The sequence below is a fragment of the Massilia sp. R2A-15 genome (assembly GCF_030704305.1).
Taxonomy (GTDB): Bacteria; Pseudomonadota; Gammaproteobacteria; order Burkholderiales; family Burkholderiaceae_D; genus JAFCUW01.
The window spans coordinates 2614883-2671305 of record NZ_CP131935.1 but is presented as its reverse complement, the minus strand read 5'-3'; the positions used below and the strand labels follow the sequence as shown (position 1 = coordinate 2671305).

The 56423-nt window shown below is 65.1% G+C and carries 56 protein-coding genes, 1 tRNA gene and 1 pseudogene (2 of these 58 running past the window's edge); 49 read left to right on the top strand and 9 right to left on the bottom strand.

Going from position 1 to position 56423, the window contains the following annotated elements; genetic code table 11:
* The 4 genes from pnp to Q4S45_RS12295 form a co-directional block, all read left to right on the top strand.
* Positions 1–176, top strand: the 3' portion of a protein-coding gene (pnp, locus tag Q4S45_RS12305) for a polyribonucleotide nucleotidyltransferase (protein ID WP_305504551.1). It extends 1954 nt beyond the left edge of the window; only the last 176 of its 2130 coding nucleotides appear in the window; the start codon falls outside the window, past its left edge; its stop codon occupies positions 174–176.
* Positions 177–460: 284 nt separating this feature from the next.
* Entirely contained in the window at positions 461–655 is a 195-nt protein-coding gene (locus Q4S45_RS23220; protein ID WP_374046108.1) for a type II toxin-antitoxin system RelE/ParE family toxin, read from the top strand.
* Positions 642–953 (top strand): DNA-binding transcriptional regulator, encoded by a 312-nt coding sequence (locus Q4S45_RS12300; RefSeq protein WP_305504549.1) that lies wholly within the window; start codon positions 642–644, stop codon positions 951–953. Before Q4S45_RS23220 ends, Q4S45_RS12300 begins: the two co-directional genes overlap by 14 nt.
* 100 nt (positions 954–1053) lie before the next feature.
* On the top strand, positions 1054–1653 hold the full coding sequence (locus tag Q4S45_RS12295) for a YdeI family protein (RefSeq protein ID WP_305504547.1): 600 nt from the start codon (positions 1054–1056) through the stop codon (positions 1651–1653).
* Between the two features lie 78 nt (positions 1654–1731).
* Here the strand turns inward: Q4S45_RS12295 and Q4S45_RS12290 are convergent, their stop codons facing one another.
* The gene (locus Q4S45_RS12290) at positions 1732–3021 is read right to left on the bottom strand and encodes a GMC family oxidoreductase N-terminal domain-containing protein (RefSeq protein ID WP_305504545.1); all 1290 of its coding nucleotides are present in this window, start codon (positions 3019–3021) and stop codon (positions 1732–1734) included.
* Positions 3022–3132: 111 nt separating this feature from the next.
* On the opposite strand from Q4S45_RS12290, the gene Q4S45_RS12285 reads away from it, so the two are divergent.
* Positions 3133–3417: a type II toxin-antitoxin system HicB family antitoxin gene (locus tag Q4S45_RS12285; protein ID WP_305504543.1), complete on the top strand. Its 285-nt coding sequence runs from the start codon at positions 3133–3135 to the stop codon at positions 3415–3417.
* Between the two features lie 135 nt (positions 3418–3552).
* Here Q4S45_RS12285 and Q4S45_RS12280 read toward each other — a convergent pair whose 3' ends face one another.
* Both Q4S45_RS12280 and Q4S45_RS12275 read right to left on the bottom strand, forming a co-directional pair.
* The gene (locus tag Q4S45_RS12280) at positions 3553–4965 is read right to left on the bottom strand and encodes a pitrilysin family protein (protein WP_305504541.1); all 1413 of its coding nucleotides are present in this window, start codon (positions 4963–4965) and stop codon (positions 3553–3555) included.
* Between the two features lie 11 nt (positions 4966–4976).
* Positions 4977–6362 carry a pitrilysin family protein gene (locus tag Q4S45_RS12275; RefSeq protein WP_305504539.1) on the bottom strand — a complete coding sequence of 462 codons (1386 nt, stop codon included), beginning with the start codon at positions 6360–6362 and terminating at the stop codon, positions 4977–4979.
* 275 nt (positions 6363–6637) lie between these two features.
* Here Q4S45_RS12275 and Q4S45_RS12270 point away from each other — a divergent pair, with 275 nt between their 5' ends.
* Positions 6638–7324: a type IV pili methyl-accepting chemotaxis transducer N-terminal domain-containing protein gene (locus Q4S45_RS12270; protein ID WP_305504537.1), complete on the top strand. Its 687-nt coding sequence runs from the start codon at positions 6638–6640 to the stop codon at positions 7322–7324.
* Positions 7325–7421: 97 nt separating this feature from the next.
* On the opposite strand, the gene Q4S45_RS12265 is transcribed toward Q4S45_RS12270, so the two are convergent.
* Positions 7422–7886: a GyrI-like domain-containing protein gene (locus Q4S45_RS12265; RefSeq protein WP_305504535.1), complete on the bottom strand. Its 465-nt coding sequence runs from the start codon at positions 7884–7886 to the stop codon at positions 7422–7424.
* Positions 7887–8151: 265 nt separating this feature from the next.
* Between Q4S45_RS12265 and Q4S45_RS12260 the strand changes: the two genes are divergently transcribed.
* The 31 genes and pseudogenes from Q4S45_RS12260 to Q4S45_RS12110 all read left to right on the top strand — a co-directional run bounded on the left by Q4S45_RS12260 (position 8152) and on the right by Q4S45_RS12110 (position 33216).
* A complete protein-coding gene (locus tag Q4S45_RS12260) occupies positions 8152–8916 on the top strand; it encodes a GIN domain-containing protein (RefSeq protein WP_305504533.1) in 765 nt (254 codons plus the stop codon).
* 31 nt (positions 8917–8947) lie between these two features.
* Positions 8948–9556, top strand: a complete 609-nt coding sequence (locus tag Q4S45_RS12255) for a tetratricopeptide repeat protein (RefSeq protein WP_305504531.1) — start codon at positions 8948–8950, stop codon at positions 9554–9556.
* 177 nt (positions 9557–9733) lie between these two features.
* The gene (gene tpiA, locus Q4S45_RS12250) at positions 9734–10477 is read left to right on the top strand and encodes a triose-phosphate isomerase (protein WP_305504529.1); all 744 of its coding nucleotides are present in this window, start codon (positions 9734–9736) and stop codon (positions 10475–10477) included.
* Between the two features lie 71 nt (positions 10478–10548).
* Positions 10549–10950 (top strand): preprotein translocase subunit SecG, encoded by a 402-nt coding sequence (secG, locus tag Q4S45_RS12245; RefSeq protein ID WP_305504527.1) that lies wholly within the window; start codon positions 10549–10551, stop codon positions 10948–10950.
* A gap of 153 nt (positions 10951–11103) precedes the next feature.
* Positions 11104–11190 (top strand) — tRNA-Leu (locus Q4S45_RS12240).
* Positions 11191–11348: 158 nt separating this feature from the next.
* Positions 11349–11708, top strand: a complete 360-nt coding sequence (locus tag Q4S45_RS12235; RefSeq protein ID WP_305512097.1) for an NADH-quinone oxidoreductase subunit A — start codon at positions 11349–11351, stop codon at positions 11706–11708.
* 3 nt (positions 11709–11711) lie between these two features.
* The gene (locus Q4S45_RS12230; protein ID WP_305504525.1) at positions 11712–12188 is read left to right on the top strand and encodes an NADH-quinone oxidoreductase subunit B family protein; all 477 of its coding nucleotides are present in this window, start codon (positions 11712–11714) and stop codon (positions 12186–12188) included.
* 4 nt (positions 12189–12192) lie between these two features.
* A complete protein-coding gene (locus tag Q4S45_RS12225; RefSeq protein WP_305504523.1) occupies positions 12193–12786 on the top strand; it encodes an NADH-quinone oxidoreductase subunit C in 594 nt (197 codons plus the stop codon).
* Positions 12786–14039: an NADH-quinone oxidoreductase subunit D gene (locus tag Q4S45_RS12220; RefSeq protein ID WP_305504521.1), complete on the top strand. Its 1254-nt coding sequence runs from the start codon at positions 12786–12788 to the stop codon at positions 14037–14039. The genes Q4S45_RS12225 and Q4S45_RS12220 overlap by 1 nt, the downstream gene beginning before the upstream one ends.
* Before the next feature lie 26 nt (positions 14040–14065).
* Positions 14066–14545, top strand: a complete 480-nt coding sequence (gene nuoE / locus Q4S45_RS12215) for an NADH-quinone oxidoreductase subunit NuoE (protein WP_305504519.1) — start codon at positions 14066–14068, stop codon at positions 14543–14545.
* A complete protein-coding gene (nuoF, locus tag Q4S45_RS12210; RefSeq protein WP_305504518.1) occupies positions 14542–15837 on the top strand; it encodes an NADH-quinone oxidoreductase subunit NuoF in 1296 nt (431 codons plus the stop codon). The genes nuoE and nuoF overlap by 4 nt, the downstream gene beginning before the upstream one ends.
* Before the next feature lie 15 nt (positions 15838–15852).
* The gene (nuoG, locus tag Q4S45_RS12205) at positions 15853–18183 is read left to right on the top strand and encodes an NADH-quinone oxidoreductase subunit NuoG (RefSeq protein WP_305504515.1); all 2331 of its coding nucleotides are present in this window, start codon (positions 15853–15855) and stop codon (positions 18181–18183) included.
* 14 nt (positions 18184–18197) lie between these two features.
* Positions 18198–19268 (top strand): NADH-quinone oxidoreductase subunit NuoH, encoded by a 1071-nt coding sequence (nuoH, locus tag Q4S45_RS12200; protein ID WP_374046107.1) that lies wholly within the window; start codon positions 18198–18200, stop codon positions 19266–19268.
* 9 nt (positions 19269–19277) lie between these two features.
* Entirely contained in the window at positions 19278–19766 is a 489-nt protein-coding gene (gene nuoI, locus Q4S45_RS12195; RefSeq protein WP_305504511.1) for an NADH-quinone oxidoreductase subunit NuoI, read from the top strand.
* A gap of 24 nt (positions 19767–19790) precedes the next feature.
* Positions 19791–20474: an NADH-quinone oxidoreductase subunit J gene (locus Q4S45_RS12190; protein ID WP_305504509.1), complete on the top strand. Its 684-nt coding sequence runs from the start codon at positions 19791–19793 to the stop codon at positions 20472–20474.
* On the top strand, positions 20471–20779 hold the full coding sequence (gene nuoK / locus Q4S45_RS12185; protein ID WP_136218558.1) for an NADH-quinone oxidoreductase subunit NuoK: 309 nt from the start codon (positions 20471–20473) through the stop codon (positions 20777–20779). The genes Q4S45_RS12190 and nuoK overlap by 4 nt, the downstream gene beginning before the upstream one ends.
* A 45-nt stretch (positions 20780–20824) precedes the next feature.
* Positions 20825–22894, top strand: a complete 2070-nt coding sequence (nuoL, locus tag Q4S45_RS12180; protein WP_305504505.1) for an NADH-quinone oxidoreductase subunit L — start codon at positions 20825–20827, stop codon at positions 22892–22894.
* A gap of 24 nt (positions 22895–22918) precedes the next feature.
* Positions 22919–24418 (top strand): NADH-quinone oxidoreductase subunit M, encoded by a 1500-nt coding sequence (locus Q4S45_RS12175; RefSeq protein WP_305504503.1) that lies wholly within the window; start codon positions 22919–22921, stop codon positions 24416–24418.
* A 15-nt stretch (positions 24419–24433) separates the two neighbouring features.
* On the top strand, positions 24434–25912 hold the full coding sequence (gene nuoN, locus Q4S45_RS12170; RefSeq protein ID WP_305504501.1) for an NADH-quinone oxidoreductase subunit NuoN: 1479 nt from the start codon (positions 24434–24436) through the stop codon (positions 25910–25912).
* Positions 25912–26214 (top strand): DUF2818 family protein, encoded by a 303-nt coding sequence (locus tag Q4S45_RS12165; protein WP_305504499.1) that lies wholly within the window; start codon positions 25912–25914, stop codon positions 26212–26214. The genes nuoN and Q4S45_RS12165 overlap by 1 nt, the downstream gene beginning before the upstream one ends.
* A gap of 16 nt (positions 26215–26230) precedes the next feature.
* Positions 26231–26788, top strand: a complete 558-nt coding sequence (locus Q4S45_RS12160; protein WP_305504497.1) for an NUDIX domain-containing protein — start codon at positions 26231–26233, stop codon at positions 26786–26788.
* A gap of 20 nt (positions 26789–26808) precedes the next feature.
* Positions 26809–27486: a hypothetical protein gene (locus Q4S45_RS12155; RefSeq protein WP_305504495.1), complete on the top strand. Its 678-nt coding sequence runs from the start codon at positions 26809–26811 to the stop codon at positions 27484–27486.
* A 10-nt stretch (positions 27487–27496) separates the two neighbouring features.
* Entirely contained in the window at positions 27497–28186 is a 690-nt protein-coding gene (ispD, locus tag Q4S45_RS12150) for a 2-C-methyl-D-erythritol 4-phosphate cytidylyltransferase (protein ID WP_305504493.1), read from the top strand.
* 15 nt (positions 28187–28201) lie between these two features.
* Positions 28202–28717 carry a 2-C-methyl-D-erythritol 2,4-cyclodiphosphate synthase gene (ispF, locus tag Q4S45_RS12145; protein WP_305504491.1) on the top strand — a complete coding sequence of 172 codons (516 nt, stop codon included), beginning with the start codon at positions 28202–28204 and terminating at the stop codon, positions 28715–28717.
* Positions 28718–28864: 147 nt separating this feature from the next.
* On the top strand, positions 28865–29329 hold the full coding sequence (locus tag Q4S45_RS12140; RefSeq protein WP_305504490.1) for a MarR family winged helix-turn-helix transcriptional regulator: 465 nt from the start codon (positions 28865–28867) through the stop codon (positions 29327–29329).
* Complete coding sequence (locus Q4S45_RS12135) at positions 29313–30557, top strand: MFS transporter (protein WP_305504487.1); 1245 nt, start codon at positions 29313–29315, stop codon at positions 30555–30557. The genes Q4S45_RS12140 and Q4S45_RS12135 overlap by 17 nt, the downstream gene beginning before the upstream one ends.
* Positions 30558–30561: 4 nt before the next feature.
* Positions 30562–30870 (top strand): hypothetical protein, encoded by a 309-nt coding sequence (locus tag Q4S45_RS12130; RefSeq protein WP_305504485.1) that lies wholly within the window; start codon positions 30562–30564, stop codon positions 30868–30870.
* Positions 30871–30944: 74 nt separating this feature from the next.
* A complete protein-coding gene (locus Q4S45_RS12125) occupies positions 30945–31496 on the top strand; it encodes an NADPH-dependent FMN reductase (RefSeq protein WP_305504483.1) in 552 nt (183 codons plus the stop codon).
* A gap of 1 nt (position 31497) precedes the next feature.
* A pseudogene (locus Q4S45_RS12120) lies at positions 31498–31914 on the top strand (VOC family protein).
* On the top strand, positions 31911–32789 hold the full coding sequence (locus Q4S45_RS12115; protein ID WP_305504482.1) for an ion transporter: 879 nt from the start codon (positions 31911–31913) through the stop codon (positions 32787–32789). Before Q4S45_RS12120 ends, Q4S45_RS12115 begins: the two are co-directional and overlap by 4 nt.
* A 91-nt stretch (positions 32790–32880) precedes the next feature.
* Entirely contained in the window at positions 32881–33216 is a 336-nt protein-coding gene (locus Q4S45_RS12110; protein ID WP_305504481.1) for a phasin family protein, read from the top strand.
* 41 nt (positions 33217–33257) lie between these two features.
* Here Q4S45_RS12110 and Q4S45_RS12105 read toward each other — a convergent pair whose 3' ends face one another.
* The 4 genes from Q4S45_RS12105 to Q4S45_RS12090 all read right to left on the bottom strand — a co-directional run bounded on the left by Q4S45_RS12105 (position 33258) and on the right by Q4S45_RS12090 (position 37308).
* Positions 33258–34235 carry an FHA domain-containing protein gene (locus Q4S45_RS12105; RefSeq protein ID WP_305504479.1) on the bottom strand — a complete coding sequence of 326 codons (978 nt, stop codon included), beginning with the start codon at positions 34233–34235 and terminating at the stop codon, positions 33258–33260.
* Positions 34232–35614: a serine protease gene (locus Q4S45_RS12100; protein ID WP_305504477.1), complete on the bottom strand. Its 1383-nt coding sequence runs from the start codon at positions 35612–35614 to the stop codon at positions 34232–34234. Before Q4S45_RS12100 ends, Q4S45_RS12105 begins: the two co-directional genes overlap by 4 nt.
* Positions 35615–35795: 181 nt before the next feature.
* Complete coding sequence (gene ribA / locus Q4S45_RS12095; RefSeq protein WP_305504475.1) at positions 35796–36440, bottom strand: GTP cyclohydrolase II; 645 nt, start codon at positions 36438–36440, stop codon at positions 35796–35798.
* 166 nt (positions 36441–36606) lie between these two features.
* Positions 36607–37308 (bottom strand): pirin family protein, encoded by a 702-nt coding sequence (locus Q4S45_RS12090; protein ID WP_305504473.1) that lies wholly within the window; start codon positions 37306–37308, stop codon positions 36607–36609.
* A 130-nt stretch (positions 37309–37438) separates the two neighbouring features.
* Here Q4S45_RS12090 and Q4S45_RS12085 point away from each other — a divergent pair, with 130 nt between their 5' ends.
* The 3 genes from Q4S45_RS12085 (at position 37439) to Q4S45_RS12075 (ending at position 41578) form a co-directional block, all read left to right on the top strand.
* The gene (locus Q4S45_RS12085) at positions 37439–38374 is read left to right on the top strand and encodes a LysR family transcriptional regulator (protein WP_305504471.1); all 936 of its coding nucleotides are present in this window, start codon (positions 37439–37441) and stop codon (positions 38372–38374) included.
* Positions 38375–38466: 92 nt separating this feature from the next.
* Positions 38467–39453, top strand: coding sequence for an EAL and HDOD domain-containing protein (locus Q4S45_RS12080; RefSeq protein WP_305504469.1), 987 nt, complete (start codon positions 38467–38469; stop codon positions 39451–39453).
* Positions 39446–41578, top strand: coding sequence for a bifunctional diguanylate cyclase/phosphodiesterase (locus Q4S45_RS12075; RefSeq protein ID WP_305504467.1), 2133 nt, complete (start codon positions 39446–39448; stop codon positions 41576–41578). The genes Q4S45_RS12080 and Q4S45_RS12075 overlap by 8 nt, the downstream gene beginning before the upstream one ends.
* A gap of 93 nt (positions 41579–41671) precedes the next feature.
* Here Q4S45_RS12075 and Q4S45_RS12070 read toward each other — a convergent pair whose 3' ends face one another.
* A complete protein-coding gene (locus Q4S45_RS12070) occupies positions 41672–41881 on the bottom strand; it encodes a DUF3820 family protein (protein ID WP_305504465.1) in 210 nt (69 codons plus the stop codon).
* A 54-nt stretch (positions 41882–41935) separates the two neighbouring features.
* Here Q4S45_RS12070 and Q4S45_RS12065 point away from each other — a divergent pair, with 54 nt between their 5' ends.
* The 9 genes from Q4S45_RS12065 to Q4S45_RS12025 form a co-directional block, all read left to right on the top strand.
* Complete coding sequence (locus Q4S45_RS12065) at positions 41936–42355, top strand: DUF1810 domain-containing protein (RefSeq protein ID WP_305504463.1); 420 nt, start codon at positions 41936–41938, stop codon at positions 42353–42355.
* Between the two features lie 81 nt (positions 42356–42436).
* Positions 42437–43726 carry an NYN domain-containing protein gene (locus Q4S45_RS12060; RefSeq protein ID WP_305504462.1) on the top strand — a complete coding sequence of 430 codons (1290 nt, stop codon included), beginning with the start codon at positions 42437–42439 and terminating at the stop codon, positions 43724–43726.
* A gap of 87 nt (positions 43727–43813) precedes the next feature.
* A complete protein-coding gene (locus Q4S45_RS12055; RefSeq protein ID WP_305504460.1) occupies positions 43814–44239 on the top strand; it encodes a hypothetical protein in 426 nt (141 codons plus the stop codon).
* 185 nt (positions 44240–44424) lie between these two features.
* Positions 44425–45891 (top strand): sodium:solute symporter, encoded by a 1467-nt coding sequence (locus tag Q4S45_RS12050; protein ID WP_305504458.1) that lies wholly within the window; start codon positions 44425–44427, stop codon positions 45889–45891.
* A gap of 54 nt (positions 45892–45945) precedes the next feature.
* A complete protein-coding gene (gene sppA / locus Q4S45_RS12045) occupies positions 45946–47805 on the top strand; it encodes a signal peptide peptidase SppA (protein ID WP_305504456.1) in 1860 nt (619 codons plus the stop codon).
* A 370-nt stretch (positions 47806–48175) separates the two neighbouring features.
* Positions 48176–49564, top strand: a complete 1389-nt coding sequence (locus Q4S45_RS12040) for an efflux RND transporter periplasmic adaptor subunit (RefSeq protein WP_305504454.1) — start codon at positions 48176–48178, stop codon at positions 49562–49564.
* Positions 49565–49691: 127 nt separating this feature from the next.
* Positions 49692–52790: an efflux RND transporter permease subunit gene (locus Q4S45_RS12035; RefSeq protein ID WP_305504452.1), complete on the top strand. Its 3099-nt coding sequence runs from the start codon at positions 49692–49694 to the stop codon at positions 52788–52790.
* Positions 52787–56020, top strand: coding sequence for an efflux RND transporter permease subunit (locus Q4S45_RS12030; RefSeq protein WP_305504450.1), 3234 nt, complete (start codon positions 52787–52789; stop codon positions 56018–56020). Before Q4S45_RS12035 ends, Q4S45_RS12030 begins: the two co-directional genes overlap by 4 nt.
* A gap of 17 nt (positions 56021–56037) precedes the next feature.
* On the top strand, positions 56038–56423 hold the start of the coding sequence (locus tag Q4S45_RS12025) for an efflux transporter outer membrane subunit (RefSeq protein WP_305504448.1). The gene runs 1009 nt beyond the window's last position; only the first 386 of its 1395 coding nucleotides appear in the window; the start codon lies at positions 56038–56040; the stop codon falls past the right edge of the window.

Below are 56423 nucleotides of genomic sequence, written 5' to 3'. Positions count from 1 at the left end.
GCCTGCTGCACATCTCGCAGATCGCCAACGAGCGCGTGAACGCCGTTGCCGACTACCTGAAAGAAGGCCAGGCAGTGCGCGTCAAGGTCCTCGAGACCGACGACCGCGGCCGCCTGAAGCTGTCGATGAAGGCCGCTGAAGGTGCCGAAGGCGCCGCAGCACCTGTAGCGCAGTAATCTTCGTTCCGGCTTCGGCCGACAAAAAAAACCGCCAGCGCGCAAGCCCTGGCGGTTTTTTTTGCGTCGGTGAGGTGAAGTCCTGCGAGCCTGAGCCCAGCTACCCATCCATTAATCCCACACCTGCCGACTTGTTCTTCCTGCCTCAATCGCCACTTCGAAAGCTGGAGTATGGTTATAGCGCGCCTCTCTTCCTGTACAGCGTGCTTTGAAATCATGGCACCTGGTGCTATAGTTCCTTCAATGAGAATGCTGCCGAAGGAAAGCGCGGCGGACTACGAACGCTGTTAGCCATCAGACTTAAGGATAAATCGTTCTTCATCTACGGCTACGCGAAAAATCAGCGAGATAACATCAACGAAACGGAATTGCGAGCATTGAAGGCGCTGGCGAGTCAGTTGTTAAACTACGACGCTAAGACGTTGGCCGTCGCGCTAAATGCCGGAGAACTGGTGGAAATCAATCATGAAGAAACATGACAAATTACTCGACGTGATACACGCAACCGCGCGGGGCTTCAATGCGGCCGGCGTAATGAACGCGACCACGATGAAGGAATTCGACGCGCTCTGCCTTCCACCGCTTAAGCAATATAGTGCAGAGCAAATAAAGCGTTTGCGATTGCGATCGAAAGCCAGCCAGCCGGTCTTTGCGGCCTATCTCAACACCAGTCCATCTACCGTCCAAAAGTGGGAACAAGGACAAAAACAGCCAAGCGGCGCTGCGCTCAAACTGCTCAACCTGGTCGACACCAAAGGATTGGAGGTGCTTTCCTAGTGTCGCTACGTTTGGCGCGCAGACGAATCCGCATTGCGTCAATGGTGGACAAGTTTGTTGAAATTGATAGACTGCCTGTTCACTTATCATTGATCCCGCCATGCCAACCATCGACCCGCGCATCGACGCCTACATCGCCGCATCTCCCGAGTTCGCCCAGCCCATCCTGACGCATCTGCGCGAGGCGATCCACGCCTCGTGCCCGGAAGTTGATGAGACGATGAAATGGAGCCGGCCGCATTTCGAATATCACGGTCTTCTTTGCGGCATGTCGGCGTTCAAGGCACACTGCGGTTTCGGCTTCTGGAAAGGCGCGCTGATGTTTCCCGGGATGGAAGAGCGCGAGGCGATGGGCCATTTCGGCCGGCTCACGTCGGTGAAGGACCTGCCGTCCAAGAAGGAACTGGCTGGCTTCATCAAGCAGGCCATGAAGCTGAACGAGGAGGGCGTAGCTTCGCCCGCGCGCGCCAAGCCTGCTGCGCCGCGACCGCTGAATGTGCCCGCCTATTTTCAAGCTGCGTTGGAGGCCAACGAAGCCGGACTGGAAAAATTCAACGCCGGCAGCACCAGCTTCAAGCGCGAGTATGTGGACTGGCTGGAGGAAGCGAAGACCGAAGCGACCCGTGAGCGTCGTATGGCGCAGGCGCTCGAATGGATCGCTGAAGGAAAAGGGCGCAACTGGAAATACGAGAAGTGCTGAAGATGGGGGCAGGTCTGCGGGACCAGACCCCGATGCTGCTTACCGACGGGGTCTGCTGTTGCGGACCTGACCCCATTTTTACTGCGCTGCCAGGTGCTCGCCGAGACGCACGCCAAGGCATAGCAGGGTAAGCGTCGGCGGCAGCCCCCATGGCCGCGGAATCACCGACGCATCGCACACATACAAATTCGCCGCGCCGGCTTTCAGATCGCTGTCGACGCCTTCCCCGATCCGCACGCTCCCGCCGGGATGCGCCGCGAAATGGCGGCTGTGAAAAACGTGCGGCGCCCCGGCGCCGCGCAGCACCTCGCGCGCCATTTCCACGCCGCGATCGAGCTTCAACCGGTCGTTCGCATGCAGGGGCTTGCTGGCCCACTTCAGCCCGATCGCGCCGCCGATCTCGTCGCGCACCTTCACCATGATCGACAGCGTGTGCCGATGCGCGAACAGCCGGTCCACACGGCCGGCCTGCAACGTGAAGCCCTGATACATCGGCGCAGGCAGCGTCATGTCTGCAAGCGAGATCCCGTCCGCATCGAAGCGTACTCCCGCCGCCATCGGCACTTCCGCGCCGCCGTCGATATCGTCGACCGTGCCCATCACGGCGATGACCGGGTCGCTGAAGAAGCCGCTGGTGCGCGGCGCCAGGCCTGAATTGTGCAGCAAGCGCGGGCTGCCCACGCCTCCGCCCGCCAGCACGACAACGCGCGCCCGCGCTTCCTGGACGACGCCTTCTCGCACGAACTCCACGCCAACCGCTCGGCCGTCTTCGATCAGCGCGCGCTTCACCCACGCCTGGTCGAGCATTGTCGCTCCACCGCGAATCGCTTCGTCGAGAAAGTCGCGCGCGGTCCACTTGGCGCCGAACGGGCAGCCATAGGCGCAGCGCCAGCAGCCGCTGCGGCACACGGATGGCCGGATCATCTTGTCGAGCTTTTGCCAATCGAATCCCGCCGTGCGCGCGCCTTGCATGATGCGCGAGGCCATCGGGCCGATGAGCGAATCGGGGAGGGGGCCGATCGGCAGTTCGGCACGCAGGTGGGACAGCGCCGGCGCGAGATCGATGCCGTACGCAGCAAACAGCTCTGCCGGCGGCGCCGCCGCGGTGGCGAAATTGATCGCCGAGCTTCCGCCGGCCGTTACGCCTTGCACCAGCAACGAGGCATCGCGCTGGATGAACATCCCTTTGCCAGGCACCGCGGCCATGGATGCCATCTGGCCCACGGTGCCGGTCAACGGTGCGGCGCTGCCTTGCTCGAGCACGAGCACGCGCCAGCCGCGACGCGTCAGCTGCCGCGCCACCGTCGCGCCGCCGGGGCCAGTGCCGACGACAATCGCATCGTAAGAGTGAGTGTGTGGTTCGGGCATTAGCTGATGGTGCAATCTAAATGTCTGTCAGTATCGGCGGTTTGGCAAGCTGCGTCAAAGCCAGGATCGTACGCGGCGTATCATGCTATTTCGAACCCGAAAGGAGTGAATATGAAACTGGCCGTGTTAATTCACAAGGATGAGGGAAGCGTTCACGGCGTCACCGTTCCTGCGCTGCCAGGTTGCTTTTCGTGGGGCGATACGATGGACGACGCGCTTGAAAATACGCGAGAGGCCGTGCAGGCTCATTTGAGCACGATGGTGAGCGAAGGAATGCCGATCAGCTTTGTTCATGCAAACCCCGAAGATTTCGCTACTGATTCAGGCGAAGAAGGGGGGGCGATGGTTGACATCGACATGTCAGAATTCGAATCGGCGCTTGCGTCGGTCAGGTAGCGTCTATTCGCACTAGCTGCGGACCAAAAAATGGGGTCAGGTCCGCAGGACCAGACCCCCGGCAGGCAGGCGGCGCCGATAAAAAAATGGGGCCAGATCCATCGGACCTGGCCCCACTAGTAGCGTTGGCTGGGATTACTTGTCGCTGACCGAGAACTCGCCGAACGCCTTGAGCTGCTCGCCCACCTGCGCCTTGTCGCCGACCACCACGATCGACTGGTTCTCCGGCGCGAAGTACTTCTTGCCGATCTCGCGCACCTGCTCCGGCGTGACCTTCTGGATCTTCGGCACGTACTGGCCCAGGAATTCAGGCGGCAGGCCGATCAGCCAGTTCGACGCGAGCGTGGCAGCCACCGCGCGCTGCAGCTGGTTGCTGATCAAATAGCCGCCGGCCACGTAGCGCTTGTTCATCTCCATTTCCGCCGGCGGCACCAGTTCGGAACCGAGCTTGCGGTATTCGTTGAAGAACTCGGTCAGCGAGGCGCCCGACACAGCATTGCGTACGTCCGCGCCGCCGATGATGCTGCCGCCGTTGCGATAAATGCGCGCGCCGGCCGAGGCGCCGTAGGTGTACCCCTTCTCTTCGCGCAGGTTCAGGTTGACCCGGCTGCTGAAGCCACCCCCGATGATGGTGCTGGCAAGGTGCATCGGCACCAGTTCGTCGGTGGAGGTCGGGATGCCCGGAGCGCCAAGGCGAATGGTCGATTGCACGCTGCCGCCGCGTTCGAGCAGCAGGCGCACCGGCTTGGCAACGCCCGGCGCCGCCGGCGTGGCTGCCAGCGCCGGTCCGGCCGCCTTCCAGTCGCCGAAGGCTTTTTGCGCCAGCTTCATCGCGTCCGCTTCCTTGATGCGGCCGGTGATCACCAGCAGCGCGTTCTCGGGACGGAAGCGCTTTGCGTGCTCGGCGCGCATCATCTCGTCGGTGGCGGAGCTGATGGCGTCCGCGGTCGGCTCGACCCGGCTGTACGGATGGTCGCCATACACCGCCTTGCCGATGGCGCGGTCGGCGCGGAAGCGCGGCGTGGCTTCCTGGACGCGCAGCGTTTGCAGCGCGTTGGCCTTGGCCAGCTCCACTTCCTTGGCCGGGAACGAAGGATGGCGCGCCACTTCGGCCAGCAGTTCGATCATGTCGCCGGCGTGCGACGTGACGGCGTTGGCGGAGACGATCATGCCGTCGCGCGCGGTCGTGGCGCCGACCGCGCCGCCCATGCCTTGCGCCGCTTCCGCGATCGCGCGCGAATCGCGCTTCGCGGTGCCTTCGTTGAGCAGGCCGGCCATCAGGTTGGCGAAGCCGGGATGGGCTGCGTCGTCGGCAGCGTAGCCCGCGCCGCGCACGGCCAGCACGTAGTCCACGCGCGGCAGGCCGCTGCGCGGAACCACCCACACCTGCATGCCGTTCGCCAGCGTCTTCTTGGCGATGTGCGGCGCCGGGATCGGCTTGTCCTTGCCGAAGGCAGGCATTTCTTTGGGAAGCTGTACCGGCTCGGCGGCATAGGCCAGCGGCGCGAACAGCATGGAAATCGTCAGTGTCAGCATCAGCTTTTTCATCGATGCGCTCCTTATTTCGTGACGCCGGCTGGCGGGGTTGCTGCCGCGACCTTGGCGACAGGTTTGCGGTCGATGACCGTGCGATTGGCGACGGTGAGGTAGGTGGCCGCGGTGCGCTTGATGTCGTCCGAGGTCACGCCTTCGATCCAGCCAGGGATCTTGTTGACGACGTTGGCGTCGCCCCACAGCGTCTGCAGCTTGGCCAGCGTGTCGGCGCGGCTCATGAACATTTCCAGCTTGTCGTTCCACTCGGCCAGCATCTTGGTCTTGACCCGCTTGAGCGTGGCGTCGTCGACGCCGTTCTTGACCACTTTCGCGATCTCGCCGTCCATCCCGGCCAGCACCGCATTGGCATTGCTGGTCGGCTTGTAAATGGCGAACACCGTGAACAGGGTAGGGCCGTCGAATTCCCACGGGCCGGTCAGGCCGTACAGCGAGTCGACGTTGAGCGCCACTTCGCTGCCCTTGACCAGGCCCTGGTAGAACATCGACGCATCGCCGCCGGCCAGCACTTCGCCCAGCACCGCCATCGCGGCTTGGTCGCGGCTGCCGCGCGCTGGCATCTTCCACGCCGCCGCAATCGCCGGCGCCTGCGCCAGCGCGTCGCTCTGCTCGATGCGCTTCTCGGCCGTGTTCAGGCCTTCGGTGAAGTCGGCTCCGGCCGGCACCGGACGCTTCGGAATCGCGCCGAAATATTTTTTGGCCAGCGCGAAGCCCTGGGCCGGAGTGACGTCGCCGGCGATCGCCAGCACCGCGTTGTTCGGGCCGTAGTAATCACGGTGGAAGGCGCGCACGTCGTCCAGGCTTGCGCCTTCGAGGTCTTCGAAGCTGCCGTAGCCGTCGTGGTTGTTCTCCCACTTCTGGAACGCGTGCTGGCCGATGTCGATCCACATGAAGCCGCCGTACGGCTGGTTCTTCACGTTGACGCGGATCTCTTCCTTGACCACGTCCTGCTGGTTCTTCAGCGACTTGGCGTTGAAGTCGAGCGTCTTCATGCGGTCCGCTTCGAGCCACATGATCGAGTCGATCGCCGACACCGGCGCGGTCTCGATGTAGTTGGTGAAGTCGGCGCGGGTCGAGCCGTTGTTGCGGCCGCCGCCGCCGGTGATCGTCTTGTCGAACACGCCCTTCGGCGCGACCGGCGTGCCCTGGAACATCAGGTGTTCGAACAGGTGGGCGAAGCCGGTGCGGTTCTTCGGCTCGAGGCGCATGCCGACGTGGTAGACCACGCTGACGCCGACAGTCGGCGACGAGTGGTCTTCGGAGACGATCACGGTCAGGCCGTTGTCGAGCTTCTGGGTCGCGACCGGCAGGGTCCACTGGTCGGGCGTCGCGGCCAGCGCGGCGAGCGACATGGAAAGTCCCGCGATCAGGGCGGGGATGTGGCGTTTGCGCATAGTGTCCTCAAAATGGCGATTGACCGGGTGTGCGAGTTGCTTCGCGGCGTATATATGTACCGACGAGCGACAATATTAGCGCCAAACTTGTGCGCTGAGGTAACAGATTGATATGTATATCCTGTCAGGAAAGAGGGGCAGGCCCGGCCGGCCTGACCCCATTTTGGGCGCCGCAATGGTGCTTGCCGCGCCAAGTTGGTGAGGAAAACCCCCGAAACCCCGCTTTTCGCTGGCACGGGAAATGCAATAAGGGTGGGATACCCTTGGAGGCCATCATGTCAGACCAGCTCATCCCCATCTCCCCGGCGAGCACGGAGCCGGTCCCCGACGTCCCGCTGTCGGGCGACGTCTTCGGCGCGCTGATCAACTTGTCCGGCAGGCGCCGCTTCACCTCGCAGCGCGTGGTGCTGTACGCGGTGCTCGCTTCGATGGGCCACGAAGGCGCGGTCGCCACGGCGCGCGACACGCTGGCCCAGTTTCGCGACGCGCACACCTCGCTGATCGACGGCAAGGGCAATATCCCGGGCATCTTTTGCGGCCAGCTGCGCGACGCCTATTTCGGCACGCTGCAGGGCGACAAGGTGATCCGCCACTTCATCCGGCTGGCCGAGACCACGCTAGACGGCATCGGCGCCAACGCGGCCGGCACGCCAAGGCTGCTGGACGAGCTGGTGCGCAGCGCCACGCCCTTGTTGAGCGTACTGAACGGATTGACGCTGGTGTATGAGGAACAGTCGAAGCGCCACGCCCAGGCCCAGCGGCGGCAATTGCAGGACCTGATGGGAGACGTCAAGACGATCGCCCGCCAGGCGCGCCTGGTCGCGTTCAACGCCCAGGTCGTCGCCGCCCGCGCCGGCCAGGCGGGCAGCGAATTCGCCGCGGTGGCCAGCACCATGACCGAGGTGACCTCGCAGATCGACGAGCTGGTGCGCGAGGCGCTGGCCAGCTCGCTGGCGCATTAGCGTTCAAGATGGGGTCAGGTCCGCGGGACCAGACCCCGATCCTGCCGGCGGCGCGTCACGAAGTCCGGGGTCTGGTCCCGCGGACCTGACCCCATGTTCAATCCTCCAGCGGCCAATTCAGCTGCGTGCGCCAAGCCGACGCATCCTGGGTGTCGCCCGGCCCGACCAGGTAGCTCTCCCAAATGAAGGTCTTGGTGATCAGGCCATTCTTGGCGATCCACTCCTTCAGCTCGCCCCATGCCGCGCCGATGCCCTCCATTGGCCCGTGATAAATGGTGCGCGCCACCTTCATCCCCGGCAGTTCCGCCGCGATCATGCGCCCGAGCGGCTTGACCGGCTGCGCCACCGGAAAGCCAATGTCGAAATCGAACACGTCGGTCGGCATCTTCAGGTGATAGCTGTACAGCGGCCCGGCCGGCGCCACCCCCTGCTGCTGCATGGCCGCGAGCAGTTCGTGCACGGTGGGCGGGAAGACCTGCTGGATTTCTTTCAAGGGCACGACGACGTGGATGGCGGCGCTGTCCTGCCTGGTCGATTCGACGATCTGGGGCGTTTCGATCATTGCGGTCTCCTGTAGCGATGAAAGTGCGCCGGTCCCGGGATTTTGTATTTGAGGATGCGAAATATGCATTTCATCGCAATCCGATGGGCACCCGCGCGGCGTCTGGCTATAGTGACACGATACCAAAACCATGGCGCATGAAAAAGCCAATGTTACTTTTTAAGCATAATTATCTGGAATGCCAGTTCGCTTGCTGGTAGTGTATCGGCACCGGCGGCCTGACCGCCGAAATGCAGATAAAAAAACAACAATATCGGGAGCATCCATGAACAGAGTCCTCCATGCCGGCGTCGCCGGCTTTGCGCTGTGCGCGCTGATCGGCGCCGCCGCTGCCGAGGAGAAAACCAGCGAAACGCGCGCCATCGATGCGCGCGTATCGCGCGTCCAGCTCGACGGGGTCATCGACCTCAAGCTCAAGCAGGGCCCCGTGCCGCTGCTGGTGCTGACCGGCGACCCGCGCTTCCTCGCCCGCACCACTACCATCCAGAGCGGCGACACCATCAGCATCGATACCGAAACGCGCGGCTTCAAGATCAGCACGCGCGAACGCGTGCACGCCGAGCTCACGCTGCCACAGTTGCGCGAAGTGTCGTCCGACAGCGTCGGCTCGACCGAGATCGCCGGCTTCAAGGGCGAGGAGCTCGACCTGTCGCTCGACGGCGCCGGCGCCATGAAGGTCGTGTGCGACTACAAGCTCGTCAACGCCTCGCTGGGCGGGGTGGGCAGCATGAACATCCAGGGCGTCAGCGGCAATGGCGTCGATTTGAACTTGCGCGGGGCCGGCTATGTCACATTATCCGGGCACAGCAAATGGCTCAAGGCGAACCTGGGCGGCCTGGGCGGGCTCGACGCGCGCGAGTTCCAGGCCGATTCGGTCGAGCTGCAATTGAGCGGGCTGGGCAACGCGTCGGTATCGGCCAGCCAGAGCGCCAACCTGAAGCTGTCGGGACTGGGCTCGGTCACGGTGTTTGGCAAGCCGCTCAACCGCACGGTCAGCGTCGAGGGGCTGGGCAAGGTCAGCTGGAAATAAGAACGATGGAACCTGGTTTTCACCACGAGACATGAAAAAATTATTTGTTGCGATCGGCCTGGCGCTGGCCTTGAACGGCAGCGCGATGGCCGGCTTCACCGAAGGCGCGAACGCCTATAACGCGCGCAATTACGACGTGGCGCTGAAAGAGATCACGCCGCTCGCCAGGGCCGGCAATGCCGACGCCCAGCACCTGCTCGGGCTGATGTATTACATGGGCCGCGGCGTCAAGCGCGACTACAAGCAGGCGATGGAATGGCACCGCAAGGCCGCGCAGCAGGGCAAGGCCGACGCGCAGTACGTGGTCGGCGCCATGTACTACACCGGCAACGCGGTGCCGCAGGACCAGAAGCTGGCGGTGCAGTGGTTCCGCAAGGCCGCCGAGCAGGGCCACTCCGACGCCCAGCACGCGCTCGGCCTGATGTACCGCTACCACGTGGCGGGCATGCCGCAGGACGTGGTGATCGCCTACATGCTGTGGAACCTCGCTTCGGCCGGCGGCAACATGAATGCCACCGAGCAGCGCGCGGCGATCTCGCGCCAGATGACGCAGGAGCAGATCGAGGAAGGGCAGGCCATGTCGCGCAACTGGAAGCCCGGTTCGCCGCTGCCCACCCAGTCGCGCACCGGCGCCGGCTAGCTAGCCAGGGGGGCTGGTCCTGCGGAACGACGGGGACGCCGAGTCCCCATTTTCGCTCGGCCACCGTGACCTTCGAGATGGGGTCAGGTCCGCAGGACCAGACCCCGGCGTCGCGGTTGTTTGACCGTCCCGACAAACGGCGGTTACAATAACGGGTTAAACAAACCCTAGACACCTATGCGCCGCAAACTCGTCGTCGGTAATTGGAAAATGAATGGCAGCCGTGCGGTCAACGCCGCGCTGCTCTCGGGTATTACCGCCGGCCTGGACGGGGCAGCAGCCGATTGCGCGGTGTGCGCGCCGGCGCCTTACCTGGCGCAGTGCGAGTCGGCCCTGGCCGGCACCCCGGTCGCCTGGGGCGCGCAGGATCTGTCCGCGCACGCCGGCGGCGCCTTCACCGGCGAAGTGTCGGCTGCGATGCTGGCCGATTTCGCCTGCAAGTACGTCATCGTCGGCCACTCCGAGCGCCGCGCGTATCATGCCGAGAGCAATGAACTTGTCGCGAAAAAGGCTGTCGCAGCATTGGAAGCAGGCCTGACACCGATCGTCTGCGTCGGCGAAACGCTGGCCGAACGCGAAGCAGGGCGCACCGGCGCCGTCGTCTCGGCCCAGCTGGATGCCGTGCTGGCGCTGCTCGACGACGCCGCCGCCGCGCGCATCGTGCTGGCCTACGAGCCGGTATGGGCGATCGGCACCGGCAAGACTGCGACGCCGGAAATGGCGCAGGAAGTGCACGCGCAGCTGCGTGCGCAACTGAAGCAAAAGAATGCCGCTGACGCCGTGCAGATCCTGTACGGCGGCAGCATGAAGCCCGACAACGCCAAAGAGTTGATGGCCCAGCCGGATATCGATGGCGGCCTGATTGGCGGAGCAGCGTTGAAGGCGGCCGATTTCCTGGCCATCATCCACGCCACCCGCTGAGCCGGCACCCGCTGGAGCCGGCGCGAACCTGAAATTTTTAATCTTGTAGTCAAACTTGGAATGGAATAGCAATGAACACTTTGTTCAATCTGATCGTCGTCGTACAGGTTTTGTCAGCCCTGATCATCATCGGCCTGGTGCTGCTGCAGCACGGTAAGGGCGCCGACATGGGCGCCGCATTCGGCTCCGGCGCGTCCGGCAGCCTGTTCGGCGCCACCGGCTCGTCGAACTTCATGTCCAAATCGACCGGCGTCGCCGCCGCGGTGTTCTTCGCATCGACGCTGGCGCTGGCCTACTTCGGCACCCAGCGCACCGCGCCTACGGGCGCCGGCGTGATGGAGCGCGCGGTGCCGGCAACCAAGGCGCCGGCGACGACCGGCGCGGGCATCCCTGCGACCACCACCGTAGCGCCTGCAGCGCCTGCGTCGGCTCCGGTTGCTCCTGCGGCGCCAGCGAACCAAATTCCGAAGTAAATACGGAAAATCAGTCACACCGGGGCTTGCCCCGCGGGCTCAGACCCCGATTGCAATAAAAGATTTACAGTTTTATCCGTTTTTCCCTGCGCTAGCGCAACTTTAGCATTGAAAAATAGTGCTACGGCAGGTTAGAATAGCGGTCTCAGAGATGCCGACGTGGTGAAATTGGTAGACACGCTATCTTGAGGGGGTAGTGGGAGAAATCCTGTGCGAGTTCGAGTCTCGCCGTCGGCACCAAGGAATACAGAGAAGCCAGCAAGGGCTGTGCGCCCTGGCTGGCTTTTTTTACGAGGGTCGGTTGCATGGTGCTGGTGCGGCTCTGCCAGGATCGCGCAACCGGGCGCTGCTCGGAGCAGTGGTTCTTTAACCGATCATTCAACAAAGGCTCATCCATCGTGAACCTCGAAAATTATTTCCCCGTATTGCTGTTCATCCTCGTCGGCGTCGGCGTCGGAGTGGTGCCCCAGATCCTGGGCAAGCTGCTCGGCCCGCACAAGCCCGACTCGGCCAAGCTCTCGCCCTACGAGTGCGGCTTCGAAGCGTTTGAAGACGCGCGCATGAAGTTCGATGTCCGCTATTATCTCGTCGCTATCCTGTTTATTTTGTTCGATCTGGAAACCGCATTCTTCTTCCCTTGGGGCGTTGCAATGAAGGATCTGGGCTGGTCCGGGTTCGTCACGATGATGGTGTTCATCGCCGAATTCGTGGTCGGTTATTGGTACATCTGGAAGAAAGGTGCCCTTGATTGGGAATAAGCCATGGCAATTGAAGGCGTATTAAACGAAGGTTTCATTACCACCACAGCCGACAAGCTGATCAACTGGGCCCGCACCGGATCGATGTTTCCGATGACGTTCGGCCTGGCTTGCTGCGCGGTCGAGATGATGCACACGGGCGCGGCCCGCTACGACATGGACCGCTTCGGCGTCGTGTTCCGCCCGTCGCCGCGCCAGTCCGACGTGATGATCGTCGCCGGCACGCTGTGCAACAAGATGGCGCCGGCGCTGCGCAAGGTCTACGACCAGATGCCGGAGCCGCGCTGGGTCATTTCGATGGGCTCGTGCGCCAACGGCGGCGGCTACTACCACTACTCTTACTCGGTGGTGCGCGGCTGCGACCGCATCGTTCCGGTCGACGTCTACGTCCCGGGCTGCCCGCCGACCGCCGAAGCGCTGCTGTACGGCATCCTGCAGCTGCAGAACAAGATCAAGCGCACCAACACCATCGCCCGCTGACACCATGACGACCAAACTCGAAACCCTGCAATCCGCCCTGCAAACCGCGCTGGGCGAGGGCGCCGTCGTCACTGCCGCCCTTGGCGAAGTGACCGTCGTCGTCAAGGCTAGCGCCTATCTGGCCGCGATGCAGACCCTGCGCGACGACCCGACCCTCCAGTTCGAACAGCTGATCGACCTGTGCGGCGTGGACTATTCCTCCTACGGCGAAGGCACGTGGGACGGCCTGCGTTTCGCCGCCGTCTCGCACCTGCTGTCGCTGGCCCACAACTGGCGCGTGCGCGTGCGCGTGTTCGCCCCGGACGACGAGATGCCGGTGCTGGCCTCGGTGGCCGGCATCTGGCGTTCGGCCAACTGGTACGAGCGCGAGGCGTTCGACCTGTACGGCATCCTGTTCGAAGGCCACAACGACCTGCGCCGCATCCTGACCGACTATGGCTTCATCGGCCATCCGTTCCGCAAGGACTTCCCGATTTCGGGCTACGTCGAGATGCGCTACGACCCCGAGCAGAAGCGCGTGATCTACCAACCCGTGACGATCGAGCCGCGTGAAATCATTCCGCGCGTGATCCGCGAAGAAACCTACGGGATGAAATAATGGCTGAACTTAAGAATTACACCCTCAACTTCGGTCCGCAGCACCCGGCCGCGCACGGCGTGCTGCGCCTGGTGCTCGAGCTGGACGGCGAAGTGATCCAGCGCGCCGACCCGCACATCGGCCTGCTGCACCGCGCTACCGAAAAGCTGGCCGAGACCCGCACCTACCTGCAGTCGGTGCCGTACATGGACCGCCTCGACTACGTGTCGATGATGAGCAACGAGCACGCCTACGTGCTGGCCATCGAGAAGCTGCTCGGCATCCAGGCGCCGATCCGCGCCCAGTACATCCGGGTGATGTTCGACGAGATCACCCGCCTGCTGAACCACCTGATGTGGCTCGGCGCGCACGCGCTCGACGTCGGCGCCATGGGCCCGTTCCTGTACGCCTTCCGCGACCGTGAAGACCTGTTCGACGTCTACGAAGCGGTGTCGGGCGCGCGCATGCACGCGGCCTACTACCGTCCGGGCGGCGTGTACCGCGACCTGCCGGACGCGATGCCGAAGCACAAGGCCTCGATCATCCGCTCGGCCAAGGCCATCGACGCCCTCAACGAAGCGCGCCAGGGTTCGCTGCTGGACTTCATCGACGACTTCTCGAACCGCTTCGTCAAGTACGTCGACGAATACGAAACCCTGCTGACCGACAACCGCATCTGGAAACAGCGCACCGTCGGCATCGGCGTCGTCTCGCCGGAAGCGGCCAAGGCGATGGGCTTCACCGGCGCCATGCTGCGCGGTTCGGGCATCGAGTGGGACCTGCGCAAGACCCAGCCGTACGCTGTGTACGACAAGATGGACTTCGACGTCCCTGTGGGCACCAACGGCGACTGCTACGACCGTTACCTGGTGCGCGTCGAAGAGATGCGCCAGTCGAACCGCATCATCAAGCAGGCATCGGCCTGGCTGCGCGCCAATCCGGGCCCGGTGATGATCGACAACCACAAGATCGCGCCGCCGTCGCGGGTCGACATGAAGACCAACATGGAATCGCTGATCCACCACTTCAAGCTGTTCACCGAAGGCATGCACGTGCCGGAAGGCGAAGCGTATGCGGCGGTCGAGCATCCGAAGGGCGAATTCGGTATCTACATCGTGTCGGACGGCGCCAACAAGCCGTACCGCCTGAAGATCCGCGCCCCGGACTATGCCCACCTGCAGAGCCTGGACGAAATGGCGCGCGGCCACATGATCGCCGACGCCGTCACCATCATCGGAACGCAAGACATCGTATTCGGCAGCATCGACCGCTAAGCCGTTTGCACATTTAGGGCAGAACCATGTTGTTATCTGAACTTTGCTACAAAAAAATCGACCGCGAGTTGGCCAAGTATCCGGCCGACCAGCGCCAGTCGGCCGTGATGGCCGCGCTGGCCCACGCCCAGGTCGAACTGGGCTGGCTGTCGCCGGAAACCATGCAGGAAATCGCCGACTACATCGGCATGCCTGCCATCGCCGTGCAGGAAGTGGCGACGTTCTACAACATGTACAACGTCAAGCCGGTCGGCACCCACAAGATCTCGGTCTGCACCAACCTGCCATGCGCGCTGTCGGGCGGCGTCCACGCCGCCAAGCGCCTGCAGGACAAGCTGGGCATCGGCTTCCGTGAAACGACGGCCGACGGCAAATTCACCCTGGTCGAAGGCGAGTGCATGGGCGCTTGCGGCGACGCGCCGGTGATGATCGTCAACAACCACCGCATGTGCTCCTTCATGAGCGATGAAAAGATCGACGCCCTGGTAGAGGAACTGAACAAATGACCAGCCTGCACGACCGTCACATCAAGCCGGTGATCCTGGCCGGCCTCGATGGCGCCAACTGGCACCTGAACGACTACGTCAAGCGCGGCGGCTACAGCGCGCTGCGCCGCATCCTCGAAGAGAAGATCACGCCGGAACAGATCATCGCCGACCTGAAGGCTTCGGGCCTGCGCGGGCGCGGCGGCGCCGGTTTCCCGACCGGCCTGAAGTGGAGCTTCATGCCGCGCCAGTTCCCTGGCCAGAAATACCTCGTCTGCAATACCGACGAAGGCGAGCCGGGCACCTTCAAGGACCGCGACATCATCCGCTACAACCCGCACGCGCTGATCGAAGGCATGGCCATCGGCGCCTACGCGATGGGCATTACCGTGGGCTACAACTACATCCACGGTGAAATCTGGCGCGAGTACGAGCTGTTCGAAGAAGCGCTGGAAGAGGCGCGCGCCGCTGGCTTCCTGGGCGACAAGATCATGGGCAGCGACTTCAACTTCCAGCTGCACGCGGCCCACGGCTACGGCGCCTACATCTGCGGCGAAGAGACCGCCCTGCTCGAGTCGCTCGAAGGCAAGAAGGGACAGCCGCGCTTCAAGCCGCCGTTCCCGGCTTCGTTCGGCCTGTACGGCAAGCCGACCACGATCAACAACACCGAGACGTTTGCGGCCGTCCCGTTCATCCTGAACATGGGCGCCGAGAACTACATGGCGATGGGCAAGCCGAACAACGGCGGCTCGAAGATCTTCTCGATCTCGGGCGACGTCGAGCGTCCGGGCAACTACGAAGTTCCGCTGGGCACGCCGTTCGCGACCCTGATGGAGCTGGCCGGCGGCATGCGCGGCGGCAAAAAGATCAAGGCCGTGATTCCTGGCGGTTCGTCGGCGCCTGTCGTGCGCGGCGACGTCATGATGAACACCGACCTCGACTACGATTCGATCGCCAAGGCCGGCTCGATGCTCGGCTCGGGCGCCGTGATCGTCATGGACGAGACGCGCTGCATGGTCAAGTCGCTGCTGCGCCTGTCGTACTTCTACTACGAAGAATCGTGCGGCCAGTGCACCCCATGCCGCGAAGGCACGGGCTGGATGTACCGCATGGTCCACCGTATCGAGCACGGCCAGGGCCGTCCGGACGACATGGATCTCTTGAACAACATCGCCGACAACATCAAGGGCCGCACCATCTGCGCGCTCGGCGATGCGGCCGCGATGCCGGTCCAGGCCATGATCAAGAACTTCCGCGAAGAATTTGAATACCACATCGAGCACAAGCATTGCCTCGTGCCCGCTTATATCTAAGGCCAGAGAAATCTCATGGTTGAAATTGAAATTGACGGTAAGAAGGTAGAAGTCCCACCGGGTTCGATGGTGATGGACGCTGCCAACAAGATCGGTACGTACATCCCGCACTTCTGCTATCACAAGAAATTGTCGATCGCGGCCAACTGCCGCATGTGCCTGGTCGAAGTAGAGAAGGCGCCCAAGCCGCTGCCGGCCTGCGCCACGCCGGTCTCGGCCGGCATGATCGTGCGTTCGAACAGCGAAAAAGCTGTCCAGGCGCAGAAGTCGGTCATGGAATTCCTGCTGATTAACCACCCGCTCGACTGCCCGATCTGCGACCAGGGCGGCGAATGCCAGCTGCAGGACCTCGCGGTCGGCTACGGCAAGTCGAACTCGCGCTACGAAGAAGAAAAGCGCGTGGTGCCGCCGAAAGACGCCGGCCCGCTGATCTCGATGGCCGAGATGACCCGCTGCATCCACTGCACCCGCTGCGTGCGCTTCGGCCAGGAAGTGGCCGGCGTGATGGAGCTGGGCATGCTGGGCCGCGGCGAGCACGCCGAAATCACCTCCTTCGTCGGCAAGACCGTCGACTCCGAAGTGTCGGGCAATATGATCGACCTGTGCCCGGTCGGCGCGCTGACGTCGAAACCGTTCCGCTACAGCGCCCGTACCTGGGAACTGTCGCGCCGCAAGTCGGTATCGCCGCACGATTCGCTCGGCTCGAACCTGATCGTCCAGGTCAAGGGCGGCAAGGTCATGCGCGTTCTGCCGCTGGAAAACGAAGCGATCAACGAATGCTGGCTGTCCGACAAGGACCGCTTCTCGTACGAAGGCCTGGACAGCGCAGAGCGCCTGACCGCGCCGATGATCAAGCAGGGCAACCAGTGGCAAGAGACCGACTGGCAGACCGCGCTCGAATACGTCGCCCACGGCCTGCGCAACATCAAGCATGAGCATGGCGCCGATGCGATCGCCGCCGTCGCCACGCCGCACTCGACGCTGGAAGAGATGACCCTGCTGGCCAAGGCCATGCGCGGCATCGGTTCCGAGAACATCGACTTCCGCCTGCGCCAGACCGACTTCGCCCTCGACGGCCAGGTCACGCCGTGGCTGGGCATGCCGATCGCCGCGCTGTCGACCGTCAAGCGCGCGTTCGTCATCGGTTCGTTCCTTCGCAAGGACCACCCGCTGGTCGCCACCCGCCTGCGCGCCGCCGTCAAGGCCGGCGCCAAGCTGACGGTATTGAACGGCGCCGACGACGAGCTGCTGATCCCGGGCGCGACCCGCATGAGCGCCGCGCCGTCGGACTGGGTCGCCTCGCTGTCGGACATCATCGCCGCCATCGCCAAGGACAAGGGCATCGACGCGCCTGCCGGCTTCGACAAGATCAAGGCCGACGCACCGGGCAAGACCGTTGCCGCCAACCTCGCCGGCGACGGCGAAGGCGTCATCCTGCTCGGTAACGCCGCCATGTACCATCCGCAGGCGTCGCAGATTCACGCGGCCGCCCAGTGGATCGCCAATGCCACCGGCGCCAAGCTCGGCTACCTGGTCGACGCCGCCAACACGGTCGGCGGCTACCTGGCCGGCGCTACCGCCAAGAACGCGGTCGAACTGTTCTCGCAGCCGAAGAAAGCCTACGTGCTGCTCAACGCCGAACCGGAACTGGACGCGGCCAACCCGCAACAGGCCGTCGCCGCGCTGAAGGGCGCCGAGATGGTCGTCGCGATGAGCGCATTCAAGCACGGCATGGACTACGCCGACGTGCTGCTGCCGATTTCGCCGTTCAGCGAAACCTCGGGCACCTTCGTCAACTGCGAAGGCCGCGCGCAAAGCTTCAACGGCACAGTCAAGCCGATGGGCGACGCCCGCCCGGCCTGGAAAGTGCTGCGCGTGCTGGGCAACCTGCTGGGTCTGACCGGTTTCGACTACGACACCTCCGAAGCGATCCGCGACGAAGTGCTGGGCAAGGGCGTGACCGACCTGTCGGCCAAGCTCTCGAACACGTCCACCATCGCCGCGGTTGCCGCGACCTTTGGCGACAAGGGTTCGCTCGAGCGCGTCACCGACGTGCCGATCTACTTCGCCGACGCGATTGCGCGCCGTTCCGAGCCGCTGCTGCGCACGGCCGATGCGCAGGCGCCGCTGGCGCACCTGCCAGTGGCCCTGGCCGAGAAGCTGGGCGTGAAAGCCGGCGACACCGTCAAGGTCACCCAGGGAACCGGCTCGGCCATCCTGGTCGCCGCGATCGACAAGGGCCTGCCGGTGAACGCCGTGCGCGTCGCCGCGGCCCATCCATCGACCGCCATGCTGGGCGCGATGTTCGGCGCCATCCACATTGAAAAAGCAGGGGAGGGCAAGTAATGGGTCTGTCTGAAATGATCGTTACCGCCCAGTCCCACGGAACGGCCTTGCTCGGCTCTTCGTTGTGGATGCTGGTCTGGACCCTCGTCAAGATCCTCTGCGTGCTGCTGCCGCTGATGGGCCTCGTCGCTTACGCCACCCTGTGGGAGCGCAAGCTGATCGGCTGGATCCAGATCCGTATCGGCCCGAACCGGGTCGGCCCGGCCGGCCTGCTGCAGCCGATCGCCGACGCGCTCAAGCTGCTGTTGAAAGAAATCGTCGTCCCGACCAAGGCCACCACCAGCCTGTTCATCCTCGGCCCGATCCTGACGATCGCGCCGGCGCTGGCCGCCTGGGTCGTGGTGCCGTTCGGCCCGCAAGTGGCGCTGGCGGACGTCAACGCCGGCCTGCTGCTGCTGATGGCGATCACCTCGCTCGAAGTCTACGGCATCATCATCGCCGGCTGGTCGTCGAACTCGAAGTACTCGTTCATGGGCGCCATGCGCGCCTCGGCCCAGATGATCTCCTACGAAATCCCGATGGGCTTCGTGCTGGTGGTCGTGCTGCTGGTATCGGGCTCGCTGAACTTCTCCGACATCGTCGCCGTGCAGCAGCGCGGTTCGATGGTCGAGCATGGCCTGTCCTTCCTTTCCTGGAACTGGCTGCCGCTGCTGCCGCTGTTCGTGGTCTACCTGACCTCGGGTCTCGCCGAGTGCAACCGCCACCCGTTCGACGTGGTGGAGGGCGAGTCGGAAATCGTCGCCGGCCACATGGTGGAATACTCGGGCATGTCGTACGCGATGTTCATGCTGGCCGAATACGCCAACATGATCCTGATCGGCGTACTGGCTTCGATCATGTTCCTCGGCGGCTGGGCTGCGCCGCTCAAGGTCCTCGAATTTGGCGGTGGTTTCGGCGGCTTCTTCTGGCTGTTCGCCAAGACCTTCTTCATCGTCTCCCTGTTCGTGTGGGTACGCGGCACGTTCCCGCGCTACCGCTATGACCAGATCATGCGCCTCGGCTGGAAAGTGTTCATTCCGCTGACCCTGGTCTGGCTGGTCCTGGTCGCAGGCGTAATGCAGACGTCCTGGAACATTTGGAAGTAAGGAAAAGCAATGGATCGTTTTAAAGATTTTTTCAACAGCATGATGCTGACGGAGCTGTTCAAGGGCATGGCCCTGACCGGCAAGTACATGTTTTCGCGCAAGATCACGGTGCAGTACCCGGAAGAGAAGACGCCGATGTCGCCGCGCTTCCGCGGCCTGCACGCGCTGCGCCGCTACCCGAACGGGGAAGAGCGCTGCATCGCCTGCAAGCTGTGCGAAGCGGTGTGCCCGGCCATGGCCATCACGATCGAGTCCGAGCAGCGTGACGACGGCTCGCGCCGCACCACGCGCTACGACATCGACCTGACCAAGTGCATCTTCTGCGGCTTTTGCGAAGAGTCCTGCCCGGTCGATTCGATCGTCGAGACCCACGTGCTCGAGTACCACGGCGAGAAACGCGGCGACTTGTACTACACGAAAGAGATGCTGCTGGCGGTCGGCGACCGCTACGAGAACGACATCGCTGCCGCCCGCGCAGCCGATGCTCCGTACCGCTAATAACTGTAGGACTCTGGGTTAGTCATGGAATTTAAAACTGCTTTGTTCTACGTGTTCGCGGCGATCATGGTGCTCGCCGCCACCCGCGTCATCACCGCCCGCAATCCGGTGCACGCGGCACTGTTCCTGGTGCTCGCGTTCTTCAACGCGGCCGGCATCTGGATGCTGCTGAAGGCCGAGTTCCTGGCCATCGTGCTGGTGCTGGTCTATGTCGGCGCCGTGATGGTGCTGTTCCTGTTCGTCGTGATGATGTTGGATATTAATATCGACCGCATGCGCGAAGGCTTCTGGGGCTACCTGCCGCTGGCGTCTGGCATCGGCGCGCTGATCGTGCTCGAGATGGCCGCCGTGCTGTGGCGCGGTTTCCTCAACGTGGACAACCAGTCCGCCGCTTCGGGCGCCAACATCGGCGGCACGAAGGAGCTGGGCATCCTGATCTACACCAAGTACATCTACGGCTTTGAAGTTGCCGCCGTGATCCTGCTGGTGGCGATCATCGCCGCCGTCGCCCTGACCCTGCGCAAGCGCAAGGACACCAAGGCGATCGATCCGGGCATCGCCGTGCGCGTCAAGCGCAACGACCGCCTGCGCATCGTCAAGATGAAGGCAGTGGACCAGCCGGCGATCGACGCCGCTGCAACCGCCGCCGCACTGGCTGCCGCGGAAGCGCAAGCCGTCGTCGCCACCGACGCCAAGGAGAAGAAATGACTTTATCGCTCGCACACTACCTGGTCCTGGGCGCGATCCTGTTCGCGATCTCGATCGTAGGGATCTTCCTGAACCGGAAAAACATCATCATCCTGCTGATGGCCATCGAACTGATGCTGCTGGCGGTGAACCTGAACTTCGTCGCGTTCTCGCACTACCTGGGCGACGCGGCAGGGCAGATCTTCGTGTTCTTCATCCTGACCGTGGCGGCCGCAGAATCGGCAATCGGCCTCGCGATCCTGGTGGTCCTGTTCCGTAACCTGGACACGATCAACGTGGAAGACCTGGACAGCCTGAAGGGCTAAGTTCGCAGCTTCATTCATTCGAATAAATAACGATTAAGGTTCAACATGGCGGGGCAAATTCTCAACCCTAACCTCCTTCTGGCGGTCCCTCTGGCGCCGCTTGCCGGCTCGGCGATCGCCGGCCTGCTGGGCACGAAGTTCCTCGGCGAAGTGGTCGGCCGCAAGGTATCGACCGCGGCCACCATCCTGGGCGTGCTGGTCGCGCTGCTCATCTCGGTGCAGACCCTGCTCGCGGTGAACGACGGCGCCACCTTCAACGGCACGATCTACAACTGGATGACGGTCGGCTCGCTGAAGATGGAAGTCGGCTTCCAGATCGATGCGCTGTCGGCGATGATGATGTGCGTGGTGACCTTCGTGTCGCTGATGGTGCACATCTACACCATCGGCTACATGGCGGACGACGAAGGCTACAACCGCTTCTTCTCGTACATCTCGCTGTTTACGTTCTCGATGCTGATGCTGGTCATGGCCAACAACTTCCTGCAGCTGTTCTTCGGCTGGGAAGCGGTGGGCCTGGTGTCGTACCTGCTGATCGGCTTCTGGTACACCCGCCCGACCGCGATCTTCGCCAACATGAAGGCCTTCCTGGTCAACCGCGTCGGCGACTTCGGCTTCATCCTGGGCATTGGCCTCTTGCTGGCCTACGCCGGCACCATGAACTACCAGGAAGTGTTCGCCAAGCGCGAGGCGCTCGCCGCCATGAGCGTCGCCGCCACCGGCTGGCCGCTGCTGACGGCCGCCTGCATTTGCCTCTTCATCGGCGCGATGGGCAAGTCGGCCCAGTTCCCGCTGCACGTCTGGCTGCCTGACTCGATGGAAGGCCCAACCCCGATCTCGGCACTGATCCACGCGGCGACCATGGTCACCGCCGGCATCTTCATGGTCTCGCGCATGTCGCCGCTGTTCGAGCTGTCCGACACCGCGCTGTCCTTCGTGCTGGTGATCGGCTCGATCACCGCGCTGTTCATGGGCTTCCTGGGCATCATCCAGAACGACATCAAGCGCGTGGTCGCTTACTCGACCCTGTCGCAGCTCGGCTACATGACCGTGGCGCTCGGCTCGTCGGCTTACTCGATCGCCGTGTTCCACCTGATGACGCACGCGTTCTTCAAGGCGCTGCTGTTCCTCGGCGCCGGCTCGGTCATCATCGGCATGCACCACGACCAGGACATCCGCAATATGGGCGGCCTGCGCAAGTACATGCCGATCACCTGGATCACCTCGCTGCTCGGCTCCCTGGCGCTGATCGGCACCCCGTTCTTCTCGGGCTTCTACTCGAAGGACTCGATCATCGAGGCGGCCGCCGCGACCCACATCTGGGGCTCGGGCTTCGCCCAGTTCGCGGTGCTGGCCGGCGTGTTCGTCACGGCGTTCTACTCGTTCCGCATGTACTTCCTGGTGTTCCACGGCGAAGAGCGCTTCGGCAAGCCGCAGCACCATAGGGACGACCATGCCGTCGTCCGCCACGATTCGGACGCGCACGACGAAGACCACGACGACCATCACCACCATGGCCTGGAGCCTGGCCAGAAGCCGCACGAGTCGCCATTCGTGGTGTGGTTCCCGCTGGTGATGCTGGCGATTCCTTCGGTGGTGATCGGCTACATGACGATCGGCCCGATGCTGTTCGGCGACTTCTTCAAGGGCGTCATCTTCGTCGGCGAGAACCACCACGCGATGCACGAACTGCACGAAGAGTTCCACGGTGCGATGGCGATGGCGATGCACGCCTTCACCTCGCTGCCGTTCATCCTCGCCGCGCTTGGTGTCGCCTCGGCTTACTACTGCTACCTGATCAACCCGAAAGTGCCGGCCTGGTTCTACGCCAAATTCCACGCGCTGCACACGCTGCTGGACAACAAGTACTACATGGACAAGTTCAACGACGTGGTGTTCTCGGGCGGCGCGCGCCTCCTGGGCAACGGCCTGTGGAACGTCGGCGACAAGGGCCTGATCGACGGCCTGATCGTCAACGGCAGCGCAAAGCTGGTGGGCTGGTTCTCGACGGTGGTGCGCACCGTGCAGACCGGCTACATCTACCACTATGCGTTCGTGATGATCATCGGCGTGCTGGCCACGCTGATGTACTTCTTCCCGTTCTGGCACGCTTAATCAGACCCGACAAAGATAAAGAAAATGATGCAGTCTCTTTCTACCTATCCTCCGTACCTTAGCCTGTCGATCTGGCTCCCGGTCATCTTCGGCATGATCGTGCTGGCCATCGGCCGCGACAAGAACCCGGGCCTGACCCGCTGGGTGACCCTGATCGGCTCGATCATCAGCTTCCTGGTGACGATTCCGCTGCTGATGCACTTCGATAATGCCCACCACGGCATGCAGTTCGTTGAAAGCACGCCGTGGATCGGCCGCTTCAACATCATGTACGCGCTCGGCGTCGACGGCCTGTCGCTGTGGTTCGTGCCGCTGACCGCCTTCATCCAGGTCATCGTCGTCATCTCCGCCTGGCAGGTGATCGAAGAGCGCGTTGCGCAGTACATGGGCTCCTTCCTGATCCTGTCGGGACTGATGATCGGCGTGTTCTGCGCGCTCGACGGCCTGCTGTTCTACTTCTTCTTCGAAGCGACCCTGATCCCGATGTTCATCATCATCGGCGTGTTCGGCGGCGCCAACCGGGTGTACGCGGCGTTCAAGTTCTTCCTGTACACCTTCTTCGGCTCGCTGCTGACGCTGATCGCGATCATCTACCTGTACAACAAGTCGGGCGGCTCCTTCAGCATCCTCGAGTGGCACACCCTCAAGCTCTCGATGCGCGAGCAGGTCCTGATCTTCCTGGCATTCCTGATGGCGTTTGCCGTCAAGGTGCCGATGTGGCCAGTGCACACCTGGCTGCCGGACGCCCACGTCGAAGCGCCTACCGGCGGCTCCGTCGTGCTGGCCGCGATCATGCTGAAACTGGGCGCGTACGGCTTCCTGAGGTTCTCGCTGCCGATCGCCCCTGATGCGTCGCACTACCTGTCGGGCTTCATCATCACGCTGTCGCTGATCGCCGTGATCTACATCGGCCTGGTCGCGCTGGTCCAGAAGGACATGAAAAAGCTGGTCGCCTATTCGTCGATCGCGCACATGGGCTTCGTCACCCTCGGCTTCTTCGTCTTCAACCCGATGGCGGTGCAGGGCGGTATCGTGCAAATGATCTCTCACGGCTTCATCTCCGGCGCGATGTTCCTGTCGATCGGCGTGCTGTACGACCGCATGCACTCGCGCCAGATCGCCGACTACGGAGGAGTGGTCAACCGCATGCCGAAGTTCGCCGCCTTCATGGTGCTGTTCTCGATGGCCAACTGCGGCCTGCCAGCGACCTCCGGCTTCGTCGGCGAGTTCATGGTGATCCTGGGCGCGGTCCAGTTCAACTTCTGGATTGGCCTGCTGGCCGCCACGGCGCTGATCTTCGGCGCGGCCTACTCGCTGTGGATGGTCAAGCGCGTGATCTTTGGCGCGATCGGCAACAAGCATGTCGACGAACTGACCGACATGAACAAGCGCGAGTTCTTCATGTTCGCCGTGCTGGCCATCGCCGTGATCGCAATGGGCCTGTACCCGGCGCCGTTCACCGATACGATGCAAACCTCGGTGGCCGACCTGCTCCAGCACGTCGCCGTCAGCAAACTGCCTTAAATCGAAATGAATCAAATGACCAACCCAAACCTGATCCCGGTTTACGCCGAAATCTTCCTGATGGTCGCGGCGTCGGCGATCCTGTTGATCGACATGTTCATGTCGAAGCGCTCGCTGGCCTACTACCTGTCGCTGGCCACGCTGGCCGGCTGCGCGGTATTGAGCTACGCCGACTTCAACGCCGGCACTACCGTCTACACGTTCAACAACATGTTCGTGTCGGACCCGATGTCGAACCTGCTCAAGCTGTTCACGTATCTCACGATCGGCATGACGCTGATCTACTCGCGCCAGTACGCCTCCGAGCGCGGCATGTTGTCCGGTAACCTGGGCGGTGAGTTCTATGTGCTCGCGCTGTTCTCGATGCTTGGCCAGATGGTCATGATCTCGGGTAACAACATGCTGGTGATTTACCTCGGCCTCGAACTGATGTCGCTGTCGCTGTATGCGCTCGTCGCCATCCGCCGCGACCACGCGGTATCGACCGAAGCGGCGATGAAGTACTTCATCCTCGGCGCGCTGGCCTCGGGCTTCCTGTTGTACGGCATCTCGATGCTGTACGGCGCCACCGGCTCGCTGGACCTGACCGAAGTGGCCAAGGCCGCAAGCGGCGGCATCGCCAACAAGACCATCATGGTATTCGGCATCGTGTTCGTCGTCGCCGGCCTCGCGTTCAAGCTGGGCGCCGTGCCGTTCCACATGTGGGTGCCTGACGTCTACCAGGGCTCGCCGACCGCGGTGACCCTGCTGCTGGGCGGCGCGCCGAAGCTGGCCACGTTCGCGATCTGCATCCGCCTGCTGGTCGAAGGCCTGCTGCCGCTGGCGATCGACTGGCAGCAGATGCTGATGGTGCTGGCCGTGCTGTCGCTGGCGATCGGCAACCTGACCGCCATCGCGCAGACCAACCTCAAACGCATGCTGGCCTATTCGACCATCGCGCAGATGGGCTTCGTACTGCTCGGCCTGATGGCCGGCGTGGTCGGCGTTGATTCGGCCAACGCCGCGTCGGCCTACAGCGCCGCGATGTACTACTCGATCACCTACGTCCTGACCACGGTCGGCAGCTTCGGCCTGATCATGATGCTGGCGCGCGCCGGCTTCGAAGCCGAAGAAATCGCCGACTTCAAGGGCCTGGGCAAGCGCAGCCCGTGGTTCGCCATCGTCATGACCATCCTGATGTTCTCGCTGGCCGGCGTGCCGCCGATGATGGGCTTCATGGCCAAGTGGGCGGTGCTGCAGTCGGTCGTCACCGCCGGCTACGTCTGGCTCGCGATTGCGGCCGTAATGTTCTCGCTGATCGGCGCGTTCTACTACCTGCGCGTCGTCAAGACCATCTGGTTCGACGAAGCGGCCGACGCTTCGGTCATCGCGGTGCCTGGCGACATGCGCCTGATGCTGTCGCTGAACGGCGTGGGCATCGTGGTCCTCGGCCTGGTGCCGGGCGGCCTGCTGGGCGCCTGCATGCACGCGATGAGCAAGACCCTCGGCACCTGATGGATGTATCGCTGGCAGCATGGGTGGTGATCGCCGTCGCACTGGCGCTCGCCAACCTGCCGTTCCTGACCGAAAACGTGTTCGGCCTGATCCCGCTGAAGGGCGCCAAGCCCCTGTGGGTGCGCCTGGCCGAGCTGCTGGTGCTGTACTTCGTGGTGGGCGCGCTGGCGCGCCTGCTCGAAGGCCGGATCGGCAACGTGTTCGGGCAGGAGAAGGAGTTCTACATGCTCACCGTCCCGCTGTTCGTCACGCTCGCTTTCCCCGGCTTCGTGATACGCTATCTGCGCAAGCGCCACCACTGACTTTTTCGGAGCCCGCATGGACGACCACCTCAAGGAAACCCGCATAGACGGCGAGCTGGCGTACGAGGGCAGCTTCCTGAAAGTCACGCGCGACCGCGTCGCGCTGCCCGACGGGGCGCAAACCCACCGTGAATTCATCCGCCATCCCGGCGCGGTCGTGATCCTTCCCGTGTTCGACGACGGCACCGTGCTGCTCGAGCGCCAGTTCCGTTATCCGCTCGGCCAGGTGTTCGTCGAATACCCGGCCGGGAAGATCGATCCGGGCGAAGATCCGCTCGAATGCGCCAAGCGCGAGCTGCAGGAAGAAACGGGCTACACGGCCGCCGACTGGCAGTTCGTCTGCACCATCCACAACGCGATCGCCTATTCGGACGAGCACCTCGACCTGTACCTGGCGCGCGGCCTGACCGAAGGCGAGGCGCAGCTCGACGACGGCGAGTTCCTCGAAACCTTCCGCGCCAGCGTGCCGGAGATGCTCGCGATGATCCAAAGCGGCGAGGTGACGGACGTGAAGACCGTGATCGGCACCTTCTGGCTCGAAAAGATCCTGTCCGGCGCCTGGAAAAGCGCCTGAACCTTCCGATGAAACGGCGGTTGGCGGCTGCAGTGCTGCTGGCCTCGGCCGGCGCCGCGGCAGCGCAGCCGTCGCGTTTCGAGGCGCGTTGCGAAAGCGGCATCGGCGCCACGGCCGCGCACCTCTCCGCCAGCGACCAGGGTTACACGATCAACAATACCGTGTCCTACCAGCGCCTGACCGGCATGCGGCCGCCGGCTGCCGGGCGCAGCTACGTGCTCGGCCTGACGCGCGCCGAATCGCGCGTTTCGATCCAGCTCGACGCCAAACTGCTGGCCGATCCGCAGTCGCGGCGCGAATGCATCGCGCCGCAAATTACGGTTGCGCTGTCGTACATTCCGATCACGGTGTACGTGGGCCGCGAATTTCCGCCCGGTTCGTGCTCATATCAGGAGATTCTTGCTCATGAGATGCGCCATCTCAAGGTCTACCTGAGCCATTTGTCGAAAGTGGAAACAGTGGTGCGCGCCGCGTTGGACAGGCGATTTGCCGGCCGGCCGATCTACGCGCCGATGGGCCAGGCCAAGGCGATGCTGGCGCGCGAAATCGATGCCGAATGGATGCCGTACATTAAAAATGAGCTGGACCGTGTCGAGCAATTACAAGCGGAAATCGACTCGCCGCAAGAGTACGCCCGCCTGAGCAGAGTTTGCAAAGGTGAGGTACAGTCCCTTATCAGACCGCCGCATAAACACTGACGAACCAACGATGAACAGCCCAGCACCACGTTACTTTGCCTTGATCCCGGCGGCCGGTGTCGGCGCCCGGATGGCTGCGGACGGACCCAAGCAATATCTCCCCATCGCAGGCAAGCCGATGCTGCGCCATACCATCGACGCCTTCCTGTCCAGCGAGCGCATCAGCCACACTTTCGTGGTGGTCAGTTCCGATGACGGCCAGATCGACAGCGTTGCGCCGCGCGACGGCGTGTCGGTGCTGCGCTGCGGCGGCGCCACCCGCATGGAATCGATCCAGAACGGCCTGCAGGCGATGGCCGGCACGGTGCGCGAGGACGACTGGATCCTGGTGCACGACGCCGCGCGGCCTGGCCTGAACGGCGCGCTTATCGACAAGCTGGTCGATGAGGTCGGCGCGCATCCGGTCGGCGGCCTGCTGGCGCTGCCGGTGGTCGACACCGTCAAGCGCGCTGCCGGCGACACTGTCGCCACGATTTCCCGCGACGGCCTGTGGCTGGCGCAGACACCCCAAATGTTCCGCTTCCGACTGCTGCGCGACGCACTAGCTGCCGCCAGCGACGCCGCCGCCATCACCGACGACGCCAGCGCGGTCGAAGCCATGGGCCACGCGCCCATGCTGGTCGAAGGACATCCCCGTAATTTAAAAGTGACGCTGCCGCGCGACATCGAGATCGCCGCGATGTACCTGGCCGCGCCTTAACCTAAGCGAACTGACATGTCTCTTGCATCCTACAATCCCGCTCCTCCGTTTCGCATCGGCACCGGCTATGACTGCCACGCGCTGGTCGAAGGCCGCAAACTGATCGTCGGCGGCGTCACCATCCCGCACCGCCTGGGCCTGTTCGGCCATTCGGACGCGGACGTGCTGCTGCACGCGATCATCGACTCGATGCTGGGCGCGGCGGCGCTGGGCGACATCGGCAAGCACTTTCCGGACACCGATCCGATGTTCGCCGGCGCCGACTCGCGCACCTTGTTGCGCGAAGTGGCGCACCGCGTGATCGCCACCGGTTACCTGATCGGCAATATCGACGCCACCATCATCGCGCAGGCGCCGAAGATGGCGCCGCACATCGGCCAGATGGTCTCGCGCATCGCCGAAGACATCGGGGTGTCGCCGCAGCAGGTCAACATCAAGGCCAAGACCAACGAGAAGCTGGGCTACCTGGGGCGCGAGGAGGGCATGGCGGCCGAGGCGATCTGCATGCTGATCAAGGCGCCGGCCGCTTGAGGCGCCAGCGTCAAAGACGGGGTCAGGTCCGGCGGACCTGACCCCAGGGTTTAGGCCGCGGCTTTAAACGGATTCGCCTTCGCACCAACACAAAGGGTGTATATGCACTATAATCGGCTTCATCCGATATGTGCACCTACACTCTTTATGGCTGACCTGATTGAAACCCCGCTCGGCTGCACCTGCTTCAAGCTGCGCAAGCTCACCCGGGCCATGTCGCGCGTGTACGACCACCACATGGCTACCGTCGGCCTGAAGACCACCCAGTACTCGGTGCTGAAGAACGCCGGCCAGGAAGCGCTGCCGGTGGCCGAGCTGGCCGACCGCCTGGGCATCGAACGCACCACCATGACGCGCAACCTCAAGCCGCTGATCGAGGCCGGCTGGATCACGCTCGAGGCGGGCGAGGACAGCCGCCAGCGCATCGTCACCATCACCGCCGCCGGCCGCGCCAAGGTGAAGCAGGCCTACGGCGCCTGGCGCACCGCCCAGACCGAATTCGAGCGGCTGATCGGCGCCGCCAACGTGCGCGCGCTGCACGCGCAGCTCGACACCACGCTCACCCAGCTCACTCCCCTGATCGAGGATCTCCACCATGCCAACCCAGACTGAAATGACGCCGCGCGCCGCGTGGCTGCTGATCCTCGCCGCATCGGCCATCCTGATGATCACGATGGGCGCGCGCCTGACCACCGGCCTGTTCATGTCGCCGATTAACACCTCGACGGGCCTGGGCATCGCGTCGATCAGCTTTGCGCTGGCGGTCGGCCAGTTCATGTGGGGCGCCGCACAGCCCGTGTTCGGCGCCGTGGCCGACAAGTGGGGCTCGGCCAAGGTGATCATCCTGGGCGCGCTGATGCTCGCCGCCGGCCTGGCGCTCACGCCCTTGGTCAGTTCGCAATGGGGACTGATGTTTACGATGGGCTTCCTCAGCGCGGCCGGCGCCGGGGCGGGCAGCTTCTCGATCCTGATCGGCGCCACCGCGCAGCGCCTGCCGCCCGAGCGCCGCCCGTTCGCGGCCGGATTCATCAACGCCGGCGGCTCGTTCGGGCAGTTCGTGTTCGCGCCGCTGATGCAAGCGATCATCAGCAGCGCCGGCTGGATCGCCGCGATGCTGACCATGGCCGCGACCACCTTGCTGACCATCCCGCTGGCGTGGCCGCTGCGCCGCAACGCCGGCGTCAAACCGGGCGCGGTTGCGAAGCCGGCGGAGCAGGGCGGCATGACGCTGGGCCAGCAGGTGAAGATCGCATTGAAGGATCCGAGCTACCTGTGCCTGCACGCCGGCTTTTTCACGTGCGGCTTCCACATCGCCTTCCTGGTCACGCACCTGCCGGGCGAGGTCGCGCTGTGCAACCTGTCGGCCGGCGTGTCCGCCACCGCGCTTGGGCTGATCGGCCTGTTTAACATCGCCGGCAGCCTGACCGCCGGCGCGCTGTCGATGCGGTTTCGCATGAAGTCCCTGCTGGCCCTTATGTACGGCAGCCGCGCGCTCATCATCGTGATCTACCTGCTGGCGCCGAAAACGCCGCTGACCTTTTACGTGTTCGCCGCCGCGCTGGGCTTCACCTGGCTCGCCACCGTGCCGCCGACCGCCGGCCTGGTGGGCAAGCTGTTCGGAATGCGCTACCTGTCCACGCTGTTCGGCCTGACCTTGCTGTCGCACCAGGTCGGCGGCTTCCTCGGCGCCTGGCTGGGCGGGCTGTCGTTCGTGACCTTCGGCGACTACACCTGGATGTGGTACGCCGACATCGTGCTCGCGCTCGGCGCCGCGCTGGTCAACCTGCCGATCCGCGAGGCGCACGTCGCGCGCGCGCCGGCTGCAGCGGTGAAGGCGTAAGGCGATGGCGCGCGATACCTGGGCCTACCGCGAAGTGGCGGTCGAATCGGTGATCGATCCGCGCACCGGCGCGTTGGTCATCCGGCCGATGGCGGGGCAGGCGTTCGCACCGACCTTGCCGGTGCACTGCTCGCGCGCGCTGTCCGATCCGGCGCAGTACCCGGCCGGCACACGCTTCCTGCTGTCGGCCAAGCTGACCGACCGGCTGGGCGGGCCGCAGTTCCTGTATGCTTATCACGGGGATCCCGTCACCGTCCTGAGCAAAGCGGCGGCGAGCAAATTCCTGGCCGCGTTCAGGCGCGGGCGGATTTAGCCTTGCGTGCGCGCTGATCGGGTAAAAGATGCAAAAATGGTCATTGTCTATTCGCCCACAGTAAAGGAAACGTCATGGCCTCACGGAAAATCGCCGTCATCGTCGGCAGCCTGCGCAAGGAATCGTTCAACCGCAAAGTCGCCAAGACGCTGATGCTGCTGGCGCCGCCGCAACTGGACATGACGATCGTCGAGATCGGCCAGCTGCCGCTGTACAACCAGGACGACGACGATGCGCCGCCGGCCACCTTTACCGAGTTCCGCGACAAGATCAAGGGCTTCGACGGCGTGCTGTTCGTCACGCCCGAGTACAACCGCTCGGTGCCGGGCGTGCTGAAGAACGCCATCGACGTCGGCTCGCGCCCCTACGGCCAGAGCGCCTGGAACGGCAAGCCGGCCGGCGTGGTCAGCGTGTCGCCGGGCGCCATTGCCGGCTTCGGCGCCAACCACCACCTGCGCCAGTCGCTGGTATTCCTCAACATGCCGGCGATGCAGCAGCCCGAAGCCTACATCGGCAACATCAGCAAGCACTTCGACGGCGACAAGCTGACCGACGAGTCCACCGAAAAGTTCCTCAAGACATTCATCGACGCCTTCGCCACCTGGGTCGAGCGCCACGCCGACTGACATGGCGATCGCAATCCGCGAGATCGACCACATCGTCCTGCGCGTGATACGGCTGGACGAGATGATACGTTTTTACTGCGATGTGCTCGGTTGCCGTATTGAAAGGCGCTAGGACGAGATTGGCCTGGTGCAGCTGCGCGCGGGCAGCGCGCTGGTGGACCTGGTGCCGGCCGACGGCAAGCTCGGCAGGATGGGCGGCGCCGCGCCGGGTCGCGAAGGGCGCAATCTCGATCACGTATGCTTTCGCGTCGAGCCGTTCGACGCCGCCGCGATCGGCGCCCACCTGGCCGCGCACGGCGTCGCGGCCGGCCCGGTCGAATCGCGCTACGGCGCCGAGGGCGAGGGACCGTCGATCTATCTGCACGATCCCGAAGGAAACATGATCGAACTGAAGGGCCCGCCGGCCGCACGGCCATGAGCGATCGCGCCACGCCCGTGGCCGAGCAGCAGGCGGCTCTGCAATTCGGCAAGCCGCCGGAAGGCTGGCGCCGGCGCCTGTACAACGTCATCTTCGAGGCCGACACCCCGGCCGGCCGCAACTTCGACATCGCGCTGGTGATCGCCATCCTCTTGAGCATTTTGGTCGTCGTGCTCGACAGCGTGCCGTCCATCCATTCGGTTCACAGCGGCACGATGGACGCGCTGGAGTGGGGCGTCACCATCCTGTTTACCGCCGAATACATCGCGCGCCTGTCCTGCGTGCGCCATCCGCTGCGCTACGCCACCAGCTTCTTCGGCATCATCGACCTGCTGTCGGTGCTGCCGACCTATTGTTCGCTGTTCGTGCCGGAAGCGGCGGCGCTGCTCGACATCCGCATCCTGCGCCTGCTGCGCGTGTTCCGCATCTTCAAGCTGACGCTGTACATCGACGAATACACGATGCTGGGCGGCGCGCTGCGCGCCAGCGGACGCAAGATCCTGGTGTTCCTGTCGGTCGTGCTGATGGCCGTGCTGATCCTCGGCACCGTGATGTACGTCGTCGAAGGGCCGGGGCACGGCTACACCAGCATCCCGGTGGCGATGTACTGGGCGACGGTGACGATGACCACGGTCGGCTACGGCGACATCACGCCGCACACGGGCCTGGGCAAGACCATCGCCTCGTTCATGATGCTGCTCGGCTGGGGCATCCTGGCGGTGCCCACCGGCATCGTCACCGCCGAGATGACCTCGATGCGCCTTGGACGGGGGCGCTACGCCCGCACTTGCCCCGGCTGCGGGTCCGGTGGCCACGAGCCCAACGCGCGTTTCTGCAAGGATTGCGGAACACAATTGCCCGCGCCGCCACCTTGACCGCAGGCCGCTCCACTTGACATGGATCAAACCGGTGAAGTGCTCCTGCCCCTAGTCTTGTACCTCCTTTGACTACAACCAAGGCCAACCGATGTTTCAATTTCCACCATCCGTCACCCCTGCCGTCCGCAGTCACCTGGACGCCCAGATTTCGTTTGCCAGCGACTTGGGCAAGTCGTTTTTCCGTTCGTTCCGGCATGTGTGCGACCTGAACATCCAACTGGCGCAGACGCTGCTGGAAGAGATCAGCGTGGCCGGTCACCAGCTCATCGCTCACCGGCGCCCGGCCGAGGCGCTGCTCGCCGCCAGCGCGCGCGCCCAGCCGGCCGCCGACACGCTGCGCGCCTACCAGAGAAGTATTTCGCGTGTCGCCGCCGGCGCCCAGGTCGATCTGGCGCGCGTGACCGGACAGCATGTGCGCTCATAGCCAAACTGGGGTCAGGTCCGCAGGACCAGGCCCCATTCTGATCAGTCGTCGTCATCCTCGGCGACGTTGTCCTTGACCTTCTTCATGCGCTCGGCGTCGAGCTTGGCCTTCATGCCGCCGACCTTCACCATGAACTCATCGACGTTATGGTCGCGCGCCACCTTGATCGACGGCGGCATCAGCACCGACATGTACAGCTCCGATCCCATCCGGCCGGTGCGCTGCTCGTTGCTTATCAGGGTCAGGCCGGACCCGAGCGCGGCCAGCACCAGGCAGGTGATGGCGAAGCGCCGCGAACCGTTCGGCTTGACGGTGGACAGGTGGAAGTACAGCATGCCCGCCGCCAGCAGGATGACCAGGTGGGCGCCGTAGCGCGTGAGCCACTCGAACGAGAACGCGTACGCCAGCGTGCTCAATATCAGCTCGATCGCCACCAGCGCCGCCAGCGCGGAGCCGAGGATGAACAGGTGCCGCCCGAGCCGCGCGTGGCGTCCGAACAGCCGGTTGGCGAAGGCCCATCCGCCGGCCCACACCAGCGCGGCGCCGATGCCGAACGCCAGCGCCTGCAGGTAGCGGATCAGCTGGAACGAACTGGTGTCGTTCAGCCACATGGTAAACAGCGCGACGACGCCAATCAGGAACAGGCCGGCCAGGCCCGGCATGGCGCCTTCCCACGCATGCATCGTGCGGTCCACCTGTTCGGCCGGTACCGGGAAGTCGGCGGCGCGCACGCGCAGCGTGGTGTGGCCGATGCGCACGATCGTGTTGCCGGTCATGACCAGCGTGGCCATGCGCTTGCCGCGGTGGACCACGCCGTTCCTGGTGTCCAGGTCGCGCAGCACCATGCGCCCGTCCTGGTCCGATTCGACGATGGCGTGGCGCGGCGCGCAGTGGGCGTCGTCGACGATGAAGTCGTTGTCGTAGCCGCGCCCGATGCGGATCGGCAGCGCATCGACGCGGTGCCGGTGCAGCACGTCGCCGTTGCGCGCCAGCGTCTCGACGAAGTAGGGCGCGCTCATTGCTTGCCCCCGCGGCCCAGCGCCTCAAGGAAGGCGCGCGTGGTGCGCATGCCGTTCTCGAACGAGACGCCGGAGACGTCGATGCGGCTTTGCAGGCTGGCCTTCGGGTCGTCGTTGGTGGCGGTCATCAGGGTGAAGTTATACAGTCCCGCGAACTTGCGGTAGGCGCGCACGCAGGTGACCGCGCGCAGCGGCACGGTTTTGGTGGCGACGAATTGCTCGGTGCACGAAGGGCCGGTCATGCGCGTGTCCTTGGCGCGCCCCAGGTTGTCCACCTTGAACAGGGTGCTGGCCAGCACCGAGAAGCGCACCTTGTCGAGGCTGGACGAGTGCACGTACTGGTGGCTCATCGCCACGTGGCCGGTCTGCTGCGACTCCGACACGTAGATCGCCGACTCCATCTGGCAGCTGATGGTGTCGGCGGTGAAGGTCGCCTCGGCCTTCACGTTCGATCGCCCCCAGCAGCGTACCTGTTCGCTCTCGCGCACCGGCACCTTGTACGGCCCCATCGACTTGAGCGAGAGCGGCTGCTCGAGCAGCTTGTCGATCATCGCCTTCTGGTGCGCCAGCAGCTGCTGGCCGATCAGCGGGTTGAAGTCCTTCGGCGGCGCCGTTTGCGCGGCCACCTTTTTCAGCAGCTCCTGGGCGTAGCGGACCGGCACCAGGAAGCTCACCAGCTCACCGTCGCGCCGCTTCGACACGTTCACGCCGGCCACGTCGCCCGACACCGTCACGCTGGGACCGCCGCTCATGCCCGAGTTGATCGGGCCGGTAAACATCAGCTGGTCGTAGAAGCTGCGCGTGATGACGCCGTTGTAGGAACCCTCGGAGATGGCGAATCCCAGGTCGAGCGGATTGCCGAGCGAGTAGAGGTACTGGCCCTGGGTGAGCTTGGCCAGCTTTTCGGGCACATTGAAAAAGCCGGTGCCATTACGCGTCACGCGCACCACGGCGAGGTCGTGCAGCACGTCCACCGCCAGCAGTTCGACCGGGCCGCGCTTGCCGTCGGTGTCGACGTATTCACCGATGTAGACGTCCGGGTCGAGCGCCATCTGCGACACCACGTGGTAATTGGTCAGCACCAGGTTGCTGGTGCCGACCAGGAAGCCGGAACCGACGGTGGACTGGCTGCGACCGTTCTTGAGCAGCATGCGGATCTGCAGCAGGTCGCCCTTGGCGGCGGAGTAGACCTTTTGCGCGGCCGAGGAGGGCGGCGGCAGCGCGGCGTTGTCGGCTTCGGGCGCCGGCGGCGTGGCGGCAGGGGGAAGCGCCGGCGACGGGGCGGTCGCCGGCTGGGCAGGCGGCGGCTTGGGGGCGGCGCCGGCGCCGGCGGCCAGGGTCAGGCAGCAAAGCAGTGCGGCAGGCGAGACAAAGTTCATGCAATCCTTCGGTGACAAGATGCTCTTGCCACCAGCATAACTTATTTGCCGCCGCGCGTGGGGGGATTGGGAACGGGGTCTGGTCCTGCGGACCTGACCCCATCCTGGGCTGCGACGGATGCAGAAAATGGGGCCAGGTCCGCAGGACCAGACCCCGGTATCGATCCGCGGCGTCCCGTACTTACAGCTCGCCGTCCTCGGCGACCGCTTCGGCCAGCGGCGTCATCATGTGCCCCAGCTTCGCTTCCTTGGTATTGAGGTAGCTGTTGTTGAAGGCGTTGCGGTTCACCAGCAGCGGCACGCGTTCGGCCACGCGCACGCCCAGCTTCTCCATCGCGTCGATCTTGCGCGGATTGTTGGTCATCAGGCGCAGCGTCTTGATGCCGAACTGCGCCAGCATCGGCTGGCACAGCTCGTAGTTGCGGGCGTCGGCGTGGAAGCCCAGCTGCAGGTTGGCCTCGACCGTGTCGGCGCCGGCTTCCTGCAGGCGGTAGGCGCGGATCTTGTTGACCAGGCCGATGCCGCGGCCTTCCTGGCGCAGGTACAGCAGGATGCCGCGGCCCTCGTCGGCGATCTTGCGCAGCGCGCCTTCGAGCTGGGCGCCGCAATCGCAGCGCTGCGAGAACAGCACGTCGCCCGTAAGGCATTCCGAATGCACGCGCGCCAGCACCGGTTCGCCGTCGCCGATGTCGCCCAAGGTCATGGCGAGATGCTCCTTGCCGGTGGCGTGTTCGACGAAGGCGTGCAGCGTGAACTGCGCCCACGGCGTCGGCAGGGCGCACGAGGTGACGTAGTCGAGCAGGTGATCGTTGGGTGTGGCGGGCATGGCGGTATCTCTGAATCTATTTCTGTAGCCGCAAGTGTAGCGGAAATCGGGACTTCTCGTAGTTACAGGGCAGATGGGGTCAGGTCCGCGGGACCAGACCCCGATATTCACGCGACGGCGATCGAAGCCGGGGTCTGGTCCCGCGGACCTGACCCCATTGTCATTATTAATACGGCAGGTCGAACACCAGCACTTCGGCGTCCGTCGCCTGTGCAAGTTCAATCGCCGCTTCGCCGGTGAGCTTGAGCGCGTCGCCGCCGCCCAGCGCGATGCCGTTGACGGTGACCTCGCCGCGGATCACGTGAACGTAGCCGGTGCGCCCCGGCGCCAGCGCGTGGCTCGCCTTGTCGCCGCCGCCGAGGATCGCCGCGAAAATCGCCGCATCCTGGTGGATCAGCACCGAGCCGTCGCGCCCGTCGTTCGACGCGATCAGGCGCAGCTTGCCCTGCTTGGTCTCCGGCGCGAAGTGCTTCTCCTCGTAGCTGGGCGCGATACCGCGCACGTTCGGCTCGATCCAGATCTGCAGGAAGTGCACCGGTTCGCTGCGCGAGCCATTGAATTCGCTGTGGCGCACACCGCTGCCGGCGCTCATGCGCTGGACGTCGCCATAGTGCAGCACCGATCCCGTGCCCATGCTGTCCTTGTGCTCGAGGGCGCCGTCCAGCACGTACGAGATGATCTCCATGTCGCGGTGGCCGTGGGTGCCGAAGCCCTGTCCCGGCGCCACGCGGTCTTCGTTAATCACCAGCAGCGGGCCGAAGCCGGTGTGCTCGGGATCCCGATAGTCGGCAAACGAGAAGGTGTGCTTCGAGTGTAGCCAGCCGTGGTTGGCGTCGCCCCGATCCGCGCTTTTTCGTACTTGCAGCATGACTTGCTCCGTTTCTGTTCAGGTTACGTGCGATAATTTCGATGACCAATCGCCTCAGAGAAGCCAGTATATTCCTGCGCCGCCGTTTCGGAAAACGGAATGTTTTGAATCCTATGATCGAAAAAATCGAATGTTGAAATTATCGCTGGAAGCGCTGCAGATCGTCGATGCGATCGACCGCCGCGGCTCCTTCGCCAAGGCTGGCCACGAGCTGCACAAGGTGCCGTCGACGATTTCGTACATGGTCGCCAAGCTGGAGGACGACCTCGGATTGCAGGTATTCGAGCGCAACGGTCCGCGCATCCTGCTCACGCCGGCCGGGCGCGAACTGCTCAAGCAGGGCCGCTTCCTGTTGAAGGCGGCGCTCGAGCTCGAGCAGCGCGTCCAGCGCGTAGCCTCGGGCTGGGAGACCGAACTGGCGATCGGCATGGATTCGATGTTTTCGGCCTTCGCGCTGCGCGACGATATCGCCGCGTTCTACGAAATCGCCCACAGCACGCGCCTGCGGCTGTTGCAGGAGGCCCTGTCCGGCACCTGGGAGGCGCTGCTGGACCGGCGCGTCGATCTGCTGGTTGGTGTGGCGGGCGAGGGGCCGGCCGGCGGCGGCTATGTCGCGCGCCCGATTGGCCAGATGCGCTTCGTGTTCGCGGTGGCGCCGCACCATCCGCTGGCCCAGCACCCCGGGCCGCTGGGGCGCGCCGACCTGCAGGAGCACCGTGCGATCGTCGTCGGCGACAGCGCCCGCAACATGGTGGGGCGCACGGTCGGACTGCTGCTCGGGCAGGATGCGCTGACCGTGCCGGCCATGCGGCTGAAATTCGAGTTCCAGCTGGCCGGCCTCGGGTTCGGCTTCCTGCCCGAGCCGTGCGCGCGCGCCGCCATCGCGCGCGGCCTGCTGGTGGAAAAGGAGGTCGAGGAGGCGCGCGCTCCCGAAACCTTTTATGTGGCCTGGCGCAGCGCCGACGACGGCGCGGCGCTGCGCTGGTGGCGCGAGCGGATGCAGCAGGGCGGCCTGTTCGCCCGGCTGTGCGCGGCGCTTCCCGGCGCGAACCCTTCCGAGGTGTAACAATCGGTCCACAGCCATGCGCGAAATGTTGGTAGAAATCAACACTTTCGAGGTAACATGGACAACGATAGTCACGATTTCCGAAGCTTGCAATGAATGCCACGATACCTGTTCCGCTGGTCTTTTTCCGGGTGCTGGGCGACCGCACCGGCAAGCCCGCCGGCTTGCTGATCGACGCCGGCGCGGGCGACGCCGCGGCCCTGCTGCCGCTGTTCGGCGCCGAGCCGTTCGAGGCCCTCTCCGGCGGCTTCGACTGTTTCTACCGTCCGCAGATCGCGCCCGCCGCGGCGCTCGCCCTGCAGGACGCCGGCTGGAAGGAAATGGCGGCGGGCGCGCTGTGCCGCGCCGACGACCGGCTGGAGCCGGATTACCTGCCGCCGGCCGCGGCATGGGTGGACGGCGACTGGTGCATGGCGCCGCCGCCCAAGGCCACCGGCCCCCAAGCCGCCTCGCGCGCCACCGCGCTGCAAATGGTGCAGCTGGTCTCGGCCGACGCCGACACCCACGAAATCGAAGCGCTGCTGCGGCGCGACCCGACGCTGTCGTACAACCTGCTGCGCTTGGTGAACTCGCTCGGCGTAGCCGGCGGGCGCCGCATCACCAGCTTCTCGCAGGCGCTGCTGATGCTGGGGCGCCAGCAACTGCGCCGCTGGCTCAACCTGATGCTGTTCGCCGCGCGCCAGAATGACGTGCGCTCGGCGATGCTGCTGGCGCGGGTGGCGATGCGCGCCCGCGCGCTCGAGCTGCTGGCCAGGTCGCGCGGCCTGGACAAGAACACCCAGGACCAGGGCTTCATGGCGGGCATGTTCTCGCTGCTCGGCGTGCTGTTCGGGATGCCGCTGACCGAAGTGCTGGCGCCGCTGGCGCTGGGCGACGCGGTGCATGCCGCGCTGCTGCGGCGCGAGGGCGAACTTGGCACGCTGCTGATGCTGTTCGAGCGCGCCGAACGGGGCGACCTCGAAGGCGTGGCCGCCCAGCTCGAGGCGCTGCAGATCCCGCGCCAGGACTTTAATCAGGCGATGGTGGACGCCGCCGGCTGGATGCAGGGCGCGCTGCGCGAGAGCCAGGGGAATGCCTGACGCCGCGCTGGACCGCTGCCTGCGGCTGGCGCGCGCCGCGCGTTCGCTGCAGGGCGCCGCGCTCGACGCAGTGCTGTGCGAACTCGATGAGGCGCTGGCCGCGGCCGGCGCGCGCGCCGACGGCGACGACGAGGAGCCGGCGCTTTCGCTCGACCTGGCCGGCTACGTGACCGGCTGGAACCGCGGCGCCCACGCGCTGTTCGGCTATACGCCCGACGAAGCGCTCGGCCAGCATGTACTGTTTCTCGATGCCGACGATGGCGACGAACCGGCCGGCTGGTTCGCGGAGCCCGGCAGCGCGCCGGTCGAGGTCCTGCGGCGCACGAAGAGCGGCGAGATCGTGCGGGTGGCGATGGCGCTGTCGATGATCCACGACGACGCGGGCGAGCCGGCCGGCGTGATGGTGCGTCTGGCGCCGGCGGCCGGCGCGCTCACCGGGCAGGACAAGCTCGCGCTGCATTCGCGCATGATCGAAGACAGCGACTACGGCGTGCTGATCACCGACGCCGGGCAGCGCATCGTCTCGGTAAACGCCGCGTTCTCCCGCCTGACCGGCTACTCGGCGGCCGAAGCGCTCGGCCAAGGCGCCGACATGCTCAGCGCCGGCGTGCATGACGCCGACCTGGTGGCCAAGGTGCGCGCCGCGATGCAAGGCCACGGGCCGTGGCGCGGCGAGATCGTCGGCCGGCACAAGAGCGGCGAGCCGTTTCCGCAGACGGTGACGATCAGCGTGGTGCGCGACGCCGCCGGCGCGGTCACCCATGCGTTTTCGCTGTTTTCCGACATCGGCGTGCACAAGGACGCCGAGGCGCGCATGCAGCGCCTGGCAAACTACGACACCCTGACCGGGCTGCCGAACCGCAGCCTGTTCAACCACCTGGTCGACCAGATGCTCAGCGAAGCGCGGCGCGCCAGCGAATACGGCGCGCTGCTGGTGATCGAAGTGGACCGGGTCGCCGCGTACGGCGAGTCGCTCGGGGCCGACGTCGCCGGCGACGCGGTGCGCGAAGTCGGGCGGCGCTTTCGTGGCGCGCTGCGCGACGCGGACATCCTGGCGCGCATCGACACCGTGAAGTTCGCCGTGGCGCTGCCGCACATCGAAAAGCGCGAGCACGCCGGCATCGTCGCCCAGAAGCTGCTGGCCACGCTGGCGCAGCCGGTCGCCGCCGGCGCGCACAGCCTGCGTGTGGGCGCGCGCATCGGTGTCGCCGTCTACCTCGAGGACAGCACCGACACCGCCACGCTGATCCGCTACGCCGACGTCGCGGTGGCCAGGGTGGAGGCGGGCGCGGACGACCGCTTCCTGTTCTACAGCGAAGAGATGGACCAGCGCGCCAAGGACCACCTGCGGCTCGAGAACGAGCTGCGCGCCGCGCTGGCGGGCGGCCAGCTCGAGCTGCACTACCAGCCGAAGGTGAGCCTGCGCAGCGGCCGGATGGTTGGGGCCGAGGCGCTGATCCGCTGGCGCCATCCCGAGCGCGGCATGGTGCCGCCGGCCGAATTCATCCCGCTGGCCGAAGAGACGGGGCTGATCTTCGACATCGGCGCCTGGGTGCTCGACGAGGCCTGCCGCCAGGTCCGCGCCTGGAAGGACGCCGGCCTGGCGATGCCGCCGGTGGCGATCAACCTGTCGGCGCGCCAGTTCGACCGACGCCTGCCGGCCCGCATCCAACAAGTGCTCGACCGGCATGGTGTGCTGCCCGAGCAGATCATGCTGGAGATTACCGAGAGCCTGCTGGTGGGCGGCAGCGACAGCGTGATTGCCATCATGAACGAGCTGGTGGCGATGGGACTGGCGCTGGCGCTGGACGACTTCGGCACCGGCTATTCGAGCCTGGCCTACCTGAAGAAATTCCCGATCAGCACGCTCAAGATCGACCGCTCCTTCGTGGTCGGGCTGCCGGACGGCGAGAACGACTGCGCCATTGCGCGGGCAATCGTCACGATGGCGCAGCAGCTGCGCCAGGAGATCGTGGCCGAAGGCGTCGAGACGGCCGAGCAGATGGCGTTCCTGCGCGACCTGGGCTGCGACCAGCTGCAGGGATGGCTGTTCAGCGCGGCGGTGACGGGCGACGAGTTCGCGCGGATGCAGCAGCAGGGCGCGCGCCTGCAGGTAGGCCGCTGAGGTGATGTATCGGGGTCTGGTCCTGCGGACCTGACCCCATCTTCGAGCAGTTCAAAATGGGGTCAGGTCCGCAGGACCAGACCCCGCCTTCGCTCAGCGCCGCAGCGGATCGAGCAAGCCCCGCAAGTCGTTGTGATCGAGTTCGTACATCAGCGCGATCAGTTCGCCCAGTTCGCCGCGCGGAAATCCCTCGCGCGCGAACCATCCCAGGTAGTGCCCCGGCAGTTCGGCCAGCTTGCGTCCCTTGTACTTCCCATACGGCATGTCGCGCGTCAGCAGCAGTTGCAGGTGTTCCGGTTTCATGCGCGCCACTGTAGCACGGCCCCGCGCTAGAATGCGAGCGGAAGGAGGCCCGACATGGACACTCAATTCAACCTCGAGCGCTTCGTCGAAGCGCAAGCGCCCGTCTACCGAAAGGTCGTCGCCGAACTGAAAGCAGGGCGCAAGCAGACGCACTGGATGTGGTTCATCTTCCCCCAGATCGCCGGCCTCGGCCACAGCGCGATGGCCCAGACCTACGCCATCTCATCGGCCGACGAGGCGGCCGCCTATCTGGCCCACCCGCTGCTCGGCGCGCGCCTGCGCGAGTGCAGCGCGCTCGTGGCGGCCATCGACGACAAGGCCGTCGAGGAGATCTTCGACGCCCCCGACGACCTGAAATTCCATTCGTCGATGACGCTGTTTTCCGAAGTGGCGCCGGACGAAGCGGTCTTCGTCGAGTGCATCAACAAGTTCTTCGACGGGGTGCCGGACCAGGCCACCGTGGACCGCCTGTAATCGTCTGGGGTGACGCCATTTGAATGTTGTTGCGTATAATCTGCGGATTCTCAGCCACACACCTCCACAGAAAACAACATTATGGCTTCATCCCCCGAAAACATCAGCATGGCGGTGTTCTGCGATTTTGAAAACGTCGCACTGGGCGTCCGCGACGCCAACTACGAAAAATTCGACATCAAGCCGGTGCTCGAACGGCTTCTTCTCAAGGGCAGCATCGTCGTCAAGAAGGCCTACTGCGACTGGGAGCGCTACAAGGGGTTCAAGGCCACGATGCATGAAGCGAACTTCGAGCTGATCGAAATCCCGCACGTGCGCCAGTCCGGCAAGAACTCGGCCGACATCCGCCTGGTCGTCGATGCGCTCGACCTGTGCTATACCAAGTCTCACGTCAACACCTTCGTCATCATCTCCGGCGACTCCGACTTCTCGCCGCTGGTGTCGAAGCTGCGCGAGAATAACAAGCAGGTGATCGGCGTGGGCGTGAAGCAGTCCACCTCGGACCTGCTGGTGGCGAACTGCGACGAATTCATTTTCTACGACGACCTGGTGCGCGAAGTGAAGCGCGCCGCGGCCAAGCGCGACGAGCGCAAGTCGCAGCCGCAGCAAAAGCGCGCGGCGTCGCCCGACGAAGGCGGCAACAAGCGCAAGGAAGAGCTGGAAGCGCGCAAGGCGCAGGCCATCGAGATGGTCGTCGAGATGTTCGACGCGCTGGTGTCCGAACGTGGCGACAGCGGCAAGATCTGGGCTTCGCTGCTGAAAGATACGCTCAAGCGCCGCCGTCCGGACTTCAACGAGACCTACTTCGGCTTCCGCACCTTCGGCAACCTGCTGGAAGAGGCGCAGGCGCGCGGCATGCTCGAATTTGGCCGCGACGAGAAATCCGGCGCGTATGTCTACCGCAGCTCCGGCGCGCAGGCAGCGCCGGCCGAGCCGGTGGCGGTGGCGCCGGTGGTGCAGGTAGAGGAGCCGGCAGCGGCGCCGGAACCGGTCGAAACGCCGGCCGCCAAGCCGCGCGGCCGTGGCCGCGGCCGCACCGATTTCCGCGCACCGGTAGTCACGCCGCCGGAACCGGAGCCGGCGGTCGAGGCGGTGGTGGTCGAAGAGGCGCCTGCGCCGGTCGCCGAAGAGGCGCCGGTGGCCGAGAAGCGCCGCCCGCCGCGTGAAGGCGCGCGCAAGGCGGCGGCACGGAAGAAGGCGACGGTCGCAGTCGAGGCAGCGACGGAGCCGCTGGCTTTGCCGCCTGCGCCGGAACCTGCGCCGGAACCGGTGGTGGCCGAAGCCGAAGCGCCGAAGTCCAAAGCCGCGCGCAAGCCGGCGGCGCGTCCTCGCCGCCCGGCCAAGCCGAAGGCGGTCGCCGACAACGGTTAACGATTGCCGCTCGGCAGGACGCGACGAGCGGACGAAATCGGCGCACACTAAGATGTCGGGAACACGATCATCTTGAAGGAGAGCGTCATGCGTTCGCTTGCGGGAGTGGGATTGTCGCTGGCACTGCTGTGCATGGGGGCGGGCGCGGCGCCGCCGTCGTCCAACCATCCGATCATCGGCGTGTGGCGGCTCACGCTGCCGGACGGCCGCTGTTCGGAGACCTACCGGTTCCGCGGCGACGGCACCAGCCTGGTGACCAGCGCGCACGAGGTGTCCGAGAGCGAGTTCGCCATCCTCGAGAAGCCCAGCGACAAGGGCTTCTATCGGCTCGACGACAAGATCGTCAAGGACAACGGCAAGCAGGATTGTTCGGGCGAGGTGATGAAGGTCGGCACCACGGCGACCAACTACCTGCGCTTCCATCCGTCCGGCCAGATTTTCCTGATGTGCGCCGACGAAACGCTGGAAACGTGCATCGGGCCGTTCGAGCGGGTCAGGGGCGAGGAAATCTGAAGTGCTCTGGTCACCGCGGCGTCCTCAGCGTCGAAATTTGCAGCATCGGGGTCTGGTCCTGCGGACCTGACCCCATTCTGGTTTTCGCTGATATCGCTGGAATTTCAAAATGGGGACAGGTCCGCAGGACCAGTCCCCTCCGTTGGTGTATATTGCTGGCGACCTGATCAACCCTCGCTTCCGCCATGTCCCCAGCTTTACTTTTTTGCATCCTGATTGGCTATTTCGCGCTGCTGCTCGGCGTCGCCTGGGCCACCTCCCGCAACGCCAACAACGATAGTTTCTTCATCGGCAACAAGAGCAGCAACTGGATGCTCGTCGCATTCGGCATGGTGGGTACCACCCTGTCCGGCGCCACCTTCATCAGCGTGCCCGGCGCGGTCGGCCGCGACGGCTTCGGCTACGGCCAGATCCTGCTTGGCTACGTCGTTGGCTACATCGCCGTCGCCTACATCCTGCTGCCGCTGTACTATCGCCTCAAGCTCACCTCGATCTACCACTACCTCGACGTGCGCCTGGGCCGCCGCGCCTACCAGAGCGGCGCATCGTTCTTCATCCTGTCGCGCCTGCTGGGCGCCACCGCGCGCCTGTACCTGGTCGTCAACATCCTGCAGGTCATCATCCTCGACAGCCTGGGCGTGCCGTTCTGGCTGACCACCCTGGTCATTCTCGCCATGATCCTGGTGTACACCTACCAGGGCGGCGTGAAAACCATCGTCTGGACCGACACGCTGCAGACGACCTGCATGTTGATCGGCCTGGTCGCCTGCGTGGTGTTCCTGCTCGGCCAGCTGCACCTGTCGGTCGGCGACAGCCTGGCCCAGATGGACGCGCGCGGCCTCTCGCGCATCTTCACGACCGCGCCGGACAGCCCGAGTTTCTGGCTCAAGCAGGTGGTCGCCGGCGCCTTCATCGTGCTGACCATGACCGGCATGGACCAGGAGATGATGCAAAAGACCATCTCCGTCAAGACCCTGGCCGACTCGCAGAAAAACCTGCTCAGCCTGACCGTGGTGCTGGTGATCGTGCTGTCGCTGTTCCTGTTCCTCGGCGGCCTGCTGCACCTCTACGCGCCGATCGTCGGCGTGACCGCCCAGGGCGACCAGCTGTTCCCGGCCATCGTCACCGGCCATCTGCCGGCCGCGGTGCAGGTGATCTTCCTGATCGCGCTGGTGTCCGCGCTGTTCCCCAGCGCCGACGGCGCCATCACCGCGCTGACCTCGACCGTCTGCATCGACCTGCTGGGCATCAAGCGGCGCGACGATCTGACGGAGCAGCAGAAGGTGCGCTGGCGCCAGCGCGTGCACCTCGGTTTCGCCTTCCTGTTCCTGGCGCTGGTGCTGGTGTTCAAATGGGTCGACAACGCCAGCATGATCGGCGTGATCCTGAAACTGGCCGCCTACACCTACGGCCCCTTGCTCGGCCTGTTCGGCTTCGGCATCCTGACCCGGCGCACCCTGAACGACCGCCTGGTGCCGATCGTCACCATCGGCGCGCCGGTGATCTGCGCGCTGCTTGAGCTGTATCAGCAGCAACTGTTCGGAACTTACCGCTTCGGGCTTGAACTGTTGATGGTCAATGGCATATTGGTGTTTGCCGGCCTGTGGGCGATCTCGCGGCCGGAGAAACTGGCGGTCGCCGCGCCGGCTTGACGTTTTTTCGCTTACAGTGAGCGCTGGTTCGCTTAATCCATTGCCGGAGTGCCGATGTCCTTCAAACCCATGACTTCCCTGCGCCGCGGTTTCGGCATGTTCTGGCGCTTTATCGACGCCACCCGCCGCACGCTGCTCAACCTGATCTTCCTCACCATCGTCATCATCATCCTGGTGGCGTGGTTCGGCGGCGGCGTCAAGCCGCTGGCGCCGAAGACGGCGCTGCTGCTCGACCTGAAGGGCGCGCTGGTCGAACAAAGCAGCGGCAACGTGCGCGATGCGCTGATGGCCAACATCGGCGGCGACGCCAAGCGCACCGTCCAGCTGCGCGACGTGCTGACGGCGCTCGACAACGCCGCCGGCGACGCCTCGATCGGCAGCGTCGTGCTGCTGCTGGAAGACATGGACGGCGCGGGCATGGCGATGCTCAACGAAGTGGGCGCCGCGGTCGACCGCGTCAAGGCAGCCGGCAAGCCCGTCATCGCCTGGGGCGACAATTACGACCAGCGCCAGTACCTGATCGCTTCGCACGCCAGCAAGGTCTACCTGCACCCGATGGGCGTGTTGAACATCAAGGGCTTCGGCCGCCACCGCAATTACTATCGCGACGCGCTCGACAAGATCGGCGTCACGGTCAACCTGATGAAGGTCGGCACCTACAAGAGTTTCGCCGAGCCGTACATCGGCAACGGTCCGTCGGACGCGGCCAGCGAGGCCGAATCCTTCCTCTACAACGCGCTGTGGGACGGCTACACCGCGCAGGTCGAGCAGCAGCGCAAGCTGCCCGCCGGCGCCATCAACAAGATGATCGACAACCTGCCCAGTCTGATGGACGAAGCGAAGGGCGACGCCGCCAGGCTGGTGCTGCAGGCGAAGCTGGTCGATGGCCTGATGACGCGCGACGAGCTGCGCGCGATGATGATCAAGCAGGGCGCGCCCGACCTCGAAGGCAAGACCTTCCGCCACGTGAGCTTCGAAGATTATGTGGGGCGGCACCATCCCAAGCTGTTCGGCGACGCGGTCGGCGTGATCGTCGCGTCGGGCGACATCACCGAAGGCACCGCAAATCCCGGCGCCATCGGCGGCAGGTCCACGTCCGAGCTGATTCGCCGCGCGCGCGAGGACGACCAGATCAAGGCGGTCGTACTGCGCGTCGACTCGCCCGGCGGCAGCGCCTTCGGTTCGGAGCTGATCCGGCGCGAGCTGGAACTGACGCGCCAGGCCGGCAAGCCGGTGGTGGTCTCGATGGGCAACGTGGCCGCGTCGGGCGGCTACTGGATCTCGATGGCGTCCGACGAAGTGATCGCCGATCCGGCCACCATCACCGGCTCGATCGGCGTGTTCGCGATTTTGCCGACCGCCGAAAAAGTGGTCGACAAGCTGGGCATCCACACTGCCGGCACCACCACCACGTGGCTGGCCGACGCCTACAATCCGCTGCGGCCGATGGACCCGCGCTTCGGCCAGCTGGTCCAGAGCAGCATCAACCATATTTACAGCGAGTTCACCGCCAAGGCCGCGCAGGCGCGCAAGACCACGCCCGAGAAGATCGACGAAGTGGGGCAGGGCCGCGTGTGGACCGGCGCGCAGGCCAAGGAGCGCGGGCTGGTCGACCGGCTGGGCAGCTACCGCGACGCGCTGGCGTCGGCGGCGACGCGCGCCAAACTGGCGCCGGGCTACCGGGTGGCCTACATCGAGCGCCAGGGCTCGGCCGTCGAACACCTGCTTGGCCTGTTCGGCGTATCGGAGGCGCAGATGTTCAACGTGCAGGTCAAGCTGGGGCTAATGCCCGCCGGCCTGCCGGCAGCCGCGGTGGCCGACGTCACGCGCGAGCTGGGCTGGCTGTCCGAGCTTGCCGACGGCAAGAAGCCGTATGCGGCCGTGACGCACTGCCTGTGCGCGCTGCCGTACTAGAAATGGTCGCCAGCCGCCGCGCGCATTGGGGTCTGGTCCTGCGGACCTGACCCCGTCTTTGACGCCACCTTCTGCAAACTTCGGCTGTTTTCTACGGCCTGCGACAACTTCGGGGACTCGGCGTCCCCGTCGCTCTGGCGGATCCGACCCCATTTCCCCGTGCGCCTCCGAACAAAGTTGTAGCGGCTTTGTAACACCATGTAGCCCATCAATAAGCGCGCGGCGTCCCGTATTCACAGCATGTCACTGTGTTTCAAACCCGCCATCCCCTCCCGATTTGTTATGCGCTGTGTGCGGCTCGAAACATACCCGCGCATATCCCCATGCTACAGTTTGGTCACAATTGTTATGCTTTTGACCAAGGATCAGCATGGAGCTCCCGCCCGTCGTCACCGATAAAACCCTCCCTCGTCGCCACTCCCGGCGCGGCCGGATCATCGGCAGCATCGTCGCCGTACTCGCGATGGCGGGACTGGGCTACCTTGCCTGGCACCTGACGCATCCGTCCGCCGACACCGCGGCCCCCGGCGCCCAGGGCCAGCGGCCCGGCGGCGGAGGCGGAGGAGGCCGCGGCGGCCCTGGTGGTCGCGGCGCCCCCGCCACCACGGTCGGCGTAGCGACGGCCGAAAAGGCCGACATCCCCGTCGTGCTCGACGCGCTCGGCACCGTCACCGCCGCGGCCACGGCCACCGTGCGGCCGCAAGTGTCGGGCGTGATCCAGAAGATCAACTTCACCGAAGGCCAGTTGGTCAAGGCCGGCCAGGTGCTGGTCACGATCGATCCGCGCGCCTTCGAGATGGCGCTGCTGCAGGCGAGCGGCCAGCGCCAGCGCGACGAAGCGCAGCTCGAAAGCGCCAGGGTCACGCTGGCACGCTTTCGCACCTTGCTGACCCAGGACTCGATCGCGCGCCAGGAAGTCGACACCCAGGCGGCGCTGGTCAAGCAGCTCGAAGGCACCGTCATGACCGACCGCGCCTCCGAGGGTGTGGCGAAACTGAACCTCAGCTACACGCAGGTGAAGGCGCCGATCAGCGGCCGCGTGGGCCTGCGCGTGGTCGATATGGGCAACCTGGTGGGCAGCGGCGACGCCAACGGCATCGCGGTGATCACCCAGCTCGCGCCGATCGACGTCGAATTCTCAGTGCCGCAGGACCAGGTGCCCGACCTGCAGGCGCGCGTGCACGAGGGCGCGCCGTTACCGGCGATTGCGCTCGACCGCACCCGAACGACAAGCCTGGCCAGCGGCAGGTTCAACGCGCTCGACAACCAGGTCGACGTCCAGACCGGCACGGTCAAGGCCAAGGCGCGCTTCACCAACGCCGACGGCAAGCTGTTCCCGAGCCAGTTCGTCAACCTGCGGCTGGAGGTACGCAACATCAAGGATGCGGTGGTGGTGCCGGTGACGGCGCTGCGCCACGGCGCCAGCGGCGACTTCGTCTACGTGTTGAATGCGGCCGAACGCACGGTTGCCCTGCGTCCCGTCACGCGGGGCCAGGCCACGGTCGACAAGGTGCAGGTCAAGACCGGGCTGGAGGCGGGCGAGCAGGTAATTACCGAAGGCGCCGATCGCCTGAAGGATGGCGCGAAGGTGATACTGCCGGGCGATAAGCCGGCTGGGGGCGGGCAGGGCGGACGCCGTGGCGGACGGCGCGGCGCCGAAGGTGCTGCACCCGCTGCTTCCGCTCCCGCCGCGTCGACCGACGCCGCGCCGGCCGCCGGCGAACGCCGTCGCCGCCGTCCTGAAGGCGCCGCGCAATGATCAGCACCACAAGCGTTGGAAATGTCGTCCCAGCGAAGGCTGGGACCCATGCTGAGCATGCGTTCCCGCGCCTCTCGCTCAGCATGGGTTCCCGCCTTCGCAGGAACGACAGTCTTGTGGTGACGCCATGAGCCCCTCCGGCCCATTCATCCAGCGCCCGGTGGCCACCTCGCTGCTGATGCTGGCGATCGTCCTGGCTGGCCTGGTCGGCTTCAAGTTCCTGCCCTTGTCCGCGCTGCCGCAAGTCGATTTCCCGACCATCCAGGTGCAGACCCTGTATCCCGGCGCCAGCCCCGAAGTCATGGCGCGCACCGTCACCGCGCCGCTCGAACGCCAGTTCGGCCAGATGGCCGGCCTCGCGCGCATGAGCTCCACCAGCGCCTCGGGCGTCTCCGTTGTCACCTTGCAGTTCAGCCTGGGCCAGACCCTCGACGTCGCCGAGCAGGAAGTGCAGGCCGCGATCAACGCCGGCGGCTCGCTGCTGCCGACCGACCTGCCGGCGCCGCCGGTTTACGCCAAGGTCAATCCGGCCGACGCCCCCGTGCTCACGCTGGCCATCACCTCCGACACCGTTCCGCTGACCGAGGTGCAGAACCTGGTCAACACGCGCCTCGCGCTGAAGATCAGCCAGGTCACCGGCGTCGGCCTGGTCACGCTGTCCGGCGGCCAGCGTCCCGCCGTGCGCATCCAGGCCGACACCGAGGCGCTGGCGTCCTACGGTCTTGGACTCGACACGCTGAGGACCGCGATCACCGCGGCCAACGCCAACAGCGCCAAGGGCAGCTTCGACGGGCCCACGCGCGCCTATTCGATCAACGCCAACGACCAGCTGCTGGCCGTCCCCGACTACAAGAACCTGATCGTCGCCTACAAGAACGGCGCGCCGGTGCGCCTGACCGACGTGGCGCAAGTGGTCGACAGCGCCGAAAACGTCAAGCTGGCCGCATGGTCCGGCCTGAAACCGGCGATCATCCTCAATGTGCAGCGCCAGCCCGGCGCCAACGTCATCGCCACCGTCGATGCGATCAAGGCGCGCCTGCCCGAGCTGCAATCTGGCCTGCCGACGGCGCTGCGGCTGGACGTGCTGACCGACCGCACCACCGGCATCCGCGCCTCGGTATCGCACGTCGAAATGGAGCTGGTCCTCGCCGTCGTGCTGGTGGTGCTGGTGATCTTCGCCTTCCTGCACAGCGTGCGCGCCACCGTCATCGCCAGCCTGTCCGTGCCGATCTCGCTGGTCGGCACCTTCGGCGCGATGTACCTGCTTGGCTACAGCCTGAACAACCTGTCGCTGATGGCGCTGACGATTGCCACCGGCTTCGTCGTCGACGACGCCATCGTCATGATCGAGAACATCGCGCGCTATATCGAGGAAGGCGAGAAGCCGATGGCGGCGGCCGTCAAGGGCGCGGCGCAGATCGGCTTCACCATCATCTCGCTGACGGTGTCGCTGATCGCGGTGCTGATTCCGCTGCTGTTCATGGGCGACGTGGTCGGACGCCTGTTCCGCGAGTTCGCCGTCACGCTGGCCATCACCATCCTGATCTCCGCCGTGGTGTCGCTGACGCTGGTGCCGATGATGTCGGCGCGCTGGCTGCGCAGCCATGAAGACGAGAAGCCGAATCGGATCGCCCAAAAGACCCAGGCCTTCTTCGACGCCGTGATCCATCGCTACGACGGCGCCCTGAACTGGGTGCTGGAACGCCAGGGCCTGACCCTGATCGTCGCGCTGGTCACGCTGATACTGACCGTGCTGCTGTACCTGTTCATCCCGAAAGGCCTGTTCCCGACCCAGGACACCGGGCAGCTGCAGGCGCGGATCGAGGCGCGCCAGGCGATTTCTTACGACGGCATGGCCGAGCTGCAGCAGGCGGCGGCGAAAGTCATCCTCGACGATCCGGACGTGCTCTCGCTCAGCTCCAACGTGGGCGTGGACGCCGCCAACAACACCATGCTCAACACCGGACGCATGCTGATCAACCTGAAGGACAAGCGCAGCAGCAACCAGGACGCGATCATGGCGCGCCTGCGCAACCGTGTGTCGCAGATCGCCGGCGTGACGCTGTACCTGCAGCCGACCCAGGACCTGACCATCGACGCCGAAACCGGCCCGACCCAGTACCGCGTGTCGATCGAGGGCGCCGACAACGCCAGCGTCAACGAGTGGGCCGGCAAGCTGGTGGCGCGCCTGCAGAACGACGCGAAGGTGCGCAACGTCGTCACCGATGCAGGCGCCACCGGCGTGGCGGCGTTCGTCAGCATCGACCGCGACAGCGCCTCGCGCCTGTCGGTCACCGCCGCCAACATCGACGACGCCTTGTACAGCGCCTTCGGCCAGCGCATCGTCTCGACCATCTTCACCGAGACCAACCAGTACCGCGTGATCCTGGAAGCCAAGCGCGACGCCGGCATGTCGATCGAGTCGCTCAAGCGCCTGCCGATCAAGACCGGCTCCGGCAAGCCGACCCCGCTCGAGGCAATCGCCACCATCACCGAACAGCCGGCGCCGCTGCAGATCACCCACGTCGCGCAGTACCCGGCCACCACCATCGGCTTCGACACCGCGCCCGGCGTATCGCTCGGCACCGCGGTCGATTCGATCAAGGCTGCCTCGAAAGACATCAGGCTGCCTGCGTCGGTCAGCCTGACCTTCCTCGGCGCCGCCGGCGCCTACCAGGCCTCGCTGTCGAACCAGCTGTGGCTGATTCTCGCCGCCGTGGTGTGCGTGTACATCGTTCTCGGTGTGCTGTACGAGAGCTACATCCACCCGCTGACGATCCTCTCCACGCTGCCGTCGGCCGGCGTGGGCGCGCTGCTGGCGCTGATCATCTTCGGCCAGGACCTGGGTGTGATCGGCATCATCGGCATCATCCTCCTGATCGGCATCGTCAAGAAGAACGCCATCATGATGATCGACTTCGCCATCGAGGCCGAACGCGACGAAGGCAAGCCGCCGCGCGAGGCGATCCACCAGGCCGCGATGCTGCGCTTCCGCCCGATCCTGATGACGACGCTGGCCGCGCTGTTCGCCGCCGTGCCGCTGATGCTCGGCTGGGGCGAGGGCGCCGAGCTGCGCCGGCCGCTGGGCCTGGCCATCTTCGGCGGCCTGATCGTCAGCCAGTTGCTGACGCTGTTCACCACCCCCGTGATCTACCTCGGCTTCGACCGCCTGGCGCGCCGCGTTGAAGCGCGCGCGGCAAGCAAGCGGGGAGAGGCGACCGCATGAACCTGTCGCAGCCATTCGTGCGGCGCCCGATCGCCACCGTGCTGCTGACGCTGGGGATCGCGCTGGCCGGCATCGGCGCCTTCTTCGTGCTGCCGGTGTCGCCGCTGCCGCAGGTGGACTATCCGACCATTTCGGTGTCGGCCTCGCTGCCCGGCGCCAGCCCCGACACGATGGCCAGCAGCGTGGCCACGCCGCTCGAGCGGCGCCTGGGCGTCATCGCCGGCGTCAACGAGATGACCTCGAACAGCGGCAGCGGCTCGACCCGCGTCAGCCTGCAGTTCGACTTGAACCGCAAGATCGATTCGGCCGCGCGCGAAGTGCAGGCCGCGATCAACGCGTCGCGCGCCGACCTGCCGTCCACGCTGCGCAGCAATCCGACCTATCGCAAGGCCAATCCGTCCGACGCGCCGGTCATCATCCTGGCGCTGACCTCGAAGACCCGCACGCCTGGCCAGATCTACGAAACCGTTTCGAACCTCGTGCAGCAGAAGCTGGCGCAGGTGCAGGGCGTTGGCGACGTCGAGATCGGCGGCGGCTCGCTGCCCGCGGTGCGGGTGGACCTGCTGCCGTATGCGCTGAACAAATACGGCGTATCGACCGAAGACGTGCGTGCGGCGATCCAGGCCACCAACGCCAATCGCCCGAAAGGCGCGATCGAAGGCAACGGCAAGCGCCTGCAGATTTATTCGCAGGCGGCCGGCGCTTCCGGCGGGCGTAGCGCGGCCGACTACCGCAGCATGGTCGTCGCCTGGCGCGACGGCGCCGCGATCCGCCTGCAGGACGTCGCCGCCGTTACCGACGGCGTCGAGAACGTCAACACGCTTGGCCTCTTCAACGGCGAGCCGGCCGTGATCGTGCTGGTCACGCGCCAGCCGGGCGCCAACGTCATCGACACCGTGGACGGCGTGCGCGCCTTGCTGCCCACACTGCAGGCGCAGATGCCGGGGGATGTGAAAATCGAGGTTGCGTCCGACTCCACCAATTCGATCCGCTCGTCGCTGCACGAGATCGAGCTGACCCTCATGATTTCGATCGCCCTGGTGGTGCTGGTGGTCAGCGTGTTCCTGCGCAGCGTGCGCGCCACCATCATCCCGGCGGTTGCCACCATCGTCTCGCTGCTGGGCACCTTCGGCGTCATGTACCTGCTCGGCTTCAGCCTGAACAACCTGTCGCTGATGGCGCTGACTGTGGCCACCGGCTTTGTCGTCGACGACGCCATTGTGGTGCTGGAAAACACCAGCCGCCATATCGAGGACGGGATGGATCGCATGAAGGCGGCGCTGCTGGGGGCGCGCGAGGTCGGCTTCACGGTGCTGTCCATTAGCCTGTCGCTCGTGGCGGTGTTCATCCCGCTGCTGTTCATGGGCGGCCAGGTCGGCCGGCTGTTCCGCGAGTTCGCCGTCACGCTGTCGGCCGCGGTGATGATTTCTCTCGTGATCTCGCTGACCACCACGCCGATGATGTGCGCCTGGCTGCTCAAGCCGGGCGGCATCGAGCGCAAGCCCGGCAAGATCGCGCAGTGGGCGGAGCGCGGCTTCGGCAAGGTGCTCAAGGGCTACGAGCACTCGCTCGACTGGGCGCTGCACAGCAAACTGCTGGTAATGCTGATCCTCGCCTTCGTGGTCGGCCTGAACGTCTATCTGTTCTCGGCGGCGCCGAAGGGCTTCTTCCCGCAGCAGGATACGGGCCAGATCAACGGCGGCATCCGCGCCGACCAGTCGATTTCGTTCCAGGCGATGCAGGAGAAACTGCGCCAGCTGGTGAACATCATCAAGCGCGACCCGGCGGTGGCCACCGTGGTCGGCTTCACCGGCGGCGCGCGCGCGGGCGGCGGCTTCATGTTCATCAACCTCAAGCCGGTGTCCGAACGCGTCAAGGGCGACGCCGGCCAGGCCGTGATCGCGCGCCTGCGCCCGCAGCTGGCGCGGGTGACCGGCGTGTCGCTGTTCCTCAATCCGGTGCAGGACCTGCGCATGGGCGGGCGCCAGTCCAATTCGACCTACCAGTACACGCTGAAGAGCGACAACCGCGCCGACCTGAAGCTGTGGGCGGCCAAGCTGGCCGACGCGATGAAGCGCCAGCCCGCGCTGGTGGACGTCGATACCGACCAGGCCGAGAACGGCGTCGAGACTTACGTGAAGATCGACAAGGACAGCGCCACGCGGCTCGGCATCACCACGCGCGACGTCGATAACGCGCTGTACAACGGTTTCGGCCAGCGCCAGGTCGCCACCATCTACGACGAATTGAACCAGTACCATGTGATCATGGGCGTGGCGAAGGAATATGCGCAAACGCCCGAAGCGCTGCGCGACGTGTACGTGCCGTCGAAGGCGACGGCCGCATCGACCGGAGCGCAGGCCTCGGCCACATCGGCCGACAACGGCACGGCCGCGGCGCCGGCCAACCTGACCGCGGCGCGCGACCCATCCAGCGGGCAGGCGCTGTCCGGATCGGCTACCCACATGGTCCCGCTGTCGGCGATCGCCAGCTTCGCGGAAGAATCGACGCCCACCTCGGTCAACCACCAGGACGGCGAGCTGGCCACCACCGTGTCGTACAACCTGGCCGAAGGCAGCAACCTGGCCGACGGGCAGGCCGCGGTGCACCAGGCCGAAGCCGACATCGGCATGCCGACCAACGTGCGCGGCAGCTTCCAGGGCACAGCGCGCGCCGCCCAGGAATCGAACCAGCAGCAGCCCTTGCTGATTCTCGCGGCCATCGTCGTCATCTACATCGTGCTGGGCATCCTGTATGAAAGCCTGGTGCACCCGGTCACTGTGCTTTCGACCTTGCCTTCGGCGGGCGTCGGCGCCGTGCTGGCGCTGCTGATGTTCAAGATGGAGTTCACCATCATCGCGCTGATTGGCGTGTTCCTCCTGATTGGCATCGTCAAGAAGAACGCGATCCTGATCATCGACTTCGCGCTGGAGGCGGAGCGTTCGCGCGGGCTCGATGCGGTGTCGGCGGTGCGTGAGGCCTGCCTGCTGCGCTTCCGCCCGATCCTGATGACGACCATGGCCGCCGCGCTGGGCGCCTTGCCGCTGGCGATCGGCTTCGGAGAGGGATCGGAGCTGCGCCAGCCGCTTGGCATCGCCATCATCGGCGGCCTGATCGCCAGCCAGCTGCTGACATTGCTGACCACCCCGGTGGTCTACATCCTGCTCGACAAGCTGCGCCGCCGCAGCCCTGAAGAAAGCGCCTTGAGCCGCGTGCCGGCGCCAACCTGACCATGAGAACCAAGCCCATGACACCACGCCACGCCACCTTCGCCGCATGCCTGCTGGCCGCCGGCCTAATTAGCGGCTGCGCGGTCGGCCCGGCCTACAAGCTGCCGTCCACCCCGCAGCCCGCTGCGTTCAAGGAAGCCGGCCCCTGGCAGCCCGCAGCGCCTGCGGACACGCTCGACCGCGGCCCGTGGTGGACGCTGTTCCGCGATCCGCTGCTCAACGACCTGGCGGCAAGCGTCGAGGTGAATAACCAGAACGTCGCGGCGGCCGTCGCCAACTATGCGCAGGCGCGCGCCCTGGTGCAGCAGCAGCGCGCCTCGCTGTTCCCGACCGTGTCGCTCAACGCCGGCGCCGACAAGAGCGGCGGTCCGGGTTCGTCGTCGTCCTCCGACAAGCGCTACCA

Bases quoted from the DNA above. Each gene is read 5' to 3' on its own strand.
- Q4S45_RS12060 (WP_305504462.1), top strand. From the start codon at position 42,437: ATGGCTTCATCCCCCGAAAACATCAGCATGGCGGTGTTCTGCGATTTT.
- ribA (WP_305504475.1), bottom strand. From the start codon at position 36,440: ATGCCCGCCACACCCAACGATCACCTGCTCGACTACGTCACCTCGTGC.
- Q4S45_RS12115 (WP_305504482.1), top strand. From the start codon at position 31,911: ATGAGCGATCGCGCCACGCCCGTGGCCGAGCAGCAGGCGGCTCTGCAA.
- Q4S45_RS12225 (WP_305504523.1), top strand. From the start codon at position 12,193: ATGACGACCAAACTCGAAACCCTGCAATCCGCCCTGCAAACCGCGCTG.
- Q4S45_RS12090 (WP_305504473.1), bottom strand. From the start codon at position 37,308: ATGCTGCAAGTACGAAAAAGCGCGGATCGGGGCGACGCCAACCACGGC.
- ispF (WP_305504491.1), top strand. From the start codon at position 28,202: ATGTCTCTTGCATCCTACAATCCCGCTCCTCCGTTTCGCATCGGCACC.
- nuoK (WP_136218558.1), top strand. From the start codon at position 20,471: ATGACTTTATCGCTCGCACACTACCTGGTCCTGGGCGCGATCCTGTTC.
- nuoF (WP_305504518.1), top strand. From the start codon at position 14,542: ATGACCAGCCTGCACGACCGTCACATCAAGCCGGTGATCCTGGCCGGC.
- Q4S45_RS12080 (WP_305504469.1), top strand. From the start codon at position 38,467: ATGAATGCCACGATACCTGTTCCGCTGGTCTTTTTCCGGGTGCTGGGC.
- Q4S45_RS12290 (WP_305504545.1), bottom strand. From the start codon at position 3,021: ATGCCCGAACCACACACTCACTCTTACGATGCGATTGTCGTCGGCACT.
- Q4S45_RS12035 (WP_305504452.1), top strand. From the start codon at position 49,692: ATGAGCCCCTCCGGCCCATTCATCCAGCGCCCGGTGGCCACCTCGCTG.
- Q4S45_RS12230 (WP_305504525.1), top strand. From the start codon at position 11,712: ATGGCAATTGAAGGCGTATTAAACGAAGGTTTCATTACCACCACAGCC.
- Q4S45_RS12110 (WP_305504481.1), top strand. From the start codon at position 32,881: ATGTTTCAATTTCCACCATCCGTCACCCCTGCCGTCCGCAGTCACCTG.
- Q4S45_RS12075 (WP_305504467.1), top strand. From the start codon at position 39,446: ATGCCTGACGCCGCGCTGGACCGCTGCCTGCGGCTGGCGCGCGCCGCG.
- Q4S45_RS12300 (WP_305504549.1), top strand. From the start codon at position 642: ATGAAGAAACATGACAAATTACTCGACGTGATACACGCAACCGCGCGG.
- nuoG (WP_305504515.1), top strand. From the start codon at position 15,853: ATGGTTGAAATTGAAATTGACGGTAAGAAGGTAGAAGTCCCACCGGGT.
- tpiA (WP_305504529.1), top strand. From the start codon at position 9,734: ATGCGCCGCAAACTCGTCGTCGGTAATTGGAAAATGAATGGCAGCCGT.
- Q4S45_RS12295 (WP_305504547.1), top strand. From the start codon at position 1,054: ATGCCAACCATCGACCCGCGCATCGACGCCTACATCGCCGCATCTCCC.
- nuoH (WP_374046107.1), top strand. From the start codon at position 18,198: ATGATCGTTACCGCCCAGTCCCACGGAACGGCCTTGCTCGGCTCTTCG.
- Q4S45_RS12190 (WP_305504509.1), top strand. From the start codon at position 19,791: ATGGAATTTAAAACTGCTTTGTTCTACGTGTTCGCGGCGATCATGGTG.
- Q4S45_RS12255 (WP_305504531.1), top strand. From the start codon at position 8,948: ATGAAAAAATTATTTGTTGCGATCGGCCTGGCGCTGGCCTTGAACGGC.
- nuoL (WP_305504505.1), top strand. From the start codon at position 20,825: ATGGCGGGGCAAATTCTCAACCCTAACCTCCTTCTGGCGGTCCCTCTG.
- ispD (WP_305504493.1), top strand. From the start codon at position 27,497: ATGAACAGCCCAGCACCACGTTACTTTGCCTTGATCCCGGCGGCCGGT.
- Q4S45_RS12040 (WP_305504454.1), top strand. From the start codon at position 48,176: ATGGAGCTCCCGCCCGTCGTCACCGATAAAACCCTCCCTCGTCGCCAC.
- Q4S45_RS12165 (WP_305504499.1), top strand. From the start codon at position 25,912: ATGGATGTATCGCTGGCAGCATGGGTGGTGATCGCCGTCGCACTGGCG.
- Q4S45_RS12050 (WP_305504458.1), top strand. From the start codon at position 44,425: ATGTCCCCAGCTTTACTTTTTTGCATCCTGATTGGCTATTTCGCGCTG.
- nuoN (WP_305504501.1), top strand. From the start codon at position 24,434: ATGACCAACCCAAACCTGATCCCGGTTTACGCCGAAATCTTCCTGATG.
- Q4S45_RS12275 (WP_305504539.1), bottom strand. From the start codon at position 6,362: ATGCGCAAACGCCACATCCCCGCCCTGATCGCGGGACTTTCCATGTCG.
- nuoE (WP_305504519.1), top strand. From the start codon at position 14,066: ATGTTGTTATCTGAACTTTGCTACAAAAAAATCGACCGCGAGTTGGCC.
- secG (WP_305504527.1), top strand. From the start codon at position 10,549: ATGAACACTTTGTTCAATCTGATCGTCGTCGTACAGGTTTTGTCAGCC.
- Q4S45_RS12055 (WP_305504460.1), top strand. From the start codon at position 43,814: ATGCGTTCGCTTGCGGGAGTGGGATTGTCGCTGGCACTGCTGTGCATG.
- Q4S45_RS12220 (WP_305504521.1), top strand. From the start codon at position 12,786: ATGGCTGAACTTAAGAATTACACCCTCAACTTCGGTCCGCAGCACCCG.
- nuoI (WP_305504511.1), top strand. From the start codon at position 19,278: ATGGATCGTTTTAAAGATTTTTTCAACAGCATGATGCTGACGGAGCTG.
- Q4S45_RS12280 (WP_305504541.1), bottom strand. From the start codon at position 4,965: ATGAAAAAGCTGATGCTGACACTGACGATTTCCATGCTGTTCGCGCCG.
- Q4S45_RS12070 (WP_305504465.1), bottom strand. From the start codon at position 41,881: ATGAAACCGGAACACCTGCAACTGCTGCTGACGCGCGACATGCCGTAT.
- Q4S45_RS12105 (WP_305504479.1), bottom strand. From the start codon at position 34,235: ATGAGCGCGCCCTACTTCGTCGAGACGCTGGCGCGCAACGGCGACGTG.
- sppA (WP_305504456.1), top strand. From the start codon at position 45,946: ATGTCCTTCAAACCCATGACTTCCCTGCGCCGCGGTTTCGGCATGTTC.
- Q4S45_RS12030 (WP_305504450.1), top strand. From the start codon at position 52,787: ATGAACCTGTCGCAGCCATTCGTGCGGCGCCCGATCGCCACCGTGCTG.
- Q4S45_RS12065 (WP_305504463.1), top strand. From the start codon at position 41,936: ATGGACACTCAATTCAACCTCGAGCGCTTCGTCGAAGCGCAAGCGCCC.
- Q4S45_RS12125 (WP_305504483.1), top strand. From the start codon at position 30,945: ATGGCCTCACGGAAAATCGCCGTCATCGTCGGCAGCCTGCGCAAGGAA.
- Q4S45_RS12085 (WP_305504471.1), top strand. From the start codon at position 37,439: ATGTTGAAATTATCGCTGGAAGCGCTGCAGATCGTCGATGCGATCGAC.
- Q4S45_RS12140 (WP_305504490.1), top strand. From the start codon at position 28,865: ATGGCTGACCTGATTGAAACCCCGCTCGGCTGCACCTGCTTCAAGCTG.
- Q4S45_RS12270 (WP_305504537.1), top strand. From the start codon at position 6,638: ATGTCAGACCAGCTCATCCCCATCTCCCCGGCGAGCACGGAGCCGGTC.
- Q4S45_RS12135 (WP_305504487.1), top strand. From the start codon at position 29,313: ATGCCAACCCAGACTGAAATGACGCCGCGCGCCGCGTGGCTGCTGATC.
- Q4S45_RS12100 (WP_305504477.1), bottom strand. From the start codon at position 35,614: ATGAACTTTGTCTCGCCTGCCGCACTGCTTTGCTGCCTGACCCTGGCC.
- Q4S45_RS12175 (WP_305504503.1), top strand. From the start codon at position 22,919: ATGATGCAGTCTCTTTCTACCTATCCTCCGTACCTTAGCCTGTCGATC.
- Q4S45_RS12260 (WP_305504533.1), top strand. From the start codon at position 8,152: ATGAACAGAGTCCTCCATGCCGGCGTCGCCGGCTTTGCGCTGTGCGCG.
- Q4S45_RS12285 (WP_305504543.1), top strand. From the start codon at position 3,133: ATGAAACTGGCCGTGTTAATTCACAAGGATGAGGGAAGCGTTCACGGC.
- Q4S45_RS12160 (WP_305504497.1), top strand. From the start codon at position 26,231: ATGGACGACCACCTCAAGGAAACCCGCATAGACGGCGAGCTGGCGTAC.
- Q4S45_RS12130 (WP_305504485.1), top strand. From the start codon at position 30,562: ATGGCGCGCGATACCTGGGCCTACCGCGAAGTGGCGGTCGAATCGGTG.
- Q4S45_RS12265 (WP_305504535.1), bottom strand. From the start codon at position 7,886: ATGATCGAAACGCCCCAGATCGTCGAATCGACCAGGCAGGACAGCGCC.